The sequence below is a fragment of the Anaerophaga thermohalophila str. Valhall genome, assembly GCF_000250735.1.
GTDB classification, from domain to species: domain Bacteria; phylum Bacteroidota; class Bacteroidia; order Bacteroidales; family Marinilabiliaceae; genus Anaerophaga; species Anaerophaga thermohalophila_A.
This window is the reverse complement of record NZ_AHZV01000258.1, coordinates 1-47,353: the sequence shown is the minus strand read 5'-3', so window position 1 is coordinate 47,353 and position 47,353 is coordinate 1. Positions and strand designations below refer to the sequence as shown.

Sequence of the window (47,353 nt, the reverse complement as noted above, 5' to 3'; positions counted from 1 at the left end):
CAAACTTTCTAAAAGTGATTGCGGTGGGCGATAATGGATTCGAACCATTGACCCCCTGCTTGTAAGGCAGGTGCTCTGAACCAGCTGAGCTAATCGCCCTGTTTTCTCAAAAGCGATGCAAATATAGAAGAGTTTTTTTCAACCACCAAACAATAAAGTCATTTTTCAAGCGCCTCAGCGACAATAAAAGTACTCCCTCCAATGAAAATCAAATCGTTATCTGATGCATTTTCGCGGGCAGCAGCCACCGCCGCGCTGACATCGGGGTAAGTTTCTCCTTTTAATCCTGCCTCCCCGGCCAGTTTGCCCAGAATGTGTTCATCCATTGCACGAGGGATGGATGCACGGGTAAAATAATAAAGTGCATTCTGAGGGAGAAGCTTCATAATTCCCTGCACATCCTTGTCGTCGACCATCCCCCAAACTATGTGGGTTTTATCAGCCGTAATCAATTTCAATTGTGCTGATATCCGCTCTATTCCGTCGGCGTTATGGCCGGTATCACAAACCACCAGAGGCTTGCGGGATATAACTTGCCATCGGCCGGCCAGTCCTGTTTGCTCCGTTACTTTTTCTATGCCTCGATGGATTGCAGAATCGGTAACAGAATAACCTGCCTCTCTCAGCTCTACAACCGATGCCAGCACTGTCAGAAGATTCTCCTGCTGGTAATTTCCCAGCAACGGCAATCTGAATGTCCCGGAAAGAGCATCGGAAGCCACCGATATATGTTGAAAAGTGTCATCCTCCCGCACTTTTTTTAAACCGATCATCTGTGAAGCAAAGTAAATCGGCGATTTCATCTCCTTTGCTTTTTGACAAAAAACATCCGCAATTTCTTCCTGCCGGCGCCCGATTACAACCGGAACATTGTTTTTGATAATACCTGCCTTCTCCCCTGCAATAGCGGAAAGTGTATTTCCCAAAAACATGGTGTGATCCATCCCTATATTGGTGATCACCGACAAGTCGGGTGTAATAATATTTGTTGAATCCAACCGGCCGCCAAGACCGACTTCTATAACTGCCACATCAATTTCAGCCCTGTAAAAATAATCGAAAGCCAGAGCCACCGTCATCTCGAAAAAAGAAGGATGAATACGGTCTATGATGTCACGGTTAACCGCAACAAAATCTATCACTTCCTTTTCAGGTATCATCCGGCCATTGATACGGATGCGCTCCCTGAAATCTAATAAATGAGGCGATGTATAGAGGCCGGTGCGATACCCGGCACTTTGTAAAATGGAGGCCAGCAGATGTGAGACACTCCCCTTTCCGTTGGTACCGGCAACATGAATTGTCCTGAAACGCCGGTGAGGATGACCAAAATGATTGTCCAGTTCAAGCGTATTTTTCAAGTCGGCTTTGTAGGCAGCCTTCCCGCTGCGCTGATACACAGGCAGCTGCTCAAAAAGATATTTAATGGTTTCCTGATAAGTCATTGTTTAATAAGATTGTCTTCACAAAAGTCGGAAATTTTAATCAAAAACAAATGTTGTTGCTAGATCGGTGACACAGATGAAAAAGACAAGATATTATTCTCCATGCTCCATGCTCTATGCTCCATGCTGCAATCCACCCTCAAACCGCCGTAGTAAGAAAATATACAACAGGAAGAGTAAGAAGACTAAGGACAGTAGTGAAAAACACATTTTCAGAAGCAAGGTCATCGGCAGCGCCATAAGCCTTTGCCATTATCACTATCATACTCATACATGGCATAGCGGTTTCAAGTACGATTATGGTGCCGGGCATATCGCCAAAATCAATTCCAACCTGTTTTACAAAAAAGTTAATTATCAGCAATAGCACAAAAGGAATTAACAACAACTTATTGAAGCTCAAAACATAAATATCGTAACGTTTGAGTATCCCCTTCAAATTTGTTCCTGCAAGTGTAGCTCCAATATACAATAGTGCCAACGGACTGGTAGCATTCCCGATTGTTCGAAAAGGCTGATATACCAGATATGGTAACTGAAACTGAATAAAGAAAAGCAATATCCCGACAGCAAATGCAACCGTATTGGGATTTAGCAGGTTATTAAAGCGGTCAAGCACCGGCACATCCTTCTGTCCCTTAAGACGAAATACCGCATAAGTCCATTGCATAAAACTGGATACCATATAATAGATGGAAGCATACAATAAGCTTTCCCCCTCGGGGTATAAAGCGGCTATCAGCGGAAAGCCCAGGAACACAATGTTTCCAAACATGGTATGCAACTCATGCACAGCAGCTGAACGGTTGGGCAAACGAAACAGCCGGGAAGACACTTTACCAAAACCATACATCAAAAGTATCGACACAACGGTAAACACTAATGCCCACCATCCATTGACAAGCACCTCATGCGACATCTCCATCCGGGAAATCGTAGTGACGATCAATAACGGCAACGTAATGTTAAAAACTAACCTTGAGATAGCATAACGTATCTGCTCAGTAATAATTTTGGCCCAACTGCCAACCGTACCTGTTAATACAATCATGCCTGCAATGACAACCTGCTCTGCAATAACCTGTGACTCCATATATGAAGAAAATTAAGCTGTAAAAATCGGAATTTTTTGGAAGAAAAAGTAAAAGTATCTGTAGTTCGATCTTAACCAAACAAGGGATTGTTGGAGAAAAGTCGCCGAAAGGCAGAAGATAGAGCATGGGGCATAGAGCATGGGGCATAGAGCATGGGGCATGGAGAATGGGGCATGGAGAATGGGGCATGGAGAATAAAGCGGGAAATATTACTCCAATAAATCGGACAAATTAAATCAGTAATCTGACGATCTATTGTATGATGAAATACTATAATCCAAATTTTTGCAAACAAGCAGCCGTTTGCCTGCAAAAATTCAGGTATAATTAGTGTCTGTCCATAAAGTGCCATTTACTGTGTTACGCTTGCCGCCAAAATACTCATTTACGAAAAGTAAACTGCGTTTTTGGCGGCTTCGCAAGCCTTGTAAATGACACTTTCTGAACAGACACATGATAAGTAGGAAACTTTCCCTACTTTATAGACAGGCACTAATTAGTGTCTGCCCATAAAGTGCCAGCTGCAAGCGTAAAACAGCAAATGGGACTTTATGGGCAAACACTAATTTACAATCTGTAAACGGGCATTTATTTCGGATATGATTACAACACTTCAAAACGACCTGTTAAACCTTCAACAGCACCAAGTTCATCGTTCACTTCCGAATAACTTGATCCGCCAATATAGATTTTAAATTCCCCAGGCTCCAGTATTTTCTCACCATTATTGTCCACTATCTTCATCATATTCGGGGTAACAGTAAATTCGATCTTTGTGCTTTCTCCTGCGGCCAGGCCAACTCTTTTAAAACCAATCAACGATTGTTTGGGAACATTAACGGATGCTTCTACATCGGTAATATAGAACTGTACAACCTCATCGGCATCATATTCGCCTTCGTTGGTTAAATCGAAGCTAAGTCTCACCGACTCTCCTGATTTTACTTTGTTGCTCTCCAAAGTCAAATTACTGTAAGTAAAATCGGTATATGAGAGTCCGAATCCAAACGGAAACTGAGGCGAAACTTCCATATACCGGTAAGTTCTGCCTTTCATATCATAATTCTCGTAAGGAGGCAGATCATCTACCGATTTAACAACTGTTACAGGCAGACGACCGGATGGAACAGCATCGCCAAAAAGCACATCGGCAACGGCTTTCCCGCCTTGTTCGCCGGGGTACCATACATAAAGTAAGGCATCGGCCATATCATAAATCTCAGGGAGTGAAATGGCACTTCCCGAAGTAATAACAACCACCAGTTTCTTTGCACTGGCACGAATTCGCTTCAAAAAATCGATCTGGTTTTGTGGCAGTCTGGTACGTTCCCGGTCACCTCTATGTTCTGAAGCAATAGCCTCACCTTCTTCACCTTCAATTAGCTGAGATATCCCCAGGCACGCTACCGTCACATCGGCACTGGCTGCTGCCCCCGAAAACCAATCCATGGTGTTACGGTTGGCTTCATACAACAAAGCCCCCTGCCTGTATTGAACAGACGTTTGCGGACTCACTTTTCCGACAATGCCTTCAAGAATGGTGGTCATATCCTCGCTGACGCCGTAATAATTGGCCAGTAATGCCTGCACGTGAGTAGCCGTCGGGCCTGTTACATAAACTTTTTTGACATCCCTGGCAACCGGAAGTGTGTTTGCTTCATTTTTCAGAAGTACAACAGACTTTCTGGCTGCTTCAAGTGCCAGTTTCTGATGCTCTTTTGAGCGTATCACGTCAGTACTAATCGTATCATACGGCACAGCGCCTTCGGGCGCAAAAAGTCCCAATCGAAGACGTGTTTTAAATAATTGTTTCACCGACCTGTCAATTTCTTCTTCCGTTGTCAGGCCTTTTTCGAGAGACTTTAACAACGAAGCATAAGTGTCTCCACAATTCAGGTTACATCCGGCATTAAGAGCCATTGCTGCAGCTTCTTCCGGCGTATCCACAATTTTGTGCCCGGTATAAAAATCCATGATGGCGCCACAATCGGAAACATAATATCCGTCAAATCCCCATTTTTCACGGAGTACTTCCTGCATCAGATAAGGGTGTGCACAACAGGGATCGCCGTTGGTTCGATTATACGCCCCCATTACACCTTCCACCCCGGCCTCTTTAACCAAAGCTTCGAAGGCTGGCAGATAAGTTTCCCACAAATCTTTCATGCTGACTTTCGCATCGAATTCATGTCGCAATGCTTCGGGTCCGTTGTGAACGGCATAATGCTTAGCCAAAGCGGCCACTTTCAGATATTTGGGATGATTCCCCTGCAATCCTTTTACAAACGACACACCAATTCTGGAGGTCAGAAACGGGTCTTCACCATAAGTTTCCTGACCGCGTCCCCAGCGGGGGTCTCTGAAAATATTGACATTGGGCGTCCAGAAGGTCAATCCCTTATATTGTCCGCGATAACCATGTTTCGAAAATACATTGTATTTGGCCCGGGCCTCTGTACTAATGGCATCTCCAACGCGGTACACCAGCGTGGTATCCCATGTAGCTGCCATACCAATAGCCTGCGGAAAAACCGTGGCTCTTCCGGCACGGGCTACACCGTGTAAACACTCATTCCACCAGTCGTATTCCGGTATCTCCAGCCGGTCAACTGCAGGAGTGGCATTCATCAGCTGATTTACTTTTTCTTCAACGGTCAGCTGCCTTACAATACATTCCGCCCTCTCATCCAATGAGATATCCGGATCTCTGAAGGAACAATCTTCCTGTGCTTTTAATGAAAACGAAAAGGCAAAAGCCATTAATAGCCATAGAGTTTTTTTCATGATATTATGATTTTAGTTGTTTGGATTGATTAACCTCGCTCAATAGATGATCCGTGTAACCTTGATATCCTGCACCTTAACAGACAGAGACATTTAATTTCAAACAGATAATTTACAGTCAGTTACGAGATCGAACGGAACATTGCCACTAATAAAGATATAAAAATTATGGCGTTCTATTGAAAGGTTAAAAATACAATACTCCGTTAAACTTCTGCAGATATCTGGTAATTAATTGTTTACATAATTAATGGTGCAAATCACAACTCTCTCATAATAAAAACTTTGCGTCATTGCGGCTCTGCGTTTAGGCTTTTTTTAACTGACTATTGAAATAGCAAAACATTAAAAAAATGACTCGTCGGAGACGAGAAGCGAAGCCCCCCACCGGAATCGGGGAGGATGGATTTAGGGGATTCTCATCCGCTCATTTCCCTGCCGGTGCATCGTTTTCGATCGATTAAGTTAATCAAAACTTACGAAAGCCTTAATCGAAAGAACCGATTAAGTTAATCGTATTAATCGTATCCGGCGGAAGCATTAACAGGCGGAAAGCAAGAACCGAAAATGGCCGGTTGACGAGAAATATACTTCCAATCGATAACCCCGAAGCAACTTGCACACGCTTATTCTTCCCACCTGAATGCACATAAATTTTTCTTTTTCACATCAATTTATTAAATTGTAATCATCTGGAAGATTAATTAATAATCAAAATCGATGTATGAATCTTGATAATCGGCACATTGTACATTTCGACCTGGACTCATTTTTTGTTTCGGTAGAACGATTGCTCAACAGTCGCCTTCAGGGAATGCCTGTCATTGTCGGCGGCATGTCCGACCGGGGAGTGGTAGCAGCCTGCAGCTACGAAGCGCGGCGTTTTGGTGTGCATTCGGCCATGCCAATGAAACTGGCCAGGCGACTTTGCCCGCATGCATTCTATGTTCGTGGCGATATGGAAGAATACAGCCGCTACTCACGCATGGTTACCCAAATTATCGATGAATCGGCGCCGCTTTACGAGAAGGCTTCGATTGACGAGCATTACCTGGACCTTACCGGCATGGATCGTTTCTTCGGATGCCTGAAATGGAGCCGGGAATTGCGTAACAAAATCATGCGCGAAACCGGATTGCCCATCTCTTTTGGTCTGTCTGTTAATAAAACCGTTTCGAAAATTGCCACAGGCGAGGCCAAACCAAACGGTGAAAAACAGGTGCTTTTCAATGAAGTACGCCCGTTTCTGTGGCCCCTGTCCATCCGTAAAATTCCCATGATCGGACCAGCCACTTACAAGCTGCTGCGTTCCATGGGAATCGATCGCATCGAAACCCTGGGTAATATGCCTCCTGAAATGTTACGCCATGCCCTCGGGAAAAACGGCATTGTCATCTGGCAACGGGCCAACGGCATTGACCCTACCCCGGTAGAACCTTACACCGAACGAAAATCCATCAGCAGTGAACGCACCTTCGATCAGGATACGGGAGATATGAAGATATTAACAGCCCACGTTATCAAAATGACCGAAAAACTGGCTTACCAGTTACGCGCCGGCGAGAAACTGACAGGATGCATATCCGTAAAAATCAGATACAGTGATTTTGATACCCGAACCCTTCAAAAAATGGTGCCTTACACATCGTTTGATCACCTGCTGATCCCGGTTGCCAAAGATTTGCTGAAGCGGCTCTACACACGCCGTGTCAGAATACGCCTGATTGGCGTAAGATTATCCCATCTGGTAAGTGGTGCCCCGCAACTCGACCTTTTTGATGATACCCCCCGGCAGGTACAGCTGTACAGAACGCTGGACTATGTACGCCATCGGTTTGGGGTCGGGGCTGTTGGAAGAGCGGTTTAACAATTATCAATGATCAGTTATCAATGATCAATGATCAATTAATTTAATTAGTGCTCATCTATAAACTCGTAAAAATTTTCACAAGATGTGTGTCTGTTCAGAAAGTGCCAATTGTAAGGCTTGCGAAGCCGCCAAAACCGCAGTTTACTAATCGTAAATGAGGATTTTGGCGGCAAGCGTAACGCAGCAAGTGGTATTTTATGGACAGACAATTAAAAATTAAAAAATCATGAAAGAAAATGTAGTCCATCAAAAAGCTTTTGATTTTGCAATAAGAGTTTGCAATAAGAGTATATACCTATTGCAAATGGTTAAAATCAGAAAAAAAGGAATTTGATTTGGCCAGACAATTATTGAAAAGCGGAACATCCATCGGAGCAAATCTGGCTGAAGCAAACGGAGCTATTTCAGGAAATGACTTCTCTAATAAAATCAGCATTGCCTACAAAGAAACGTTAGAGACTCAATTCTGGCTAAAGTTATTAAAGGCAGTGAAACTATTAGATGATTCAAAATATGCAACGCTCCATGAAGATGCCGACGAAATAGGACGTATCTTTTTGTCAATCATCAAAACCACCCGAATCAACAATCATTGATAATTGGTAATTGATAATTGGTAATTCATCCTACAGTCTCCGCTTCGGGACTCTCTCCCCCGAAGAGCTGGCAGCCAGGGCTGCAGAGCAGGGCATTAGTGCACTTATTCTTACCGATATCAATAACACAACCGGTATTTTTGAATTTGTAAAAGCGTGTCGCGAAAACAACATTACCCCGATGGCGGGCATCGAGTTTCGAAACGACAACAAATGGCTTTATACCGGCATTGCAAAAAACTTCAAAGGGTTTGGCGAGTTAAACCGTTTTTTAAGTCATTACCGCCTGCAGGGATTACCCTTCCCCGATAAGCCACCCGCTTTTGAAAATGCTTTTATAGTATGGCCCTGGGGCAGCCGGCAGCCGTCCGAATTGAACGACAATGAATACATCGGTATCCGTCATTTTCAACTAAAGCAATTGCTTACATCTCCCTGGCGAAACCGTCAGGATCGTCTTCTCATCTGGCAACCGGTGGTTTTTGCCAATCGCCGGGGGATGGAACTGCACCGCCACCTGAGAGCCATTGACCGAAACACTCTGCTCGACCGTCTGACTCCCGATGACGTGGCATCTCCTTACGACTGGATGGTGCCACCGGCAAAACTGATGAAAGCTTTCGCCGACCGTCCCGAAATCGTAAAAACAACAGATAACCTGTTAAGCCGGCTCTCTTTTGACTTCGACTTCAAAGGCAGTAAAAACAAACAAACCTACACAGGCAGCCGTCGTGATGATGAGCTTCTGCTCGCCCAACTGGCAATGGACGGCCTCCGGCAGCGGTATGGGAACAACAATTCGGTGGCTCGCCAAAGAGTGGAAAAGGAACTTTCAATCATCAGTAAAATGGGTTTTGCAGCTTATTACCTGATTGTGTGGGACATCATCAGGTATTCCCTCTCCCGTGGATTTTATCATGTGGGACGGGGCAGTGGCGCCAACAGTGTGGTTGCCTATTGCCTGAAAATAACCGATGTGGATCCGATTGAATTAAATCTCTACTTTGAACGCTTCCTGAATCCCAAACGCACCTCTCCGCCCGATTTTGACATTGATTACTCCTGGCGTGAGCGCGATGAAGTTCAGAATTACATTTTCAAACGCTATGGTAATGCGCACACGGCGCTACTGGGTGCTGTCTCCACCTTTCAGGCACGGGCAGCCATTCGTGAACTGGGAAAGGTGTACGGACTGCCGAAAGAAGAAATTGACCAGTTGGTGGCCCGTCCGGCAGGCTTTGAACCGGACACAGTCGGAAAAACAATCCTTCAAATGGGACAACAGATGGCCGGTTTTCCCAATCTGCGCACCATTCATGCCGGCGGCATTCTTATTTCGGATGCTCCCATTACCGACTATACCGCACTGGACATGCCACCAAAAGGATTTCCGACAACCCAGTGGGACATGTACACCGCCGAAGACATCGGTTTTGAAAAATTTGACATTCTCTCCCAGCGGGGCATCGGACACATCCGCGATTGCATCGAAATCGTGCAAGAAAATCACGGAGAAGAAATCGACATGCACCAGGTAGAGAAATTTAAGAAAGACAAACAGGTCAGGGAACTTCTCAGAAAGGGTGAAACAACGGGATGTTTTTACATCGAAAGTCCGGCCATGCGGGGATTGCTTAAAAAACTACGTTGCGATGATTATCTGACGCTTGTGGCTGCCAGCTCCATCATCCGGCCGGGCGTAGCAAAATCAGGTATGATGCGGGAATACATACGGCGGTTTCACAATCCCGAAGGGTTTGAATATGCTCACCCGATACTGAAGGAACAGCTCAGCGAAACCTACGGAGTGATGGTTTACCAGGAAGATGTCATTAAAGTGTGTCACCATTTTGCCGGACTCGACCTGGCCGATGCCGATGTATTGCGCCGCGCCATGAGCGGAAAATACCGTTCCAAAGCGGCTTTTCAGGCCATTGTCAATAAATTTTTCGAAAATTGCCGGCAGCGTGGTTATCCGCAAGCTCTAACGTCGGAAGTATGGCGACAAATTGAGTCGTTTGCAGGTTACTCTTTTTCAAAAGCCCACTCAGCATCCTATGCCGTGGAGAGTTTTCAGAGTTTATACCTGAAGGCCCGCTATCCGCTGGAATTTATGGTGGCAGTAATCAATAATTTTGGCGGATTTTATTCCACGTGGCTCTATGTGAATGAAGCACGACGATGGGGGGCCAATATTCACCTGCCATGCGTAAACCGCGGTCAATACGCCACTTCAATATCGGGGAAGGACATCTTCCTGGGGTTTGTACATGTAAACGATCTGGAGACAAAAACCATCCTGAACTTCATTGAAGAAAGGCAGCGCAACGGCACTTATCAGAATCTGGAAGATTTCATCAAACGCACAGGCATCAGCCGCGAACAACTAATACTTCTCATACGCCTTGGTGCTTTTCGCTTTACCGGCAAGAGCAAACCCGAACTGTTGTGGCAGGCCCACCTGCTTTTGTCGGGCGAGAAAAAGAAAAAAAAGCTGCCCCGCCTGTTTTCGCTTAAATCGCCCGACTACCGGATGCCCCGCTTCGAACAACAACGTATCGAAGATGCTTACGATGAAATAGAACTGCTGGGATTTCCCGTGGGAAGTTCCTTTTTCGATATGCTGAAAACATCGTTTCGTGGTGAGCTCCGAGCCCGCGACCTGGAGCAAAATATTGGTCGCCGGGTGCGCATGGCAGGACAACTGGTCACCATAAAATATGTACGAACCGTCAACCATCAAATCATGCACTTTGCCACTTTCATCGATGCCAACGGTGAATTTTTCGACACCGTTCATTTTCCACAGGTTCTGAAGCAGTGGCCATTCACCGGAAACGGCGTTTATCTGATTCTGGGGAAAATTGTCAGTGAGTTCGGACAGCCCTCCGTAGAGGTAGAAAAGATGGCAGCTTTGCCGTTGCAGGCTGACCCGAGGGGGGTGTGATTTTTGACGGTTTTCTTATCTTTTCCGAATTAGTGCCTGTCTGTAAAGTAGAAAAAGTTTCCTACTTATCATGTGTCTGTTCAGAAAGTGTCATTTACAAGGCTTGCGAAGTCCGAAAATACGGAGTTTACTCATCGTAAATGAGTAATTTTCGGACGAGCGTAACACAGTAAATGGCACTTTATGGACAGACACGAATTATTCTGCCGAATAAAACCCCGAATGCATCTGGTGCATCCGGGGCAAGTTAACGCTTAGCCTCAATAATCTTTATTCAACGACATCAATCACCTCCCGGTTAATGGCCTTTATGCGTTCTTCATCTACCTTAACAACCTTCCGGTCGTAGGTCATCAGACCATTGACTTCCATCTCTACATCAGTGGTTTGGGTATAAACGGCAGCCGAAAAACCAGCCTTCACCAGTTTCTTCAGTTCTTCCGCAAAACGTACGTACTCATCGGTAACCTCTTTTGACGACTTGAACTGAACGTAACCCCAGTTACGCTCCGGGGCCCAGAGGTGGTCTTTTAATGCCAACCCTATTCCCCCATATTCACCCAGCACAGTAGCTCTCATAGCATCATAGAGATACAATTTCGGCTCGGGATAATTGTGAATATCCAGAATATCGCCAACAGGATAATGATTGCCACCACTGGCAGGATTCACAAGACGAGACGGATCATATTCTTTAGTCCACTCTGCAATTTCTTTAGTTTTAAACTGTCCCCACCCCTCATTAAAGGGAACCCATACAGCAATGCCTGGATAGGAATATAAATAGTCCATGATCTCTTTCCATTCTTTCCTGTAAATCTCTTCAGACCGGGCAGTTCTTTGAAATTCCATGCCATCAAAATAGGTTGTTCTTTGCCAAACGGGACCAACATCTCCATTAGGCATATCCTGCCAAACCAATATTCCTAATCTGTCGCAGTGCGTATACCAACGTGCCGGTTCTACCTTTACATGCTTTCGGATCATATTATAGCCCAAATCCTTAGTCTTTACTATATCATATTTTAAAGCTTCATCAGAAGGAGCCGTATACAAACCGTCAGGCCACCATCCCTGGTCAAGTGTTCCAAAATGAAAAATATTCTCGTTGTTGAGCTGAAAACGAACGATACCGTTTTTATCCCGTTTCATTGACACCTTACGCATGGCAAAATAACTTTCAACCTTGTCGATTACTTCTCCGTTACGGAGCAAGAAAACTTCCATATCGTACAAATATGGATTGTCAGGGGTCCAAAGTTTTGGAGACTCAACATCAAGTTCTAAAACCTCAGTTACAGAAGCGCTTCTTTTTGCAATAACCTCTCCCTCATCCTTAACTATCACCTGAATAACATCGCCATAACTTTCCCCGCATACCTCCGCATCAACAAATACCTTGTTTTTATCAATATCAGGAGTAGTACGTAAACGGGCAATATATTTTCTGGAGACCGGCTCCAGCCAGACGGTTTGCCAAATACCACTAACAGGCGTATACCAGATTCCCTCCGGATTAGTAACCTGTTTCCCGCGAGGTTGTGGCCCACGGTCTGTGGGATCCCATACTTTAACTTTTATCTCCTGAGTTCCCCTTTCATTCAGAAATGGAGCAATATCGAAAGAAAATGGTGTGTAGCCCCCTTCATGGCTTCCAACTTTAATATCATTAACCCAGACATCGGCTCTCCAATCAACTGCACCAAAGTGGAGCAACAGTTTTTCCTTTTTCCATGATGCAGGAACATCGAAAGAGCGTTTATACCAAATGACATTCTCATCACCAACTCTCCTCTGAACGCCACTCAGGCTTGATTCTACTGCAAAAGGCACCAGTATATCTCCATCATAGTCGGAAGGCTCGCCCTCTTCTCGTGGAACTATGGCATATTTCCACAAACCATTCAGATTTTTCCATTCTGAACGTTCCATTATTGGACGTGGATATTCCGGAAGAACATTTTCCGGATTGATTTCTTCTGCCCACCGGCTTTTTATTTTATCACCGGCCGGGGTCCATTGTGCTGATGTACCGGGCCCCAGCACCATAAATACGCTGACTAACAAGACACCTGTTTTTGACATATCTTTTATGTTTTGTAATAACTTATGAGTGTTTAAAAAAAGAGTTCTACCACGAATTTAATGATAACTTAAAATTTGTTTATATGTAGTTAAAATATAGTTTAATATAGTTTATATGTTGTATTTTAGTTTTCAGAAGTTGGAAATTTATCAGCTGCCAAAAGAGTTGGTAAAGGATATTTATAAGTTAAGCGGTTTCCCCCCCTCAGATGGGAAAATAGCTCTTGTACAGCAAATAAACAGAGCAGCAGTATCAGTTGCATCTATCAAAAAGGGCAATATTTCAACCACATTCCCATTTCAACTATATTTCAATTGCATTTAAATTATTAATACTCCGTTAAACTTTTGCAAAACGTTGCAAACCAATTGTTTGTGTCCAAAAGGTTTGCTTGTTAAAATACAGTATATCAAGGTTGTACGAAACGAGCATGGCAGGGTTTCCCACAACAAGAATATAAATAAATGCTTGCATACGAGTTCCATCAGACCAATAACTTAGACATTATTTATACTGATGAATTATCTTACATCTTATATCTAAAAATCTAACGATCTATTGAATTATATTAAACTACATTTAAACAGCGTTTCATATAATAAGAATATTAACCACTAAAATAAGAGTAGTACCATATTTAAAATTCAATTACCACCGGGGTATTTCCAAATCATCTTTTTCAGGTAAAGCCGGAAACGGAGCATGAGGTTCTGTCTGATACCAAAAGCATGTAGAAGAAATATCAGATTGTTGATCATTGTAACGACCATCGTGACGCCATCCCAAATCCTGAATAGTAATTTGACCAGTTAATCAAAAACAGGTCTCTCAAGATCACTAACTCCGGGAGTATCGTTTAAAACCTCGGGCCATTCGTTGTTCCATCTTATCCGGTCGAGCATCAATACCCGGCCATCGGGATTTTTTACGTCCACTGCATGATACAGAACCCAGTCGTTTCCGGCGTCATCGGTAACAATTTCGGAGTTGTGCCCGGTGCCCACAAAACGATTATTGCCACGAATGAACACTTCGTGATGGTTGTCCATCATACTATTTCCCTCTTTATCGAAATAGGGACCAAACAAATTTTGTGAACGACCGACCACTGCTGTGTAAGTACTGTTAATGCCTTCACAACAAGTGCCGATCGATGCAAACAAATAGTAATAGTCATTTTTTTTGTGGATATAAGCCCCCTCATAGGCAGTGCCGGCAATTTGTTGCTTTTCGGCTCCGGGTTTCAGGGTCAATCCGTCATCGCTCAATTCTATGGCATAAATACCTCTGAAGCTTCCCCAAAACAGATATTTTTTCCCGTCTTCTTCAATAAAAAAAGGATCAATCGAGTTCTGAACATCAATCTCATTACTCCGAAAGAGCTTGCCATGGTCGGTAAACGGCCCCTCCGGTGTTTCACTCGTAGCAACGCCTATGCCACAAGTCCATTCTCCACCCCATACCGACATGGAATAGTAGAGAACATATTTCCCGTTAATAAAATTTATATCGGGGGCCCATAATCCACCGTCGGGCTCAAAGTCGGGCCGTCCTTCTTCAGTAAATGCCGTCCCTATATACTCCCAGTCTACCAGATTAGTGGATTTGTGAACGGGCATGTTGCGAATATCTTCGGTGGCATACAAATAGAAAGTTCCTTCCGGGTCTCTGATTATGGTAGGATCGGGAAGGCTGTAATTAACCACCGGATTGCTGTATACGTCTGTCTTTGAATCGTCATTTTCTTTTTCTGTATCGCCTTTGTCGTTGTTATTACAGGAATATCCTGCATAAGCAACGGTTGCTATTATCAGTAACAGAAATAATTTCTTCATTGGTACAAATTTTATATTTGGTTATTACTCATAATAATAGATTGTTAGATTTTTAAATACAAGATGTAAGATGATTTGTAAAATATTAATAAACACCTCGCAATAAGTTGGGCTATGTCAGGAAGTTATTAAATCCAAATATGAGTAAGGTCTAAAAAGCATCTTTGTTGCCAAACTCCGTGTTGTTTTAAATTTTTGCATCCTCATTAACAACGGGTTAACTCCGGTACAAAAATTTAAAACGCCCTGATTTTGACAAAAATTTGTCTTTTTATACCACACTCAATAATCAATCAAGCATAAACCGTTCTGCCGCTCCTGGTGTAAGCATTTCCCATAGGGATGCAACAGTCCATCCGGGTGCAAAAATGTCATTATAAAAACCTTTTCCGTTTTTCCCGTAATCCCAGTTGGTGTGCTGAACCACTTCGGGATAATAGCCGGTACGGGCAATACCACACATGTGGCCTGGATAAGGTAATAGTTGCAGCATTGAAGTATTAATAACTTCAGCAAATTCATTGAATGCCGGTTCAGATGTCTCCTCTGCAAGGTAGTTCAACACATCGGCAAACTCAAAGATGAATACATCAATATGATTATTCTCAACCGAGACATTCCCCCATCCGCGGGTTTTCAGACCAATATCACCTAACATCTGTCCACGGGTAAAAGGAACATCCCACATGTAATACCACGAAAGGGCAAAAAAGGAAGCCTCTTTGGCAAGCGCAACATAATGATCGTGCTTCCTCCCTTTTGAAGCCAGAGCCAGATAATACATAGCCGTTGATGCATAAAGAGAGGCCTCTTTATCCTCACAATTGGCGTCAAGTGTGGAAGAAAAATAATCGGACCTGGAAATCAACTCGTTTTCAAGATATTCTCCCGATTTTTCTGCACTTTCCAGGTATTCCTTATCATTGAAGTATTTTGAAGCCATAACCAAAGGCACTGTTGCCGAAGGAGTACTTCCTCCCGTCGCGTCCACCAGTTCAAAATCATTTTTAAACTTACGCGGGAAACTGCCATCCGCGTTCTGAAGTCTTAGAAAATTATCCAATAACTTTCTGATTCGTTTTTCCCATTCGAGATGCTTCCTCCCTTGCTTCCTCTCAAAATCCAGATACTTAAGAATTGCATAAACCCCCTCAGATTGCCGGCGGATACTATACACATCAGGTTCTTCATCAGTATGATAGTTGATAGATTCTCTGAAAAACCCCGAATCTGTAAATCCTTTTTCCAGATAACTTTTCAAAACGTTTTCTGCAATCTGCTTAAGCCCGGGATTATCTGTTTCATGGGCATATTCAAGTGCAAAAAAAGCATTCAGTAGTACCCTGCCTATAAAGCCAACCTCAGCACCTCCCATATCTGAGCAATCATCCGTACGTAAATGGATACCGGAAAAGTAATTGAGGTCTTCGGTCTCCACATAACTTTCGATAAAAAAGTTTGCCAGTGTCTCTTTCACCGTTTTAACCGAATAATCCAGTTCAACCGGCATCGGTTTGAAATGGCTGAACGAATAGTTCCATACCTGAGCCACAAAATCAGAGAAGCCGGAGGCATGGCCGCTGTTTACAATCCAATTCAGGATTTTGGTTTCTCCTTTTTTTAGCCCGGCAAATGCAACAACCGGCGGAGCAAGTGTCAGCTTGCGAATGTAAGTTTTAGGAATCTCGCGGTGAGGAAATCCGAACGACATCCAGGCTTTGTCATGAATATTTTCAAAACCGGTAAAGCCTAAATCACTTTCGCCCGAGAGTATAACTTCACCGTGATGAATAGCTGTATATGATACTGTATCTATATCATCGTTCCTCAAAACCGTATAATAACGGCCGGTACTTTCATCAAAAATACCGGTAAGGGGTGAACTCAAACGGTCTTCTCTTACCAGCCAGCTGTCACTTGTGTGAAATGACGGTGCTTCTTCCGGCGAACGAAGATTGTGACGATACCAAAACCCCGGCATCAGGAACTTACAATTTTCATGTTCAGCCTGGCCGGCAGCCACACTTTGTTTAAAATTAAAGAATACATCTTCACGGGCAGTCAATGTTATCCTATAATATACAGAATTCCCGAGGGTCTTTGTTTTTCCTGTTATTTCCAGCGGAATGTCCTTATCCGGTAAGTAACGGAAGTTATTGTCTTTATCCGTGTTTCCAATCCTCAGGATATAGCTTTTCGCCGGATTTCCGGGCGTTTTCAACATAATTTCGGCCCGCATTTCTTCATTTGTTTGTGAAAAAACACTTCCTGCAAACAATGTCACGAATCCCAGTCCAAACAAAAACCTGCAACTCCAATATTTAATATTTCTCATAAACCTTATCTATCAAATTCAAATCATTTAATTTTTTTAACCCAACCAGATATTTGCCACCTGCATTATCGCCAGCCATTAATTGTTATGCTCTCTTCGGGGGATAAAGATTTTCATGGTTTCATTTTCACCCTGCACCAGGTATTTGAAGCATCATCAACAGCATGAACAATATTCTCTTCGGTTATGCTGCCATCTTTATCCCGGTAACTGAGTTTTACATTTATTCGGATGTCATTTCCTTCCCGGTAATTCAGTGCAGAAAAAGGTATGGCAAGTTCCAACCGGTATCCTTTGTTTTCCAAATCCTGTGTTGACAATTTTATTCCTTCAGCCTCTTTATGAATCCATTCGCCTTTTCTCCCCTCGTGAAAGCGAAATTCTTCATTGCGATTACAGAAAACTCTGAAAAGACCGGAATCGGGAGACGTGAGGTTGTAGTTTCCTGCATCTACATAAATAGTAACACCATCGTCGTCGGTTGTTCCGGGAATCGCTTCAGAACTTTCATAATTAACTTTTGCAGCGAAATACAAGAAATCGTCATCCCGGGCAATATCGGCCCGGGCATTGACCATCCCCTTATGCCCTATAAAAAGCGGAAATCTTTCTTTCCATTCGTTTTCATTCAGGCGGCCGTCAACAGACACCGGACTGACCGGAGCGACCGGCTCTTTTACGATATGTCCCAGGATGGTCCACACCTCACAGGCAGGATTTCTAAAGCTGGTAGTGGAAGCAGCGACAACGGTATTTTCATCCCAAAGCGAAATGGAATTCCATTTGGCTTCGCGATCCAACGGGACATCGAATGGTTGCGTAATCCTTGAGAAATTGCGCCCCTCAGAATCTCCAATTGCAACTTCCATAGTAGAAAGTTCCCAATTATCGGTTCTGCCACGGGTGGTCTGATAAGACAGGAGCAATTCTCCGGAAGGAAGTCTTACCAGATAAGGCGCCCCGGCATAAACCTGATCGGGCAGTTCCTCATGATGAGCCGCTTCACGATTTGGAGAATCTCCGTCAACCGGCTTAATCCAGGGTTTATCAAGAGGTGTCCTTACAATCCAGGGTTTAAACTGCCCTGATGCATTATCCTCTATCGCCACCAGTATTTCGTCCCCTCCAATAACCGGAACAGGCATACCATCGCGATGGTTTTTTCTAAAACTAACAGTGACAGCCTCTCCGCTCCAGGTATTTCCTTCATCCGAAGAGCTTAACATGGATATTTCCTGTTCATCAGACTGCGTATAAGGAGCTTCATTGGCAAAATAAACCTGCATTTCACCGGATGGGAGTTGCAAAAAGGCCGGTTCCCAGCATCCATTTCTGAAATCTTTACCGGCTTCATAAATTACCTGCGATTCCGACCAGGTTTTCCCCAAATCTGAACTCCGCTTCACTGCTATTGCAAATGGTGCAATACCATCATTCGAAGGGCGGTAATTGCATCCGGCCACAAGATCACCGTTTGACAGTTGAATCAACTCACCGTTGGCTTTGCTTATTGTAACAGATGAACGGATGTGTTTTTCAAAAAGTATGGACGGATCACTCCAGGTAAGACCGTTGTCCTCACTGCTGATGATTTCCACATTGCCATTGGTCTCATAAACGGCCACCAACATGCCGTTATTCAATCGTTTTACTCTTGGATATCCGGCCCATGAAAGCTGCCTCCCGTCACGTGGCGCCAGGCGCTTCAGTGAACTATAGTCCCATGCTATACGAATGCCGTCAAGCGGATCATCTGTCTTTCGCTCGAAATCTGTAATACTATTTTCCTGATTCTGCCCCTTACAAGATGAAGAAAACAGGCACAAAAGCACACAAAAAGAGAACAATCTTAATTCAGAAATCATAATTAATCCGTTTTCAGTTGGGGAACCATATAATTCTCATCAACAACCATCACATCCGGATCGTCATTGCGTTCCTTAAAGCTCACTGTACTGATATACATGTGACGAGGATGAATGCTCTCATCGCTATTATGCGCGTGGAAAACGATTCTGAGAACACCGTCTTTGTCTCTGAACATTGCACTGTGTCCAACCCCAACCAGGTTGCCGGGCTTTTGCAATATGGGATTTTCTTCATATTTCACCCATGGGCCTGCCGGACTTTCAGCAGTAGCAAAGCCAACGCCATAGAACTGACTCTCATAACTGTTGGCCGAATAAGTCATGTAATAAAGTCCATCGTGTCTGATAACATAAGCACCTTCATTCACCCGTGGCCATATCTTCTCCCATTCCTGAGAAACATGAATGCATGGTTTCATGGTTTCCGGTTTTATTTCAAGAAGATTTTCGGTCAGTTCGGCCACCCAAATATTCAAACCATCATTAAACCTGTCGAAATAAAGCCATGGGGTCCCGTTTTCATCAACAAAAAGAGAATTGTCGATGCATTTCTCGTCAGTTATCATCGGCTTTTTCTCTGCCTGTTTAAACGGCCCCAGCGGGTTGTCACTGGTAGCTACACAAATATGTTCATCAGCAGAAAAATACATATAGAAAGTCCCGTCAACATGATAAACTTCAGGCGCCCAAAACCAACGATCACCCCACACATCAGATTTATGAAGCGCCAAACCATTGGTCAATCCATCTGGCACTTCCCAGTTCTTCAGATCGGTTGAAGTAAATACGATAATGCCATCTTCCGAAAAGGTCCCATAAGCATAATAAACACCTTCATGGTACATAATGAACGGGTCACCTAAAGGAACTTTTGTAGCAGCGTCACCAGAATTGTCAGAAGAATCACTTTTTCGATCAGAACAAGCATAAAATAAAGCACTTCCCAATAAAACAAGTAGAAATAGTATTGCTTTTCTTGTCATTATTCAAAGTTTAAAATTTTCGGATGCGGCAGGCATACCATCTCCCACCGCATCCGTTAAAAATTATTCAAAGGACCTTTAATCCTTTATAAATTCCTTAATAATTGGGATTCTGTTCAAGATTCTCATTGTTATTAACTTCACTTGAAGGAATTGGGAGACAGTGGTGTCTTCCCACTACAAAGTTGTTGAAATCGGGATCCCTTTGAGCCAGTTCATTAACACCATCCTGATTTTCCATTAATCCCCAACGCCTTAAGTCGGCCCAGCGGTGTCCTTCGAGACATAACTCAAGCGAACGCTCAATTTGCAAACGCTCCAGAAAAGCTTCATTATTCTGGGTAGCTTCGGGATAATTTACTTCAAGATTTGGCATATTGGCCCGGGCCCTCACTCTGTCAACCATTGCCACTGCATCGTCAAGGTTTCCGGCAGGAAGGTTGGCAATGCATTCGGCATACATCAGAAGCACATCCGCATAACGAATTAACCGCACATTAACAGGACTGTGATAATCATCAAAATCACGATAGTAATCGGTTCCGTATTTCCTTACAAAAACACGTCCCTGGTAATTATCCTGGTTCCACACTTCCATGCCAAAACGATAAATCCTGTCATTCCCGGGGAAATCATCCGCCATCTGTTCATAGAAAACACTTTCCCTCAAACGGATATCATATCCTCCATCAAGATTTAGTTCACTTCTGAATTCGTCAACAATCCATGGACGCACTTCGCCATCAGTCCATCCGATTCCGGGAGGTGCAAAAAACTGTCCCCGGTTCAGACCAAGGTTGGGATCAATATCAAAATCTCCATCACCGGCAGGTGCCTTATGAACATCGGAATACTGAATTTCGAAAACGGATTCAACGTTATTCTCATTATAATGAGTGAAGTTATCTTTAAAATTAGCGACCAGGTCATAATATTGAGCGCCTTCACCGTCTACAAGCCATTCCAGGTCCTGGAGTGCTTCGTCCCACTTGTGCTGTTGCATCCGGCATTTGGCCCTCAAAGCATAGGCTGCACCTTTCGTTGCCCGTCCAACATTGCTATCGTCCCATTGTGGAGGTAATATAGCAACAGCGTTTTCAAGATCACTCTCTGCCTGTGCCCAAACATCAGATACAGGATGTCCTTCAGGAGAATCACCCGGTTTAGATGGTTCCAATACAATCGACAAACTGTTGTTTTCACTACCCCAGAGAATGGCCAGGTTGTAGTAGTAGAGCGCTCTGAGGAAATAAGCCTGTCCGAGCAGCCGGTCTTTCTTTTGCTGGTCTTCAAATTCTATATCAGGAACGTAATGCAACACCTGATTGGCACGGAAGATGGCTTCGTAACAATCGCGATAAGTCCAGCCATTGCCTTCCCAAAAATTGTAATTGTTGTAGATAAAACGGGTCCAGTCTGCCAGTTCAATCCAGGGGCTGGAACTAAAACCTTCGTCGGAGGCAAGGTCAAAACGGAACCATATCCAACGCGAGTAAGTTCCCGGCTTGTAAAACATATTATAGATGGCATTAACACCACTTTCGGCATCGGCCTCGTTTTGCCAGAAGTTTCTCACCTCAATATTATTCGGATTGCTTACATCAACAGCATCCTCGCAGGACGAGAGAAGCAAACCAATGGAAAAAATATATATCAATAACTTTTTCATATCTCTAATAATTTATTTTTTAACAGCTCAAAATCTATCCAATATTGAACACCTAAAATGTTAACTGAGCACCGATTGTCACTGATTTTGGATTAGGGAAAGCACCATAATCGTGCCCTCTTTCCCAAATGTTATCGTTCCGGAATTCCGGGTCTAACCCGGTGTATTTAGTAAAAGTGATCAGATTCTGGGCATTAACAAACAACCGGAGGTTTTCAACCGAATTGCCCAGGATATTTTCAGGAAAAGTATAGCCCAGGGCCATCTGTTTCACTCGAAGGTAGGAGCCATCTTCTATCCAGCGTGACTGGTTGCCTATGGCATTACGGCCATCCTGATAGATTGGTCTGGGATCCTCCGCCTCAACATTGTCGGGTGTCCATGGATCATAGTCGGCTCTGTAATTGGAATTGTCATCGAATCTGTCCATTCCACTGCGCGGTCCGTTAAATACTTCATGCCCGAAAGCGCCGGCCATTTGCAACTGAAAGTCTAATCCTTTCCAGGCTACAGTACCATTAATACTGAGGTGAAGGTCGGGCCACGGGCTGCCAACATGCTGACGGTCTGCGTCGGTAATCATCCCATCATTGTTGTAATCTTCAAATCGGATATCTCCGGGCTGTGCATTGGGTTGAATCAGGTTTCCTTCATGGGTATGTGCCAGTACCTCGTCCATTGAACGAAATATTCCGTCCATCTTTATCAGGTACCACTCACCAATAGGCTCTCCAACATGCGATTGAGTATTCCATTGGGTAAAATATTCGCGGCCATATCCAAGTTCCAAAATCTCGTTTTTCACTGTAGAAATGTTTGTGTTGACCGAATATCGCCAGTCGCCTTTAGTTTCGCGCCAGGTAGCAGAAAATTCGAATCCGGTATTCTTTAATGTTGCAGCGTTTACATTGGGATTACCCCCATTATTACCGGTCGACATCAGTATCTGCATTCCTGTCAGAACGTCCTGTGTCTCTGATTTATAATACTCAGCAGACAACTCCAGCCTGTTATTCAGCATAGTTGCATCAACACCTATATTGAACTCGTGGAGTTCCTCCCATTTTAAATCCTCGTTAACCAGTTTTACCTGAGTTTGACCGTTCTCGATGTGTTGATCGGTTCCAAAGATCGCCTGGGGAAAAGAATTGATGAAGGCAACCCAATCCCAGGGGCCAATATTGGAACTTCCCAGAACACCATAATTCGCCCGTAGCTTCATATCATCGATCCAGTCAACATCAAAAAAGCCTTCGTTACTGATTCTCCAGGCTCCTGCAATAGAGGGAAAAACACCGTCACGATAATCAGGTCCGAACTTTGATGATGCATCACGACGAATCGTTCCACTAAGCAGATACCTGTCATCAAAGGTGTAATTAAACCGTCCAAACACAGAAAATAATCTTTCCATATCTTTGAATCCACCTGTTTTGGGATCTTTCATTGCAGCATCCAACTGGTCAAAATAGGTGCCATCACTAAATCGCAACAAGTCGTTTTTGGTTCCCCACAACTGCTCATAAGAAATATCCATAAAACTGGTTCCTGCAACGGCCCCAATGGTATGATTTCCGAAAGTATTGTTGTATTCAAGAGTATTATCGTATACCAGCGAATTGAACCTGGCTTTATTCTTGTTCAGTGAGGAAGGGTCCCATGGCTGATTAAAGGTCCAGTTGCCTTCCTTTCTTAAATATTTGTGCTCATCCGAGCTTGTTTCGAAACCAAAATTGAACTTGTATTTGAGATTGCCAAATAATTCAAGTTCGGTAAAAATGTTACCGCGAACTCTTAAATTTTTATTCTCAGTAACTGTAAGGTCTTCTTTGGCTAAGGGATTTGTACCAAAAGTAACATCTCTTGAACCGTCGCCATACCCGTATCCGCCGGGATTGTCTTCGTTATACACCGGTATTGTTGGTAACATCCGCCAAACATCAATTATAGGATTGGTATCCAGCTCGTCAATCTGATAATTACTGATGATCACGTTTTCTCCGATACGGAATCTGACATTTTCTCCAAAATCCCTGTAAACGGAAGTATTTACCCGGAGAGTAATCCTTTCGCTTTCTGTTCCGACAGTGGTTCCGGAATTGCTTTGGTAATTGGAAGAAACATAGTATGTGCCAGTCTCTGTACCTCCGGAAAAAGATACATTATAGTCATCAACATGACCGGTTTTAAAGGCAACATCCTGCCAATCGGTATTGGCATCAAAATGGTTGGCAGGTTCGTATCCACCGTTTTCGAAAGCCAGGTCGTTCAATTCTATCCACTCTTCACGGTTCGTTAAATCGTAACGAGGCAACCACTGAAAACTTTTTTTGGCCGAAACATCAATCTTCATCGGGCCTTCCTGACCGCTCCTGGTGGTTATGATAATCACCCCGTTTGCTGCACGCGATCCGTAAATTGCTGCTGCAGAAGCATCCTTAAGAACCTGAACCGACTCAATATCGTTAAAATTAAAATCTCTGTTGGCACCTCCCTCAACAGCAATTCCATCGATAACATAAAGGGGTTTACTCGAACCAAAAGATTTGGTACCACGGATTTCAATCCAGCCTTCAGCGCCAGGCTTGCCCTCAGTCCGGCTAAAAACACCCGGAACTGTTCCCAAAACATCGCCAACACTTCCGGTTACAACTGTATTTTTCATCTGCTCGGGCTTAAAAACCGAAACAGCACCTGTCAGGTCTGCTTTCTTCACAGTCTGGTATCCAATAACAACTACCTCATCCAGCGATCGCAAACTCTCATACATTGTAACATCTAAAGAAGACTGACCGGTATAAACAATTTCTTGTTGCTCCATTCCAATAAAAGAGAATACAAGGGTTTGACCTTCATTTACTTCAATCGAAAAGTTTCCATCAGTATCTGTGATGGTTCCTTTCTGAGTGTCCTGTACAATAATGTTTACCCCCGGAATGGGTGCGCCGGAAGCATCTACAACCTTACCGGTTAGTGTGTTTGTCTGAGCAAACAGGCACACCGGTAATAACATTAACATCAAAAACAAGATTCTTTTCATAGTAAAATTGATTTAATAATAAAATTAATGACCAAATTTTGTGATCTTTACTTTTTCTCATCGGGGTAGTAACCACATCACAAACAAACAACATTTGTTAACATTTTAATGCAACTTTTTAGGCAAAAAATAACAACTGCTGACCAATTCTGATATTTTTTTTCATTTGAAGCAACCGGTGCCTAAATTGTTGCATAACCCGACCAGATTGTTGTATTGGAGAATAGAAAGAATTCTTTTATTTAACCTGATCTATTCATAAATTATCTACAACGAAACTTTTGAATAAATCAGACTGGCATTTACTAACAAGTGTTCGTCTATAAACTCGCAAAAATTTTCACAATATGTGTGTCTGTTCAGAAAGTGCCAATTGCAAGGCTTGCGAAGCCGCCAAAACCGGAGTTTACTCATCGTAAATGAGGATTTTGGCGTCAAGCGTAACGAAGCAAGTGGTACTTTATGGACAGACACTAACAAGACTCAGAACAATGCGCTATAAAGTCGACTGGAAAAAAGCAGGAAGTATATGTCTTTTCCTTTTACTTATAAACGGAATGACAATTACCGCCTATAACTTCAAATTCAAGAACTACCAGGTTAACAACGGACTTTCGGAAAATACCGTGCAAACGATATTGCAAGATAATCGGGGTTTTATGTGGTTTGGTACAAAAGATGGTTTAAACCGCTTTGACGGAAATGAGTTCAAAATCTTCAAGCATGAACCCGGAAACCCGCAATCTATAGGAAATAATTTTGTGCGCACCTTATTCCAGGATGAAGACAATAAAATATGGGTAGGCACCGATCAACAGCTTTATATTTTGGACCCTGTCACCGAAGCCTTCCAGAAATTCAACTATCAGACAAAAGACGGAGTTTCTGTCACCTCCGCAGTAACATCCATTAAAGCAGAAAACCAGGACAAAATATGGATTGGAACAATGACCCAGGGTGTTTTTTGTTATACCAAGTCCACCAACGAATTGGTTCAATATACCCAGGGGAACAGGGGTCCTACCATCGGGTCAAATCTTGTCTGGAGAATTTACCGCGATAATGCCGGCACCATGTGGATAGGCACACGCAATGGGTTAAGTGCTTACAATAAAGAAACAAACACCTTTGTTACATATGGATCGCGTGATGAGAAGAGTCCGATCGAAGACCCCGAGATACTGGCTATATCGGAAGACTCGGACGGTGAATTATGGCTTGGGACTTGGGCAGGAGGACTAGTGAGATTTAACCGGACAACCAATGAGTTTACAAATTACTTTGGGAAAGATGACGAAACTTACATCACCCATATCAGAGCTATTTTCGAATATCAGAAAAATGAACTGCTTGTAGGTTCGGATGACGGGCTTTACCTCTTCAATAAACAGACACTTGAATACAGCAGAGTGGATGACCCGGGCGATCCTTACAGCCTGAGAGACCAGAACGTTTACTCCATATACAAAGACCGGGAGGAAGGTATATGGATTGGAACCTATTTTGGTGGAGTGCATTATATCTCTACCAATAGCAAAATAATTGAACACTATTATCCCAAACAACACAAGAATTCGTTGTCAGGCAAAGCTGTCAGTCAGTTTTGCGAAGACCCGGCTGGTAATTTATGGATAGCCACCGAGGATGGAGGACTGAACTATTTTAATACCAAAACAAAAAAATTCACATCCTATCTTCCCGATGATGATAAAAACAGCATCAGCTATCACAATATACATGCTTTGGTGCTGGACAATAACCGGCTTTGGATAGGAACATTTTCAAGGGGACTTGATTTAATGGATTTGAATACCGGCAAATTTAAGAACTACCAATACAACGAAAACGACACGAACACCATCAACGACAATTGCATCTTCTCACTGTATCAGTCTAAAGCAGGGACTCTTTTTGTGGGAACGCCATTCGGATTGAGCCGGTATAATCCGGATAAAGACAATTTTACCCGTATCCCTGAAATTACGGGATTTGTTTATGACATGACAGAAGATCACCTGGGAAACTTCTGGGTTGCCTGCTATGGAGAAGGCGTATTTAAGAGAGATCGTGATACTGAAAAGTGGATAAATTACAGGCACGATATTAAAGACAAAACCTCCCTTTGCTTTAATAAGATTACCGATGTTTACCAGGACGAGCAGCACAGGCTCTGGTTTTCGAGCGAAGGTAGAGGAATTTGTAAATACAACTATGATACGGATGATTTTCTGACTGTCGATCAAAGCAAAGGATTGCCCAACAATGTAGCCTACGGCGTGGTAGATGATAACCATGGTAACATATGGGTAAGCACAAATAAAGGTATTTCAAGAATAAATCCTGCTACTCTCGACATTAAAACCTATACGCAGGAAGATGGTCTGCAAAGTAACCAGTTTAATTATCGCTCAACATATAAAGCAAGCAACGGTAAATTCTATTTTGGTGGAATCAACGGTTTCAATGCTTTTTATCCAAACGAACTCAAAAAGAACAAATATGTCCCTCCCGTGTTTATCACAAAATTTGAACTGCTTGATAAACCCGCCTCCTCAAAAGAAGACTCCTCCTATAACAGGACACTGCACACCACAAAACAAATCAGACTGAAACATAATCAGGCTTCATTCCGGATCAGTTTTGTCAACCTCAGTTTTCAGGCACGTTCAAAAAACCGGATGCTTATATTCTGGAAAATCTCAACAACAACTGGATAACTACCGGTAGTCAAAACCAGGTGTCATACATCAACTTAGCTCCGGGTAAATACGTTTTCAGAGTAAAAGGCTCCAATAACGATGGCCTCTGGAATAATGAAGGAGACGCTCTGGTCATTGAAATTCTTCCGCCCCTATGGAAAACCAATTATGCCTATGCTTTGTATTTTGTTCTATTCATCGTCATGGTCTTGTCCATCGCAAGAGTTTACCTGAAAATCTCGCATACAAAACATGAAAAGAAACTTGAAGAATTCAGAGTGAAGAAAGAAAAAGAGATATACCTGTCAAAAATTAATTTTTTTACCAACATCGCTCATGAAATTCGTACCCCCATCAGTCTTATTAAAGCTCCCCTCGATTGCATCAAAACAGCAGGTCCCGTTCAACCGGAAGTAAATGAAAACATTAAGATCATCGACAAAAATGCAGAGCGACTGCTAAATCTGGTCAATCAATTACTCGATTTTCGTAAAATTGAAGAAAACAGTTATACACCAAACTTCGAACCGGTTAATTTTAACACACTGATAACAGATGTCTGCTACAGATTTAAAGCCGCAGCCTCTCAAAAAAAGATTACTCTTCAGACAAACACACCTAAAGAGCCGCTTACTTTTAATGCTGACCGCGAAGCCTTAACAAAGATCATTAGTAATTTAATGACCAATGCCCTGAAATTTGCACATGAAAAAATAGTCATTGACCTCAGGAAAAAGGATGATTTCATAGAGATTTCTGTAACAGATGATGGCCCGGGAGTTGAAGAAAAATACCGGAATCGGATATTTGATCCATTCTTCCAGATAGAAGGAACAAACAAAGACGATAAAAAATACGGAACGGGCATCGGGCTGGCCTTTTCAAGACAACTGGCCGAAAAACACGAAGGTACAATTTTTCTGAAAACCCCCCCACATCAACAGGGTTCTGTCTTTATCGTCAGAATAAGCACCAACCTGAGCAAAAGCAAAATGACCGTTAAATCCGACTCAAAGTCTGTATCGGAAAAAATAACTGAAAAGTCGGATTCATCCCTCTCAAATGCCAACGGAAAACCCAACTTACTGATCGTGGAAGACAATGAAGACCTGTGCAATTTTCTCGAACGAAACCTGAAGGTGGAATACATTGTTCACAAAGCCTCTAACGGTAAAGAAGCCATGAAGCTTCTTGAAAACGAAAGTATCGATATTATTATCAGTGATATTGTGATGCCTGAAGTTGACGGTCTTGAGCTGGTTCAGAAAACGCGCGAAAACAAACAATACAGCCATCTTCCCATCATTCTCCTTTCTGCACGGACCAACGTTGAGACCAAAATACAGGGGCTGGATGTAGGGGCAGACAGTTATATTGAGAAACCTTTTTCAGTAGATTACCTAAAGGCACAGATACACAGCCTCATTCGCAACCGCGAACGACTGCTCGAAAAATTTGCCAACTCACCTTTTGTCCCCTACGGAAGCATCGCAAACAACAAAAAGGATGAAGAATTTTTAAACGAACTTAACGATGAGATAGAGCACAATATGACCACTCCCGATTATTCAATTAGTCATTTGGCCAATGCTATGTCGATGAGCCGTTCTAATCTTCAACGTAAAATAAAAGGTATTTCAGGGATGACCCCAAATGATTACATCCGTGTGTATAAACTAAAAAAAGCTGCACGCCTGATCATCGAAGGCGAATACCGTATTAATGAAATATGTTATCTCGTCGGTTTTAACAATGCTTCTTATTTTTCTAAATGCTTCCATAAACAATTTGGGAAATTACCCAGCGAGTTTCAGAGAGAGAATATAAATCAATAGATGGTTATTTGGGGTATTTTTAATAGTCATTTGTCTTAATAATATACACGACTCATCTGGAATCTTGTATCCAAAAATCTATGGTTTTCATACCTTTGCCCGAAAATTTTCAATTCATGGATAGAAGGAATATTACTGTCATATTTTTAATCACACTTGTTGCGGTTATGGGGGTTGCCAGTATAACACCTGCATTACCGCAAATTGTAGAACGCTTTAGCATCACTCCCACCCAGGTAGCATTGCTGATAACGATATTCACGTTTCCCGGTATTTTTTTAGCTCCATTTGCCGGTCTTTTGGCCGATAAATGGGGCCGCAAAAAAATACTGTTACCCTCACTGCTTTTATTTGGTGCTTCAGGAGTTGCCTGCTTCTTCACCCGCGACTGGGAAGTATTACTGGCTCTACGTTTTTTCCAGGGATTGGGAGCCGCACCACTTGGCTCGTTGAATGTAACACTGATTGGCGATTTGTTTTCCGGCGAACGCCGTGCAACGGTTATGGGCTACAACGCAAGTGTCTTAAGCATCGGAACTGCAATATATCCCGGCATTGGCGGAGCTTTGGCCATGGCCGGGTGGCAATTCCCTTTTTTGCTGACTTTGTTGGCAATTCCCACGGCAATATTACTGATGCTTTGCCTGAAAAATCCCGAACCAACAAAAAAGGTCTCCCTTTCCGATTACATCAAAGAAGTATGGAGTTACATTAACAAAAAAACCGTATGGGGACTTTTTCTGATCAATATCCTCATGTTTGTTATTTTATATGGTTCATATCTTACTTATTTCCCGCAATTACTAAAAGAAAGGTTCCATGCAGAAGCGTGGCATATCGGGCTTACAATGTCTGCTTTTTCGGTCGTAACCGCCATTGTATCATCCCAGCTGGGACGAATTCAGCGTCACCTGAAACCGCTCCGGATATTCAAACTCGGATTTGTGCTTTATGGTGTATCGATGCTCGCCATTGCTTTTGTCTCGCAGGCATGGCAACTCGTTTTTCCCATTATATGTTTCGGCATAGCCCATGGCATAATGATACCAAGCGTTCCGAATGTGTTGGTTACCTATGCCCCTATTAATGTCCGTGCAGGTTTTATGTCCATCAACGGGATGATTCTACGTATTGGCCAAACACTCGGCCCTGTCAGCATCGGCTTCTTTTATATGATTGGCGGTACCGGCTTCGCCTTTATCGGCGGAGCCATTGTGGCGGTTTGTATGTTCGTGATTTCGTTGTTTATGATTAAGCTGTAGAGAATTTCTCATCTCAATAACTGCACTTTGCAGCCCTTCACCTTCCGCTTTTAACCGGACAGGCACTTTTGAATCATCCAATCCACGCACAATAATCAAAGCCAGGCCATTAAACACCTGTCGCTTGTGCGACGGAAACGGCACCATGTTGGTCTGGTCACCATTGGCTGTAGCTACAATTTCACCCGGGCCGTCAATACTAAACCGGATAAGTTGCTTTGCACGGGGAACGGTCAACCCTTCATTATCGGTTACCCTGACCGTTACAAAGCATAGATCATCACCATCAAACCTGAATTCGGGCCTGTCGGCTGAAAGCTCTATTTTGGCCGCCTCACCGGTTGTTTTCATCACATCTTCGGCCCATTTCTCCCCGTTTTTGTAAGCCACAACTTTCAACTCGCCGGGCTCATAAACCACATCATCCCATCGCAATCGGTATTCATACGCTCCCTTGGCTTTACGTCCGAGAGATTTACCATTGAGAAACAATTCTGCTGCATCGCCGGAAGTGAAGACATGCACGGGCGTAACCTTTCCAACGCGTTCGGGCCAGTTCCAGTGCGGCAATATATGCGCCACCGGCAGGTCGGGGCGCCACCGAGACTGATACTGATAGAAGCGATCCTTTTTGAATCCGGCCAGATCAATAATGCCGAAATAAGAACTCCTTGATAAATAATAAGGCGTAGGCTCTCCCAGGTAATCAATACCGCTCCACACAAAACCACCGCCCACAAAGGGATGTTGGTCTTTAGCTTTAAACACCTTATCGGGAGACGACCCGAATTCCACGGCATAAATTCCATAATCGCTGACATAACCGGTTTCCTTATTACCGCCCTGCCCTTCCTGAACGGGCAAACTAGTCCCTTTCTGAACCGGGAAGATATACTCCCCCCGTGTACTGACAGTTGCCGCATTCTCACTGCTTAGGATCAGTTTGTCGGGAAATTTTTCATGGAAATCAGGATATAAAGGCGGCGTCCGGATCCCATCCAACCCTTCATGGGCAGGCGTATTCCTGATGCCTTCGCCTTGGTAATTGAGGTTGATCACATCCATCGTTTCAGGAAATGGCATGTGTGGCTTGGCATAATTCATGGAAGCGGTTACCGGACGGGTATTGTCTTCTTCTTTGATAATATCGTAAAGCCGGTGACCCACTTCAGCTCCTTCTTCTCCTGTATACTGTTCTCCAACTTCATTACCCATGCTCCAAAGTATCACAGAAGGATGATTCCTGTCGCGCCGGATAAAGGCTCTCATATCCTGTTCGTGCCAGTCGGGAAAAATCAGATGAAAATCAAGCGGTGTCTTTTTTCGTTTCCATACATCAAAAATTTCATTGACAACCAGGAATCCCATCTTATCGGTCAGGTCAAGAAATTCAGGGGCCGGCGGATTATGTGCCATACGAACGGCATTACATCCCATCTCCTGTAATAATTCCAGCTGCCGCTCCGCCGCTCTTTTGTTGAAAGCCGCGCCAAGCGGCCCCAAATCATGATGCAGGTTCACCCCTTTTATGAATATTCGTTCGCCATTGACAAAAAGACCGCTGTCGCCATCAAATTCAAGAGATCGTATTCCGAACTTTGTGTCGAGTTCGTCAATCTTGTCGCCATCCTGAAATACCGAGGTTACAGCCATATACCGGTTCGGTTTTTGCGTTGGCTGTGGCCCCCATAACTTCGGGTTTTCGATAACAGCCGACCGACTGATCCTTTGCTCTCCCCCGGCTTGTATGGTAATGGCCACCGGATCAATGCCGGTTACTACGTCGCCGTTTATTTTATCATTTTCATCGAGCAGAAAGAAATCGGTGCGCACTTCAACAGTCGATTCTTCAGATGACTGATTCTTTAACACTACATCAAAATCGACTGTTGCCGTTTCATTGGAGACATCACGACAGGAAGCAAAAGTTCCCCACTGGGCAATGTGAACCGGCGCCGTTTTTATCAACCAGACATTGCGATAAATACCGCCTCCCGGGTACCAGCGTGATGAATGCGGAGGATTATCAACCCTGATAGCCAATTGATTTTCCTCGCCGGGTTTTACGTAAGGTGTGAGATCAAGTCGCCAGGAATTGTACCCGTAAGGCCAACCGCCAACAATTTGTCCGTTGCACCAAACGATGGAATAAGACATGGCCCCGTCTACCTGTAAAAAGAAGCGCTTGCCTTCATCAGAAGCAGGAATACTGAGTTCTTTGCGATACCAGGCCACCCCCGGACCTGGAAGTCGCCCCATACCACCGCCTACTACTACATCCCAACCTTCCATAAAAGGCCCTTCAATGGCCCAATCGTGAGGGAGATTCACAATTTCCCATCCACTGTCGTCAAAATCCTTCTGAACGAATACAAAATCTTTTCCCGGATTGCCTTCGGGTCGCTGATAATGCGCCGAACTATCTTTTAAAAAAGCATTGCCCGACGGCATCACCCAGGGTTTCAACACCTTTTGCCTGCGCTCAACAGCAACCGCCTCCGTGGGCTTCGCGTCGGCATCTTTTACGTCGTTCCTGTCAAAATTCTGCGGACGAACATCGTAAATCAGGCTGTCGGCATCTTCTATTGAATTGTATTTAAAAAAGCGCCAACCCTGGTTTATGGAAATCCGCTCGCGAACAGAAGCAAATGAATCAGCTTTCTTTTCATTTCCATTATTGCAAGCGAAAAGAATAATGCTTAACAACAAGGGAAGAGTCTTTTCAAAAAAAGACCGAAGGTTCGAATGAAAATTTGAATTTGTCATGATTTGAAGGCTTTATGAGTCCAAAACATCAATGAATTTGAATAGTTAGTTAATCTTGTATTGTTAGAACATAATTTTATATAAAAGTAAAATAAAAGCACTTTCATTGATAGAATAATCTTCCCCGATATATAACCGGGGAAGATTGTTTAATCATACTTAATCAACAAACTATGGCTAATACCCGGGGTTTTGTTCTATTTCAACAGAAATATTCGTTTCAATCGCACTATAAGGAATCGGGAACAAATTCTGATGATCGCCTACATTATAACCTATTGGACTATGATCACGGGCACGCTCAACAAGTTTTCCCATTCGACATAATGTCTCTAATCGGAACCTCTCGAAATATAGTTCTCTCATTCTTTCATCCAAAATATAATCTATGTCAATCTCGGATAATTGAGCAGGCGTAGCATTTGCCCTATCTCTCAAAGCATTAATATCATTCAATGCCATATCTGGCTGATCATTTTTTAAGTATGCTTCAGCTCTCAACAGATAAGTTTCAGCTAATCGGTAAAAATACTCATCTTTCAAGGATGAATTAGCACTCAGACTCCCCCATGAATAGGCAAGAACTTTTTCGCCTAATGCTGTTGTTTTAATAGATCCATCCGTATTCTTAGCGTAAGCGTCATCCGGTAAATTACTTGTTCGTGAAAATTTCAATATAAATGGATAAAAATGGCGCAGCTCAAATCTTTCCTGAAGCCATCCGTCTGCAATTATCCATTCGCCAAATCCTGCAGCTTCAGGATTATCTATTTTAAAATCACGAGCAATCATGTACGGAGAATTCCTGTAATCCTCGGTTCCATCTTCTCCCCATATATCGTACAAAAAATAATCTGTAGGATGCATGACACCAATACCGCGTCCGCCTTTATTTTCTGTAAAATCAGTAAACCCCAGTACCTCGCCCCCATCAGCAGCTTCAACATTTAAATTCCAGTAAAAAGGCAATAGAAAGCGGGGATGATCCAGTGAATAATCTGATCCTGAATTTTTATACTCATACTGAAATACCATAATAGACTCGGTATTTCCACTTTCCCTGTTTTGATTTCCATATTGAAACAAGTCCCAATATGGGTCTCCTGGTTCTTCAGCTCGTGTCCCAAAGCGTGATGTCATCAATCCCATTGACGGATGATTTATTACTGCACTTGCAGTATTGATAGCTGCGGTATAATTTTCAAGCGAAATGTACACTTCTGTAAGCAAATGTTGGGCAGCCTGCAAACTTACCATCCCATCACTCACATCATCAATATCGGGGAGCAGTCCTATTGCTTCTTCCAGATCAGACCGAGCTTGTTCATATACACTCTGGCGAGTCGCTTTTTCATAATCTCTTCTTGGAGAAGACTCTTCTTCCAGAGTAATAGGAACTCCACCATAAAGATTTGCTAAAAAGTTATACCATAAAGCTCTGAAAAACAAAGCCTCACCTTTAATTATTTCTTTATCATCATCGCTAACCTGATTCGTTAATTCTATTCGATTAAGAATCGTGTTGGCATTGGAAATAGAGATATATGCCCTATCCCAATAAGTTTCGGAAACATAAGTGGTAGGAGTAAGAAAAGCATCCAGATTGTTGAACTTTTGATCAGGGTAATCGGTTCCACCATAGGCTAAATCACCAAAGTACATAACAACAGTCTGATCACCATTTACCCAATGCATCTCACGCAGATAGTCATATAGAAAATTCAATGCCTGCCTAAACTGAACTGTAGTTGTATATGAATTTTCAGTTGTATAAAATGATAAAGGCTCTTCCTTCAGCCATTCATCTTCATTACATGACCAAATCATCATTAGTAATAAAGATGTTATTATAATTCCAATCTTTTTCATGTCTGGTAAATTTTAGAATTCAAAGTTTAATCCTATTGTAAATCCTTTCATGGTTGGGTAAGCACTATATTGGTCTTCACCATCAGTTGGTGTTTTAAGGTTATATGTTAACCCCTGATTGGCTTCCGGGTCCCAACCATCCCAGTCGGTTATTGTAAACAAGTTAGTTGCTGATACAAATACTTTTGCCCTACTTATACTCATAGAACTTAACAATTCAGAAGAAAAGTTATACGCAAGCGATAACTCCTGTAAACGAATAAAGCTACGTGAAACATAAGGAGAGAAGTCAGCCCCGAGAGCAGGAGTATAAGAACCGAGTTGACGATATTTGGCATCAGGATTTTCTGGTGTCCAGTAGTCGAACTTAAAATAACTGTTATTGGTAAGGTGATCAGGAATTGGCAGTTCACTTGCCGGCTGCCCAAGATAATGATCTTTCCCTCCCTGAACTGAATTGATGAAAGCACTCAATTCAAAATTTTTATATTTCAAAGTATTTCGAATGCTAAACCGATAAAGGGGATCTGAGTACCCAAGTATTTTTCGGTCATCTTCAGGTGTATATTCTCCATCATCATTAATATCTTCCACTTTATAAGTCCCATAGGTAAATCCGTTTGGAATATTACCGGCATTGTAATCAGATACCTGCCACATACCTATGATATTATAATCATATATTGTTCCCAGTGATTCGCCTATAAAAATATTGCTTGAGATAAGGTCATCCTCATTTCCGTCACCATCATTGTCAAGTCCAAGTATGGTCACGACCTCATTTTTGTTTGTAGAAAAATTACCTGTAATTGTCCACTCCAGATCATTCGTTTTTACAGGAACACCAGTAATGCTTATTTCATGACCAACATTTTTCAACTCACCAATATTTGTTGGAATGGATGTTTGGAATATACCATTCATACTGGGGATATTGATGTCATATAAAAGGTCTGTGGTTTTGGAGATGTAGAATTCATAATTGCCAAAAAGCTTTCCACCAAGAAATGAGAAGTCTACGCCAAGGTTAGTAGAAGCTGTTGTTTCCCATTTCAAATCTTCATTAGCCAGTGTTTGCACGGCCTGAGTCAATTCTCCGGTAGCACCATCACCATAAAGGTAACCGCCGGTTCGGTCACCAGGCAATTCCGATGTTATTTGAGCCATAGTAGCATATCTGCCTATTGTTCTGTTACCACCGGTACCATAAGACAAACGCAGCTTCAGATTATCAATCCAGTTAAAGTTGTTCCTGATAAAATTTTCTTCACTCATCCGCCATGCAATGGCTCCTGACGGAAAAACGCCAAACTTGTTTTTACTTCCAAAACCTGAAAAACCATCCCGACGAACAGTTCCTGTTAGAATATACCGATCATTATAGGTATAAACCGCTCTCAACATATTGTACAACCCGGTTTCTTTCCAGGCATCTGACGAAACAGAATTCAGATCGGACTGGCCAGCTTGCAATTCATTATAGCCAAGGGTCTTATCAGTAAAATTCTCTGATGCCGCGTTTGTGTTTTCATATTTGCGCTCTTCAATTCCATAAACAAAAGTTCCTTGTATTGAATGCAACCCAAAATCATTTTCATAGCTGATGATATTATCAAAAGTCATCTCATCGCGATTGGCAATATACTTATTAGCACTTCCTAACCCGGAATTAGCATAAGGATTGAAGTTGTAATCCTTATAGGTAACCATGTTCTTGGAATAGTTAATGCGATAATTTAACCCGCTAATCCAGGGGATTGATATGTCTGCAAAGAAATTACCAGAAAGAGTGCGGCGAATATCCTCATCAGGATTCTTAACTGTTAATAATGGATTAGTGTTCCCTAAATAAATCTGTTCCACAAAGGAACCATCCTCGTTGTATGGATTAACCAGGGCGGGTATGTAACATAAACTGGAAAACCCGGGATCACTTCCTGAAAAATCGCTGACATTAAAAAACGATTGTGTTCCAACTTTTAACCAATCGGTAACATTTGCATTCAGGTTAACACGAACACTATATCTTTCGTAAGTATCATTCTTGACCATGTTTTCTTGATCAGTATACCCAAACGATACGAAATAACTTGTGAGTTCATTTTTCCCTCTCAAACTTAAACTATGATCTTGAATGTAAGGATTCGGATTTGAGAGCAAATTCCACCAGTCGGTGTCAGTCTCGTCAGCATAACCTTCTGCAACCGCTCCGTCACGGAACAATGGCACAACATCAAAATCGGGATTTCTTTGTAGTAAATCAGCGCCCATTCTGCTTTCGGAGATATAAACATCAGCAAGTTGATTAAGAAAACCTTCACGATCCAATCGATTAATATCTTTATTGATCAAACTCTGCGTAGTATACTTACCACTATATTCAATCACCGGTTTAGACATTCTTTCTGCTTTCTTTGTGGTAATTAAAAGCACCCCGTTAGCACCCTGGGAACCATATATAGCTGAGCTACTCGCATCTTTCAAAACATCGATTGATTCAATATCGTTTGGATTAATATCCGTAAATTCACCTCGGAAAATGATCCCGTCCAAAACAATCAAAGGACTTGTTGTCCCTGATATAGAGTTACGTCCGCGAATAGATATTTCGGGATTACCCCCGGCTGTAGTTACCGCTCCAATATTTAAGCCAGGAACTGTCCCTTTCAGACCTTGTAGGACATTGACATTTGGGGAGTTATCTAAAGCAGACATATCTGCTCTTGCAACAGCTCCCGTCAAATCACTTTTTTTCATAGTACCATATCCAACCACAACAACTTCATCCAGGCCCACCAAATCTTCTTCCAAAGAAACATTAAAAGTATTTTCATCCTCAATTGGTACTTCCTGGGTTCTCATCCCCACAAAAGAAAATACCAAAACCTCAGCATCGGCAGGAATACTCAGCGAGAAATTTCCATCCACATCGGTAATGGTTCCCCGGGTCGTTCCTTTAACAGTGACTGTTACTCCGGGTATGGCCTCACCCTTTTGGTCTGCCACCGTCCCTCTAACTGTTTTCTGCTGCGGCTGATCAATATTTTCGGCCATAAGTTCCTCTGGCGAAAGTACAATCTGCCGTCCCATAACGGTATAGCTCACTCCTTCATCACTAAACAGTGCGTCAAGAATGTCTTTAATTTTTTGATTTCTGGCCTCAACATTGACTACTCTTTCTACATCAATCAACTCATTGTTGTAGACAAAGTAGAACTCCGAAGAGCGCTCAATCTCCTTAAGCACTTCTTTTACCTGTGCATGATTCATCTTTACAGTAACCTTCGTATCCTGCGAGTAGGTAACGGAGGCAATGGTCTGAAAGCTGACTAACAAAAACAAACCTAAAGATAGCCTCATAGCTAACAATACTTTCCGGGGAAGGAACTCTGCAAAGTCCCTTCGCCAATGACAAAATTTTTTCATAAATTTGAAAAGTTTACGTGTTAAACATTTATCTGTCTGCAAACAGATATTTAATGGACAGGAAAGTGCTGCAACACTTTCCTGTTTTGTTTTATAATCATTTTCTTGTCAAAGTAACGACTCTCTTGCAAAAGACATTATTTTCCTTCCCAACCGGTCTGTGTATTTCATATTCAATAGGTGAGGATAACGTTATTATTCTCAGGAACTCTTCGAGTGTTTCGTCAAGAAAAGTCGCTGTAATACGGTATTCAAGCAAGCGGGAGTCTTCAATATTATACTTTACATTATATTTCCTTTCCATCGTTCTGAGAACAGATTCAAACGGTTCATTGACGAAAACAAAACGGCCTTCTTTCCAGGCGGTATATGGTTCCAGATCATTCTCACGGGAAACGCTTATTTTTTCGGAACTTTTATCAAAGCGGGCTACCTCACCCGGCTTCATTTCAGCCAGCACACTGCGATTTTTATCGGCTCCTTTTTGTATTTTGACGCCACCCTCAACCAGGGCGACCGATACATCGGGTTCGTTCTCATAAGCCGATACATTAAACACAGTTCCGGTAACCATAACATCCAATTCATCACCGGCTGATACTATAAATGGTTTCTTTCTGTCGGATGCTACCTCAAAAAAACCTTCACCAATCAATTTTACTTTACGTTCTTTTTGCCCTTTAAAAGATACCGGAAAATGAACTTCACTTTCCGAATTGAGCCAGACGCGCGATCCGTCAGGTAATTCCACCCGGCTTTGAATACCGGCAGGCGTTGTCATTTTTGTCATTGCCACTCTGTCACTATCGCGGTACTGAAAGAGAAAAAGCGCTAAAGCCGTAAGCAATGGCAATAAAAGAACAGCAGCCACCCTGGAAAACGTAAGATAAAATCTGCGGGTAAATGATTCCTTTTCTTCCGAAATGTTTATCTGATGATGAATCTGATTTAATACCTGGTTAAAACGATCAGGATTTCCCTCCGCTTTTTCGCCAGTATAATCAATCCAGTGCCTGTGCATAAAATCATTAAGCGTACCCTGGCGCGTAAATCCTGCAAGAACGGTTACCGCCTTCTTAAATTCATCGGCAGTACATTCACCGTTTACATATTTTTGTAAAATTTCTTTCATTTTAATTGCTTCTAATAATTCAACGCAAAGGAACGGTTGATCCCCTATTCCTTTTTAAGATTTTTTTGACATTTTTTTGCAACTAATTGAAGACGAGATAAAATAGGGTGAGAGATTTTTCAGATATCAGTAATCGAGAGGTAGAACCAAATTTACTTATTAAACCTCTCAAGATTTCGGAAGAACCCACATAGTAGCCATTATAGATATTCTAATTGTGGTGACCCTTGCCATGTTCGTGTGATTGTTGTTAGGATTTTAAATCATTGTTATCCTGTTTTAATGCCACGAAGGTAGATTTTTAAAGAACGAACCGGTTCTCAACTTTGCGGTATTGCCCTGCAAATATTCCGCTACTTCTACGTTATAAAAAGATAAAAAAACAATAATCCAAGAAAACCATCGGCGCTAAAATGTTCTTTTAAAAAAGCGAGTGCTTTGGTCAGTTGATTCTCTACGGTCTTTTCGGAAATTCCCAATTTGCTGGCAATGTCTTTATTTGTTAACCCCTTCTTTCGGCTGAGAATAAAAATTTCTTTGCGCTTTTCGGGCATTTGTGATATCAACGATTCGTATTGTTCTTCAAGAAAGTTGTAGTCGATCTGTTCGTTGGTTCCCATATTATTGGAGACGACGGTACTGCCCAGGTATTCCAGGTATCTTTGTTCGGTGGCTCTTTTCCTGAACAATGAGATGACGGCATTTTTGGTAGCAGTAAAAATAAACGGCTCAATCCTGGTGTCTTTTTTCAAAGAAGACCGGCTGTTCCACAGGTTAATGAAAACTTCCTGGACAATATCATAGGCGTCATCTTCATTTTTTAAGTAAGATAATGCAAACCCGAATATTTTTTGGTGATAACGATTATATATTTCATCCAGAACCCGTTTGTTTCCTTTGCTCAACTCGATAAATAGCTTTTCTTGCTGCATATTGTCTCCTTTTACTCATGAGTGCGGGCTAAAAAACATCTTCGTTTCCAAACTCTCTGTTGTTTTAAATTATTTGCATCCTCATTAACAACAAGTTAACTCAGGTAAAAAATTTAAAACGCCTTGATTTTGACAAAAATATCTCTTTTTATACCACACTCACTCATTCTTTTACACAAAGAAACACTTTTAAATGATTGCGAAATTAATACTTTTTAACAACGATCCAATCTCAGAGTCCTTTAAATTCTCTTCCCGGCTTGAACAATATCCGTATTTCTGCGGTTACCTGTTTGTACTTCCTTTCAAGATTGTTTTCAGGCAACTTCATAGCAAATACACCAGAGAGATTTTCTAACAAAATGAGTCCACTCCTAAAAATAACATTCAGGAGCAGGCTCAGCAATAAAAATTTAATGCCATGAAGTTCATAACCTACAATGCCAGGAATTTCCGTGAAATTGAGTACATGCGTTATCTTCCGGAAAAGGTCAAAACGGAAATCGACATTGTTTCCAAAGTGATCCCGTTTAAAACCAATAATTATGTGACAGATTACCTCATCGACTGGGAGAACTATGAAGACGACCCCGTCTATATTCTCAATTTCCCTAACAGGAATATGCTCACCACGGATCAGTATAACAGGCTGACAAAAGCGCTGAATGATCCGTCGGCCAACGGAAAGGTGAACAAAACGATTTATGACATCCGCATGGAAATGAACCCGCATCCGGCTCAGCAAATGACAAATGTTCCTGAGCTGAATGGCGAGGAACTGAAAGGGATGCAACATAAATACAAAGACATTGTATTGTTTTTCCCCAGCCAGGGACAGACCTGCCATGCTCATTGCACCTTTTGTTTCAGATGGCCGCAGTTCATCAAAGACCTGGATATGAAATTCTCCATGCGCGAAATTGAAAAGGTGATCGCATACATCAGACAAAACGAAAGCATCAATGAAATCCTTTTTACCGGTGGTGATCCTATGGTGATGGACCCTGCAACGCTGAAAAAATATATTGATGCGCTCATCGATGCCAAAATTCCAAATCTTCAAAACATCCGGTTCGGCACAAAATCTCTAAGCTACTGGCCTTTCACATTCTTGCCCAGACACAACGAAGAGGCCGGTCAGATACTGGATATTCTGAAACATATCACCGACAGTGGTCTTCATCTATCCATCATGGGACACTTCAATCACCCCAACGAACTGGAGACCGAAGTGGTACAGGAAGCCATTCGCAACATACGCCAAACAGGAGCCGAGATCAGAACACAGGCCCCGGTGCTGAACCACATCAACAACCGAAGCGAAGACTGGGCGCGCATGTGGCAGCGTCAGGTGCAACTGGGGCTTATCCCCTATTATATGTTTATCGAGCGGGAGACTGGCCCATACAACTACTTTAGCATACCACTGGCCGATATTTACCGGATTTATCAGGAAGCCATCCGCGAAACCGGCAGCTTTGCCAAAACAGTGACCGGCCCTACCATGTCAGCCTCAAAAGGGAAAGTGCAAATTATGGGTATCGTCACCAATCCGACTGACGGCAGAAAATACTTTATGATGCAATACATCCGGCATCGGGATTATCGCGAAACCTTTAAACCTTTCCTGATGGAATATGACGAAAAAGCCACATGGGTAGACCAACTCAAAGATGTAAAAGCCCCTGAATTAGTTGGATGATAGTTAACGTCTCCGACCGGAATCGAAGGGCACGGAGCAGAGGGCATGGGGCAGATGGCATGGGGCATGGGGCATGGAGCATGGAGCAGAGGGCATGGAGCAGGGTCAGAAGGTAGACGGGTAGAATCTTATATCTATTAATCTTATATCTATTAATCTTATATCTATTAATCTTACATCTATTAATCTTACATCAAGCATCTAACAACAATGACACAAACAACCAAAACACAAAACATACCAACCAATGCAACCGGAAATGCTGCTACACCGGAAACCATACTTCATGTGATTTACGGAAGCCGTACCGGTAATTCAAAGTCGGCAGCACAGCTGGCTTACGATTATGCCAGGCACCTGGGCATTGCCAGTGAAATTCACGATATGAACGCCATGAATCCCGCTGTTATTACCGACATGAAGAACATCCTGATAGCCGTCAGCACCCACGGTGAGGGAGACCCTCCGGCTGTAGCCGAAAACTTTTACAATTATATGCATTCTGATAAAGCTAAAATTCCCGGAGAAGTAAAATTCAGCGTGCTTGCTTTGGGCGACAGCAGCTATAAAGATTTCTGCAAAACAGGCCACGACTTCCGAAATCGTCTGCTTCAGCTGGGCGCCAAGGAAATATCGCCGCTCGTGGAATGCGACATCGACTATGAAGAGAATGCCATGCTGTGGGTTCGCCAGTCGGTGGAAGCCTTCGAAGCTGTTCTTCCTAAAACAATTACCCAAAGCAAAAAGGAATTTGCTTTTGAAATAAACCGGGTGGATGCAGAGGACTCAAATATTTTCTATGCCAAAGTAAAAGAGATAAAACCGTTGACCAACCCCGACTTCCCAAAGCGGACGCTTCATCTTGTCCTCTCGATGGAAAAGTTTGGCAGCGACTTTCAGCCGGGCGACTCATTCGGCATCTATGTCCACAACTCCCGCCTGCTGGTCGACAAACTACTGAAACATCTGAAATTTGACGGTTCCACTACCGTCGAAACTGCAAGAGGTCCGCGTCTGCTAAAAGAAGCCCTGGTGGAAGAATACGAGATCACCCTGATTACACCGTTAATGGTGAAAAAATATTCGGAACTGTCTCAAAACGGCAACCTCAAAACACTGATATCAGACAAACAGCTTCTGGATAAATATTGTGAAACCAGTGATGTCCTGGATTTGGTTTCCGATTTCCCCGGAGACATCAATCCACAGCAACTGGTCGATCTTTTACGGCGCCTCAATCCCAGGTTATATTCCGTGGCCAACAGCCCGGATATGTTCCCGGGAGAGGCACACTTTACGGTAGGACTGATTGAATATCAACAAAAAGGACGGCATCACACCGGGGTATGCTCCACTTATCTTTCAGACCGTATCGATGAAGGTGATTCCGTTCCCGTATTCCTGGAGAAGAATGAAAAATTCCGCATTCCTGAAGACGATGCCAAACCCGTAATAATGATCGCTACCAGTACCGGAATTGCACCTTTCAGGGGATTTTTGCAACAACGTCAAAGCAACGGTGCCATTGGAGAAAACTGGCTGATATTTGGTGATCGCCATTCCAAAAGCGACTTTCTCTACCGTGAAGAATTGGAAAACTTTTTGCAATCCGGCATATTAACAAGGCTCGACACTGCATTCTCACGCGATCAGGATAGCAAGATTTATGTCCGGCACCGCATGAAACAGCGCCAAAAGGAGTTGTTCCGATGGATCGACAAGAAAGAAGCTACGGTATACATTTGCGGGAATAAACGTACGATGGGGCAAAGCGTTAAAGAAGCCCTTGAAGAAATTGTTGTTTCGGAAGGAAATTTAACCATCCGTCAGGCCAAAGAATATATTCAGCGCATGAAAGATGAGAAAAGATTGCAAATGGATTTGTATTAATAAAAAAAAGAAGGCTGCCTTAAAAAGTTAATTTTTCCGACAACCTCTTTCTATTTCAGGGTAAATTTTATCGCTCCTGTATAAATTCTAGTGTCGTGTCATGTATGATACGACACTATTTCTACCTCACAGGTTTCATAACAAACCCGTAGCTGTACGATTTATCCGTAAGGCGATATTCATCATGCGTCCAGGCGCCCCAGCTGTCGTCTCCGCCAACGCCCATCTGTTTCAGGTCAATGTCGACAGAAGTAAGATCGCGTGGCTTCACATCATCAAGATGACGTTGCACTGGACGTTCTTCACCTTCTTCCCAGCGACCATCGGTTCGGCGGGGTGATTCAAAATCCTCCAGGATGTTGTGGTGTGCCGAAACCTCGAGCAATTGCTTGCCTTCAAATTTCAGTCCTTCACCGTTTTCATTGGTAATGGTCATCCACCGAACATCGGTTTTGTTCCCGTTCTCCTGAGGACGAAGATAAGGCCAGTATTGTTCGGCAACGCTTCCGTGGTACAAATCAACGAAGGCACTGGTTTTTCGATCCTGATACGACTCATGCGGACCACGCCCCAACCAGGTCATTTGATCAAACTCACGCGGCATGTGAAGTGTCATGCCCATGCGGGGAATTTCGGGAAGCTCGCCTTCAGCCATTTCGAAATGGTTGTCAACTTCCACTTCGGCATTGCCTTTTACAAGATAAGTACTTCGATAAGTCCCGATTTTATTGTCATCCTGATCAGTCAGATCATAATTGAAGATAATCCTGATCTTTCCTCCTTCCAATTCTTCAACATTGGCATTGGTAACTGTCCGGTTTTCACCGGCTTTACGCCACATACGGGCACGCACGGGCATGTTGTTACCAAAGTCATTATCGGTAGGCGCACGCCAGAATCCGGGTTCGGGGCCTTTCTTCAGAAACTCCCTGTCACCGGATTTAAAGCTGGTCATTTCTCCTTTGTCCATATCGAACGCAACAGAGAAATCTTCTCCTGTAATGGTCAAAATGCCATTCTCTTTTTCCTGATTTAAAGCGGCATAATTCTCTTTGTCCGATGTTTCAGGAACAAAAACAGGCAGCTCAAATTGTTCTGCAGCAAGTGTTGTATTCGCAGGCACCAACCCGTCATCTTCTTTCAATGAAGCCTTAACGGTAAGGAAATATTCAGTTCCGGCCTTTGGTGAAAAGTCCATATTGGCTGAAACACTTGCCTTTTCATCCGGATTCAGGACAACATTGTCAAAAGTCCCTGATTGCACGGTTTCACCGTTGCCTTTTATCGTCCAGCTGAAATCAAACACTTCTGTATTCAAAAACGCATACTTATTTTCAATTTCGATGGTTCCATTTTTAAGATTTACCGGACGGAACTTGATGTACTGGTAGACTTTTTTAACTTCTTCGAGTGCCGGTTGTGGCTGTCTGTCGGGGTCTACCAGTCCATTCAGACAGAAGTTACCGTCCGATGGCACTGTATCGGGGCCAAAGTCACCCCCGTAGGCCCAATATTTCTCACCTTCCTCGTTTTCGGTCAGAAGTCCCTGGTCAACCCAGTCCCATATAAAACCGCCCTGCATCACCTCGTAAGACTCTATCACGTCCCAGTAATCCTGCAGGTTGCCAACACTATTTCCCATAGCATGGGCATATTCGCACTGTATAAGCGGTTTGCTTCCATCCTCTTTGGCATAGCGTTCCATGTGATGAATGCGGGCATACATAGGGGCAAAAATATCGGTATTCCGACCACCATGTGCCTGTTCATATTGTACGGGACGGGAAGTATCCTGTGCTTTCAGGTAATCGTAAGTGGCATCAAAGTTAACCCCATTACCGGCCTCGTTACCCAACGACCAGATAATGACAGAAGGCTGATTTTTGTCCCGCTCAAACATATTACGCGTGCGATACAAATGAGATGCCATCCAGGTGCTGTCTTTGGCAAGCGATTCTTTTCCATAGCCCATACCGTGCGATTCGATATTGGCTTCATCGATTACATAAAGACCGTAACGATTGCAAAGCTCGTACCACCGCTCGGGCTGTGGATAGTGGGAGGTGCGAACAGCATTAATATTGTGCGTCTTCATCGTTTTAATGTCTTTGATCATGGTGGCTTCGTCTACTACATGACCGGTAACATCGTGATGCTCGTGCAGATTCACGCCTTTCAGATAGACGTATTTGCCATTCACCAAAAGGGTATTTCCCCTTATTTCAACACTCCGGAATCCAACATCCTGGCGGATCACCTCCAATACATTTCCGCCGGCATTTTTAAGTGTCATTACAAGGGAGTAAAGCTGAGGCTTTTCGGCCGTCCACTGCTTCACATTCTCATATTCGGATGAAAAATCAACACGATTACCGGCAATTTCTTCTTCAAACCGCTCAACCAGTTCATCTCCGTCGTAGAGCATGGCTTGAAGGGTAACAGGTTCATCAGCAGAAACATTTGCCAATTCGGCTTCCAGATGGAACAATCCGGTAGAATAATTATCATCCAGACCGGCCATTATTCTGAAATCTCTGACATGCTGCCTGTCACGGGCCATCAAAAATACATCACGGGTGATACCACCAAGTCTCCAGAAATCCTGATCCTCCAGGTAGCTTCCGTCACTCCATTTATAAACTTCCACAGCAAGTGTGTTTTCACCGGGTTTTATATATTCTGTGATGTTAAATTCGGCAGGCGTTTTACTGTCTTCGCTGTACCCCACTTTTTGCTCGTTTACCCACACGTACATGGCAGAACTTACTGCGCCAAAATGCAGATAAATTTCTTTACCGTCCCAGTTTTCAGCGATGGTAAAAGTACGCTTGTATGCCCCCACCGGATTGTAATGATCCTGAATTACCGGCGGCGTTTTAGCGTGCGGATATTGCACATTGGTATAGATGGGATAGGTAAACCCTTCTATCTCAAAATTGGACGGAACTGCAATGGTACTCCAGTCGCGGGTATCGAAATCATCCTTAAAGAACCATGCCGGACGCTCCGACGGATTCTGAGACAAGTGGAACAGCCACTCGCCGTTAAGCGACTTCAGAAGTGACGACGCCCATTTGTTATCGGCATTTACTTCCGATTCATCGGCAAAAGGAACAAACCAGGCTCGGGGTTCTTCCCTGTTGATTTGGTTAACCGCCGGATTCTCCCAGTCGGCCGGCGATTTCTCCTCAAAAGGAACATCGCTGTAATCTTTGTAGTTGGTGCATGAGAGAAGGAAAAGACTCATCACCGTTAAGAGCAAATTTTTTTTCATAATAATATTAGTTA

24 protein-coding genes, 1 tRNA gene and 1 pseudogene are annotated in these 47,353 nt (G+C 43.0%); 9 read left to right on the top strand and 17 right to left on the bottom strand.

Annotated elements, in window-relative coordinates; translation table 11 throughout:
* Positions 1-24 precede the first annotated feature (24 nt).
* The 4 genes from OQ5_RS0114010 to OQ5_RS0113990 all read right to left on the bottom strand — a co-directional run bounded on the left by OQ5_RS0114010 (position 25) and on the right by OQ5_RS0113990 (position 5,323).
* Positions 25-99: transfer RNA gene (locus OQ5_RS0114010), tRNA-Val, on the bottom strand.
* Between the two features lie 59 nt (positions 100-158).
* Positions 159-1,445 (bottom strand): bifunctional folylpolyglutamate synthase/dihydrofolate synthase, encoded by a 1,287-nt coding sequence (locus OQ5_RS0114005; protein ID WP_016778093.1) that lies wholly within the window; start codon positions 1,443-1,445, stop codon positions 159-161.
* 139 nt (positions 1,446-1,584) lie between these two features.
* Positions 1,585-2,538, bottom strand: coding sequence for an AEC family transporter (locus tag OQ5_RS0114000; protein WP_016778092.1), 954 nt, complete (start codon positions 2,536-2,538; stop codon positions 1,585-1,587).
* A 604-nt stretch (positions 2,539-3,142) separates the two neighbouring features.
* A complete protein-coding gene (locus tag OQ5_RS0113990) occupies positions 3,143-5,323 on the bottom strand; it encodes a glycoside hydrolase family 3 N-terminal domain-containing protein (protein ID WP_255297545.1) in 2,181 nt (726 codons plus the stop codon).
* Positions 5,324-6,047: 724 nt separating this feature from the next.
* On the opposite strand from OQ5_RS0113990, the gene dinB reads away from it, so the two are divergent.
* The 3 genes from dinB to OQ5_RS0113975 all read left to right on the top strand — a co-directional run bounded on the left by dinB (position 6,048) and on the right by OQ5_RS0113975 (position 10,736).
* On the top strand, positions 6,048-7,190 hold the full coding sequence (gene dinB / locus OQ5_RS0113985; protein ID WP_016778089.1) for a DNA polymerase IV: 1,143 nt from the start codon (positions 6,048-6,050) through the stop codon (positions 7,188-7,190).
* 284 nt (positions 7,191-7,474) lie between these two features.
* Positions 7,475-7,789: a four helix bundle protein gene (locus tag OQ5_RS21165; protein ID WP_082179594.1), complete on the top strand. Its 315-nt coding sequence runs from the start codon at positions 7,475-7,477 to the stop codon at positions 7,787-7,789.
* 10 nt (positions 7,790-7,799) lie between these two features.
* Complete coding sequence (locus OQ5_RS0113975) at positions 7,800-10,736, top strand: DNA polymerase III subunit alpha (protein ID WP_016778086.1); 2,937 nt, start codon at positions 7,800-7,802, stop codon at positions 10,734-10,736.
* Between the two features lie 270 nt (positions 10,737-11,006).
* Here the strand turns inward: OQ5_RS0113975 and OQ5_RS0113970 are convergent, their stop codons facing one another.
* Positions 11,007-12,821: a glycoside hydrolase family 2 protein gene (locus tag OQ5_RS0113970; protein ID WP_026055308.1), complete on the bottom strand. Its 1,815-nt coding sequence runs from the start codon at positions 12,819-12,821 to the stop codon at positions 11,007-11,009.
* A 115-nt stretch (positions 12,822-12,936) separates the two neighbouring features.
* On the opposite strand from OQ5_RS0113970, the gene OQ5_RS21160 reads away from it, so the two are divergent.
* Positions 12,937-13,146 carry a four helix bundle protein gene (locus tag OQ5_RS21160; RefSeq protein ID WP_016778084.1) on the top strand — a complete coding sequence of 70 codons (210 nt, stop codon included), beginning with the start codon at positions 12,937-12,939 and terminating at the stop codon, positions 13,144-13,146.
* A 485-nt stretch (positions 13,147-13,631) separates the two neighbouring features.
* On the opposite strand, the gene OQ5_RS0113955 is transcribed toward OQ5_RS21160, so the two are convergent.
* The 6 genes from OQ5_RS0113955 to OQ5_RS0113925 all read right to left on the bottom strand — a co-directional run bounded on the left by OQ5_RS0113955 (position 13,632) and on the right by OQ5_RS0113925 (position 24,552).
* Positions 13,632-14,657: a family 43 glycosylhydrolase gene (locus OQ5_RS0113955; protein ID WP_016778082.1), complete on the bottom strand. Its 1,026-nt coding sequence runs from the start codon at positions 14,655-14,657 to the stop codon at positions 13,632-13,634.
* Positions 14,658-14,946: 289 nt separating this feature from the next.
* Positions 14,947-16,992 (bottom strand): hypothetical protein, encoded by a 2,046-nt coding sequence (locus OQ5_RS0113950; protein ID WP_016778081.1) that lies wholly within the window; start codon positions 16,990-16,992, stop codon positions 14,947-14,949.
* Positions 16,993-17,105: 113 nt separating this feature from the next.
* Complete coding sequence (locus tag OQ5_RS0113940) at positions 17,106-18,857, bottom strand: exo-alpha-sialidase (protein ID WP_016778080.1); 1,752 nt, start codon at positions 18,855-18,857, stop codon at positions 17,106-17,108.
* Between the two features lie 2 nt (positions 18,858-18,859).
* Positions 18,860-19,843, bottom strand: a complete 984-nt coding sequence (locus OQ5_RS0113935; protein WP_016778079.1) for a glycoside hydrolase family 43 protein — start codon at positions 19,841-19,843, stop codon at positions 18,860-18,862.
* A gap of 97 nt (positions 19,844-19,940) precedes the next feature.
* The gene (locus tag OQ5_RS0113930) at positions 19,941-21,512 is read right to left on the bottom strand and encodes a RagB/SusD family nutrient uptake outer membrane protein (protein WP_016778078.1); all 1,572 of its coding nucleotides are present in this window, start codon (positions 21,510-21,512) and stop codon (positions 19,941-19,943) included.
* 52 nt (positions 21,513-21,564) lie between these two features.
* Positions 21,565-24,552, bottom strand: a complete 2,988-nt coding sequence (locus tag OQ5_RS0113925; protein ID WP_026055306.1) for a SusC/RagA family TonB-linked outer membrane protein — start codon at positions 24,550-24,552, stop codon at positions 21,565-21,567.
* 491 nt (positions 24,553-25,043) lie between these two features.
* Here OQ5_RS0113925 and OQ5_RS24770 point away from each other — a divergent pair, with 491 nt between their 5' ends.
* The 3 genes and pseudogenes from OQ5_RS24770 to OQ5_RS22625 all read left to right on the top strand — a co-directional run.
* Positions 25,044-27,269, top strand: coding sequence for a ligand-binding sensor domain-containing protein (locus OQ5_RS24770; protein WP_255297544.1), 2,226 nt, complete (start codon positions 25,044-25,046; stop codon positions 27,267-27,269).
* A 20-nt stretch (positions 27,270-27,289) separates the two neighbouring features.
* On the top strand, positions 27,290-29,086 hold the full coding sequence (locus tag OQ5_RS24765) for a hybrid sensor histidine kinase/response regulator transcription factor (RefSeq protein ID WP_255297543.1): 1,797 nt from the start codon (positions 27,290-27,292) through the stop codon (positions 29,084-29,086).
* A gap of 80 nt (positions 29,087-29,166) precedes the next feature.
* Positions 29,167-30,273: pseudogene (locus OQ5_RS22625) on the top strand (MFS transporter); the annotation flags it as partial.
* Here the strand turns inward: OQ5_RS22625 and galB are convergent.
* The 5 genes from galB to OQ5_RS0113885 all read right to left on the bottom strand — a co-directional run bounded on the left by galB (position 30,211) and on the right by OQ5_RS0113885 (position 40,473).
* A complete protein-coding gene (gene galB, locus OQ5_RS0113905; RefSeq protein ID WP_016778074.1) occupies positions 30,211-33,114 on the bottom strand; it encodes a beta-galactosidase GalB in 2,904 nt (967 codons plus the stop codon). The pseudogene OQ5_RS22625 and the gene galB sit on opposite strands and share 63 nt — an antisense overlap.
* 177 nt (positions 33,115-33,291) lie before the next feature.
* Complete coding sequence (locus OQ5_RS0113900) at positions 33,292-34,944, bottom strand: RagB/SusD family nutrient uptake outer membrane protein (RefSeq protein ID WP_218054546.1); 1,653 nt, start codon at positions 34,942-34,944, stop codon at positions 33,292-33,294.
* 51 nt (positions 34,945-34,995) lie between these two features.
* Positions 34,996-38,343 (bottom strand): SusC/RagA family TonB-linked outer membrane protein, encoded by a 3,348-nt coding sequence (locus OQ5_RS0113895; RefSeq protein WP_100221934.1) that lies wholly within the window; start codon positions 38,341-38,343, stop codon positions 34,996-34,998.
* Between the two features lie 163 nt (positions 38,344-38,506).
* The gene (locus OQ5_RS0113890) at positions 38,507-39,541 is read right to left on the bottom strand and encodes a FecR family protein (protein ID WP_016778071.1); all 1,035 of its coding nucleotides are present in this window, start codon (positions 39,539-39,541) and stop codon (positions 38,507-38,509) included.
* Between the two features lie 359 nt (positions 39,542-39,900).
* Complete coding sequence (locus tag OQ5_RS0113885; RefSeq protein WP_016778070.1) at positions 39,901-40,473, bottom strand: RNA polymerase sigma-70 factor; 573 nt, start codon at positions 40,471-40,473, stop codon at positions 39,901-39,903.
* A gap of 421 nt (positions 40,474-40,894) precedes the next feature.
* Here OQ5_RS0113885 and OQ5_RS0113875 point away from each other — a divergent pair, with 421 nt between their 5' ends.
* Together OQ5_RS0113875 and OQ5_RS0113870 are read left to right on the top strand one after the other, a co-directional pair.
* Positions 40,895-42,175, top strand: a complete 1,281-nt coding sequence (locus tag OQ5_RS0113875; RefSeq protein ID WP_016778068.1) for a KamA family radical SAM protein — start codon at positions 40,895-40,897, stop codon at positions 42,173-42,175.
* A gap of 210 nt (positions 42,176-42,385) precedes the next feature.
* A complete protein-coding gene (locus tag OQ5_RS0113870; RefSeq protein WP_016778067.1) occupies positions 42,386-44,065 on the top strand; it encodes a diflavin oxidoreductase in 1,680 nt (559 codons plus the stop codon).
* A 121-nt stretch (positions 44,066-44,186) separates the two neighbouring features.
* On the opposite strand, the gene OQ5_RS0113865 is transcribed toward OQ5_RS0113870, so the two are convergent.
* Positions 44,187-47,339 carry a glycoside hydrolase family 2 TIM barrel-domain containing protein gene (locus tag OQ5_RS0113865; RefSeq protein WP_016778066.1) on the bottom strand — a complete coding sequence of 1,051 codons (3,153 nt, stop codon included), beginning with the start codon at positions 47,337-47,339 and terminating at the stop codon, positions 44,187-44,189.
* Positions 47,340-47,353: the final 14 nt, after the last annotated feature.

Coding starts and splice junctions, on each gene's coding strand:
- OQ5_RS0113950 (WP_016778081.1), bottom strand. CDS start 16,992: ATGAGAAATATTAAATATTGGAGTTGCAGGTTTTTGTTTGGACTGGGA.
- OQ5_RS0113970 (WP_026055308.1), bottom strand. CDS start 12,821: ATGTCAAAAACAGGTGTCTTGTTAGTCAGCGTATTTATGGTGCTGGGG.
- OQ5_RS0113925 (WP_026055306.1), bottom strand. CDS start 24,552: ATGAAAAGAATCTTGTTTTTGATGTTAATGTTATTACCGGTGTGCCTG.
- OQ5_RS0113885 (WP_016778070.1), bottom strand. CDS start 40,473: ATGCAGCAAGAAAAGCTATTTATCGAGTTGAGCAAAGGAAACAAACGG.
- OQ5_RS0114000 (WP_016778092.1), bottom strand. CDS start 2,538: ATGGAGTCACAGGTTATTGCAGAGCAGGTTGTCATTGCAGGCATGATT.
- OQ5_RS21160 (WP_016778084.1), top strand. CDS start 12,937: ATGTTGTATTTTAGTTTTCAGAAGTTGGAAATTTATCAGCTGCCAAAA.
- OQ5_RS24770 (WP_255297544.1), top strand. CDS start 25,044: ATGCGCTATAAAGTCGACTGGAAAAAAGCAGGAAGTATATGTCTTTTC.
- OQ5_RS0113870 (WP_016778067.1), top strand. CDS start 42,386: ATGACACAAACAACCAAAACACAAAACATACCAACCAATGCAACCGGA.
- OQ5_RS0113990 (WP_255297545.1), bottom strand. CDS start 5,323: ATGAAAAAAACTCTATGGCTATTAATGGCTTTTGCCTTTTCGTTTTCA.
- OQ5_RS0114005 (WP_016778093.1), bottom strand. CDS start 1,445: ATGACTTATCAGGAAACCATTAAATATCTTTTTGAGCAGCTGCCTGTG.
- dinB (WP_016778089.1), top strand. CDS start 6,048: ATGAATCTTGATAATCGGCACATTGTACATTTCGACCTGGACTCATTT.
- galB (WP_016778074.1), bottom strand. CDS start 33,114: ATGACAAATTCAAATTTTCATTCGAACCTTCGGTCTTTTTTTGAAAAG.
- OQ5_RS0113900 (WP_218054546.1), bottom strand. CDS start 34,944: ATGATGATTTGGTCATGTAATGAAGATGAATGGCTGAAGGAAGAGCCT.
- OQ5_RS0113935 (WP_016778079.1), bottom strand. CDS start 19,843: ATGACAAGAAAAGCAATACTATTTCTACTTGTTTTATTGGGAAGTGCT.
- OQ5_RS0113930 (WP_016778078.1), bottom strand. CDS start 21,512: ATGAAAAAGTTATTGATATATATTTTTTCCATTGGTTTGCTTCTCTCG.
- OQ5_RS0113865 (WP_016778066.1), bottom strand. CDS start 47,339: ATGAAAAAAAATTTGCTCTTAACGGTGATGAGTCTTTTCCTTCTCTCA.
- OQ5_RS0113895 (WP_100221934.1), bottom strand. CDS start 38,343: ATGAGGCTATCTTTAGGTTTGTTTTTGTTAGTCAGCTTTCAGACCATT.
- OQ5_RS0113875 (WP_016778068.1), top strand. CDS start 40,895: ATGAAGTTCATAACCTACAATGCCAGGAATTTCCGTGAAATTGAGTAC.
- OQ5_RS0113940 (WP_016778080.1), bottom strand. CDS start 18,857: ATGATTTCTGAATTAAGATTGTTCTCTTTTTGTGTGCTTTTGTGCCTG.
- OQ5_RS0113890 (WP_016778071.1), bottom strand. CDS start 39,541: ATGAAAGAAATTTTACAAAAATATGTAAACGGTGAATGTACTGCCGAT.
- OQ5_RS0113955 (WP_016778082.1), bottom strand. CDS start 14,657: ATGAAGAAATTATTTCTGTTACTGATAATAGCAACCGTTGCTTATGCA.